The organism is Ruegeria sp. CK2, from assembly GCF_056536585.1.
In genome coordinates this window covers 1-55793 of record NZ_JBQFPW010000005.1, presented here as the reverse complement: position 1 = coordinate 55793, position 55793 = coordinate 1, and the positions used below count along the sequence as shown (strand labels likewise).

Below are 55793 nucleotides of genomic sequence, written 5' to 3'. Positions count from 1 at the left end.
TCACATTGATGTAGATCAATAGTGTATCAATTTTTCCTGCGACCGAATGAAGCGTCTGCTGTGACACCAACCAGCCGAAATCCAAATGCCCTGCCGATGTATATTCAAATCTCGGAACTGCTGATCCGGGATATTGCGGCTGGTCGCCTGATCGACGGAGAGCGCCTGCCCCCGGAAAGGGACATGGCGGCTGAGCTTCAGGTTTCGGTCGGGACTTTGCGAAAATCGCTCGCAGAGCTTGAGAAAAAGGGGATGTTGGAGCGTATTCAGGGCTCGGGCAATTACGTGCGCGAGACCGGAACGCAGAACAGCGTCTATGCGATGTTCCGACTAGAGCTGCCGGAAGGCGGCGGTTTGCCACGCGCCGATATCCTGTCGGTTGATCAATTGGAAAAGCCAGACGATCTGCCGGAATTCGGAAAATCCAACATCGGGTCACGCGTGCGCAGAATGCGGTATCTGAATGACACAATTATCGCTGTCGAGGAAATCTGGCTGGACGAATCAGTGGGTCTAATCGACCAGAACCTGCTGTCGGACTCGCTTTATCGCTACTACCAGCAGCAATTGGGGTTCTGGATATCGCGCGCGGAAGACCGGGTTTCGGTCGGATTGTTGCCGCACTGGACGCCACCTGGGTTCACCAAGCCGACCGGAGAAACGGTTGGATATATCGAGCGGTTCAGCTGGTCGGAAAAACCCGACCCGGTCGAGTTTTCAAAAACATGGTTCGATCCGGATCGGGCCACTTATGTACAACGCCTGAAGTAAAAAGAATGAGGAAATACGCATGACCCGGACGATCAATTACGGGCTGATTGGATGCGGCATGATGGGGCAAGAGCACCTGCACAATATTGCCCTGCTGGACGGCACCCGTGTGTCGGCGATTTTCGAACCTGATGCGGGTATGGCAAAGATCGCGCAGGACATCGCACCGGACGCGACGATGGTGTCTTCGGTTCAGGCGTTGCTGGCGGTTGACGATCTGGATTGTCTGGTGATCGCCAGCCCAAATCACCTTCATGCTGATCAACTTGACGAAATCGCCCAAACACGCCCGCTACCGTTGCTGGTCGAAAAGCCCTTGTTCACCGATCCCAACGATGCGGCCCGGCTGGAGGTGATCCGGCAAAGCTATCCCCTCCCAATCTGGGTTGCGATGGAATACCGCTACATGCCGCCGATCGCGGAACTGATCTCGCAGGCTCGGGCGGTCAGCGGCGGTGCGAAAATGTTGTCGATCCGGGAACACCGCTTTCCTTTTCTTGAAAAGGTCGGGCACTGGAACCGGTTTAACCGTAACACCGGCGGAACCTTTGTCGAGAAATGCTGCCATTTCTTCGACCTGATGCGGTTGATCCTGCAATCTGATCCGGTGCGGATCACCGCGAGCGGGGGACAAGCGGTCAATCATCTGGACGAAACCTATGAAGGAGAAACACCGGACGTCCTGGATCACGGTTATGTGCTGGTTGATTTTGCGTCCGGTGCACGGGCGATGCTGGAATTATGCATGTTTGCCGAGGGTTCCCGTTACCAAGAAGAAATCTCGGCCATTGGCCCAGATGCCAAGATCGAAGCCTTGGTGCCCGGGCCGGGTCGCTTCTGGCCTGAACATCTGGGTGCACCGCCGGTGCCGCAGGTGATTGTCAGCCCGCGTGATCCGAAAGGTCCGGTTGTCAAAGATATTCCGGTCGATCCACGTTTGCTTGCAGCGGGGGACCACAACGGATCCACCTTTTATCAGCATCAGGGATTCCTGGAGTTGGTACGCGGAGATCGCGCCGAACCGGATGTGTCAATGCGCGATGGGCTGTGGGCGGTTCAGATGGGATTGGCGGCTCAGCAGGCTTTGATCACCGGCGAAGCTGTTCACCTGACGGGTTGAGCGCCGGCGGCAAGCTCTAAACTGGCCAAGGAATTGCGCCTATCGGAAACGCGCGTTCCCAATGCCCACATTTTTCGGTGTCGTTTTTGACCTTCAAAGGGTCTTTTCCGCTTGCGCGGCTGTTTCAGGGAAAATACGTCTGGCGGCGGGACACCCCTCCCCAACGAGGGGCGTGTATCTGGAAGGATAATACACATGAGCACTGAACAACCGGCGACGCGGCCGGCCAATCCGCGTTTTTCTTCTGGCCCCTGTGCCAAACCCCCCACATTTGACCTGACCAAACTGGCCGATGCCGCGTTGGGCCGTTCGCACCGTGCCGCTGTTGGCAAGGACAAGCTGAAAGCGGCCATCGAAGGCACGCGTGACGTTTTGGGCATCCCGGCAGATTACAAGATCGGCATTGTTCCCGCATCGGACACCGGTGCGGTCGAAATGGCGCTGTGGTCGCTGTTGGGCGAGCGCAAGGTCGAGATGCTGGCGTGGGAAAGCTTTGGGTCCGGCTGGGTCACGGATGTGATCAAGCAGCTGAAAATCGATGCCGAGGTCAAAACGGCAGATTATGGCCAGCTCGTTGACCTAGCTTCGATCGATTTCTCCAATGACGTTGTCTTTACCTGGAACGGCACCACCTCGGGCGTGCGGGTTCCAAACGGCGATTGGATCGCGGATGACCGTCAGGGTCTGACGATCTGCGACGCGACTTCCGCGGCATTCGCGATGGATCTGCCTTGGGATAAGCTGGATGTGACCACGTTTAGCTGGCAAAAGGTTCTGGGTGGCGAAGCGGCGCACGGAATGCTGATCCTGAGCCCCCGTGCGGTGGAGCGGCTGGAAAGCTACACCCCCGCATGGCCCCTGCCCAAGATTTTTCGCCTGACCAAAGGCGGTAAACTGATCGACGGCATCTTTACCGGAGCCACGATCAACACGCCTTCGATGCTGGCGGTTGAGGATTACCTGTTCGCGCTGGACTGGGCGCGCTCGGTCGGCGGGCTGCAGGGGCTGATCGCCCGCGCGGATGCCAATGCCGGTGCGGTGCATGCGTTTTGCGCGCAGAATGATTGGATCGCCAATCTGGCTGAAGATGAGGCAACACAGTCGAACACATCTGTTTGCCTGAAATTCACCGACGCCCGTATTAAGGACGGTGCGAGTTTCGCTAAGGCCGTGGCCAAACGGCTTGAGGCTGAAAACATCGCGCTGGACATCGGTGCCTATCGCGACGCGCCTGCCGGTCTTCGCATCTGGTGCGGCGGCACGGTCGAAACATCGGATATCGAAGCGATGTTGCCCTGGCTGGCCTGGGCCTTTGAGGCAGAGATCGCGGCGCAGAGCTAAACAGAATGGCCGAGATCACATTCGATACAGTTTTTGCTCAGGTTACATTCTGGGCGAAGGGCACAGGTCTGACTGTAACAAAAAACACGTCGAAACAGTGTCCAAAACCTGAGGGAATGGTTCGTATCGACTGGTGCCGACTTGGCTCGTTGAAACTGAACTGCTCTCAGGGATCGGTATTCGACATCGGTCTCGACTACTCATGCAAAGAAGGCTGGGAAGACTCGATAGAAGGCGGAGAAGCATTCATGTGTTCATTATTTGAACACATGAATGGAAGCCAGGCTGCCATAGGTTTGCGCGATTATGAGTGGAATGAAAGGCAGCAGGATCTCATCATTCTGAGTGCTGCCCAACTCCCGGCCAAACCTCGGGTAAAGTACAAAGCAAATTCATCAGCGGCACGGGAATTCGAAATTTCGCTGGCGTTAACCAAATCACCAATCGACGACTTCGAGGCGCTTTCTCCTTGGCTCTACGTCGATAAAGTACTCAAATTCTGAAAAGGACCACAGACATGGCCCCTAAAGTACTCGTATCCGACAAACTCAGCGAAACCGCTGTTCAGATATTCCGTGACCGCGGGATCGACGTGGATTTCATGCCCGATCTGGGCAAAGACAAAGACAAGCTGGCCGAGATAATTGGCCAATATGACGGCCTTGCGATCCGATCGGCCACCAAGGTTACGCCGACTATTCTGGACAAGGCAGACAAGTTGAAGGTCATCGGCCGCGCCGGGATTGGCACGGACAATGTCGACAAGGACGCAGCCTCGAAAAAAGGCGTGATCGTGATGAACACGCCGTTTGGCAATATGATCACAACTGCTGAACACGCGATTGCGATGATGTTCGCCGTGGCGCGGCAAATCCCCGAGGCGAGTACCTCGACCCACGCGGGCAAGTGGGAGAAGTCCAAGTTCATGGGGATCGAGCTGACCAATAAAACGCTCGGTGTAATCGGCGCGGGCAATATCGGTGGAATTGTTTGTGAGCGTGCCTTGGGTCTGCGGATGAAAGTGGTCGCCTATGATCCCTATCTGGGTGAAGAAAAAGCCGCCAAAATGGGCGTTGAGAAAGTCGAGCTGGATGAGCTGCTTGCACGCGCTGATTTCATCACTCTGCACGTGCCGCTGACCGACCAAACCCGCAACATTCTGAGCCGCGAGAATCTGGCCAAGACGAAACCCGGCGTGCGTATTGTCAATTGTGCCCGTGGCGGTTTGGTCGATGAAGAAGCGCTGGCCGAGATGCTAAAGTCTGGTCATGTCGCGGGCGCCGCCTTTGACGTGTTCAAAGAGGAACCGGCAAAAGACAACCCGCTGTTTAACCTGCCCAACGTGGTCTGCACCCCTCATCTGGGCGCGGCGACCACCGAAGCTCAGGAAAACGTAGCGCTGCAAGTGGCCGAGCAGATCTCGAACTACCTGTTGACCGGCGCGGTAGAAAACGCGCTGAACATGCCCAGTGTTACGGCTGAAGAGGCCAAGGTCATGGGGCCATGGATCAAACTGGCCGGACATCTGGGCAGCTTTATTGGCCAGATGACGGACGAGCCGATCAAAGCCATTAACATCCTCTATGATGGTGTGGCGGCCGAGATGAACCTTGCGGCGTTGAACTGTTCTGTGGTCGCGGGGATCATGAAAAAGTTCAATCCTGAGGTAAACATGGTCTCGGCACCGGTTGTCGCCAAAGAGCGTGGGATCAAAATCTCAACCACCAATCAGGACAAGTCGGGCGCCTTCGAAGGCTACATCAAAGTCACGGTCGTCACAGACAAGCGGGAACGCTCAATCGGTGGCACTGTGTTCAGCGATGGCAAGCCGCGGTTTATTCAGATCAAAGGGATCAACATCGACGCTGAAGTTGGCGCCCACATGCTGTACACCACGAACGAAGATGTCCCGGGCATTATTGGCACGCTGGGTCAAACCATGGGTGAGCATGGGGTCAACATCGCCAACTTTACTTTGGGTCGATCTGAGGCCGGGGGTGAGGCGATTGCGCTGCTCTATGTTGATGAGCTGGTTCCGGCAGAAGCGCGCGCCAAACTGGCCGAGACCGGCCTCTTCACGCAGATCAAGCCGCTGGAATTTGACGTTGTCTGATCTGCGGCGCTGAACTTGTGACCCAATCGATGCCCGCGCTGAATAATGCGCGGGCATTGGCTTTTTTTAGCGGCCTAATTACGGCAAAAGACCCGTAACCAATTCGAAGAGGCGCCGGTTTGACAACTCCTATCTATGCCGTTGGTGACATCCACGGGCAGCTGGGCATGCTGCAAAACGCGCTGTCCCGGATTGAGGCGGATGGCGGTCCAGATGCACGCGTCGTTTTTCTGGGGGACTACGTGGATCGCGGCCCCAATAGCCGTGAGGTGTTGGACCTGCTGATCGAGGGGCAACAGGCGGGGCGAAACTGGGTCATGGTTAAGGGCAATCACGACCGGATGATGGCCCGGTTTGTGCAAGAATGTGAGATTGCGGACAAGCAGCTGCCGATCGCCTTGAACTGGCTGAACCCGCGTCTGGGTGGTCGTGAAACGCTTGCGTCTTACGGCGTTGAAGTCACGGATAATGATCGCATCTATCAGGTCCATGAACGCGCCTGCGCTGCTGTGCCGCCCGCGCATCTGGACTTTATCAATGCCTTGCCGAACTATCATCAGGAAGGTGAGCTGCTATTTGTCCACGCCGGTATCCGGCCCGGTATCCCTCTGCCGCAACAGTCAGAAGATGATCTGGTCTGGATCCGGCAGGAGTTCTTGATGGAGGCCGGTCCACACCCCTGGCTGATCGTGCATGGCCATACACCCGTGGATGCGGCAGAGCATTACGGGAACCGGATCAATCTGGATGCAGGCGCAGGCTATGGCCGGCCGCTGGCCACTGCGGTGTTCGAAGGCCGCCAGTGTTGGTTACTGACGGAATGCGAGCGAACGCTGTTGACTCCTAGCCCTTTGTAAACAGGTCGCGGTAGTAGTCGCGCAGCACGTTTTTCTGAACCTTGCCCATGGTATTGCGGGGTAACTTGTCCAGCACGATCAGTTCGCGCGGATGTTTGAACCGGGCCAGTTCTGTTTGAATGGTGGCCAGAATGGCTTCTGCGTCAGGTGATTGGCCGGGTTCCGCGACAAGAATGCCCAGAACAGTCTCGCCAAAGTCTGGATGCGGTACGCCGATGACGGCGCTTTCCAAAACACCGGGCTGGTCGTCCAGCACCAGCTCGACCTCTTTGGGATAGATGTTGTACCCGCCCGAGATGATCAGGTCCTTGCCGCGCCCAACAATGTGCACATAGCCATCCGGATCCACGCGGCCCAAATCACCGGTGATGAAGAACCCATCCTCGCGTAGTTCGGCGGCGGTCTTCTCGGGCATTTGCCAATAGCCGTCGAACACGTTGGGACCGCGCACTTCGATGATTCCAATCTCGCCCTGCGGCAGGTTTTCGCCCGTGTCGGGGTCGGTGATCTTCAGTTCTACACCCGGCAGAGGAAACCCGACCGTCCCGGCACGGCGTTCGCCGTCATACGGGTTAGAGGTGTTCATGTTGGTCTCGGTCATGCCATAGCGTTCCAGGATGCGGTGACCGGTGCGCGCCTGAAACCGTTCGTGGGTTTCCGCCAGCAAGGGGGCCGAGCCTGAAATGAACAGCCGCATATGTCGCGTCAGGTCACCGGTGAACCGATCATCGTCCAGTAGGCGGGTGTAGAAGGTTGGAACTCCCATCATGGATGTCGCCCTGGGCATCAGGCTCAGGATGTCATCCAGATCGAATTTCGGCAGAAAGATCATCGACCCGCCCGAAGCCAAGATGACATTTGTCGCCACAAACAGCCCGTGAGTGTGAAAGATCGGCAACGCGTGTAGCAGGACGTCTTCAGGTGTGAACCGCCATTCACGCACCAGCGTTTCCGCGTTGGACAACAGGTTGGCTTGCGTCAGCATTGCACCCTTGGAACGTCCTGTGGTGCCGGATGTGTAAAGGAAAGCGGCCAGATCACTTTCGGACCTTTTGACCGGTTCAAAGGCAGGTAGCATTCCCAACGCGCGACGCATCAGGCTGCCGGTTCCATCTGCGTTCAGCGTGACCAACTGCGCATTTTGTGCCTGCGCGATGGGCCTAAGCCCGGCTTCGTTGGCCTGATCGCAGACAACCAGAGACGCTTCGCTATTTTCGATAAAGTAGCTCAGCTCAGCGGTCGTGTAGGCAGTGTTCAAAGGCAGAAAGATCAAACCCGTCTGAGCGCAAGCCGCATAAAGCGCCAGTGCTTCGGGGGATTTTTCCACCTGAATGGCCACGCGGTCGCCGGGCTCCAACTCCAGTCCAGTCAGCGCGTTGGCAATTCGAGAGGACATATCGAGGAATTCGGCGTGGGTGACGACTCGACCATCTGGTAGATGCAGGAATGGCGTGGTCTTGCCAGCGTGGCGCCCGAACAAGCGATCATACAGCGGGTTACCCATCCCAATTCTCCTTTAGTCCTAATCCTGCTGAACCTGTCTTGGATTTGCTGGACGGTAAAGCCCTGAAATCGATGAAAACCGGGCGTTTTTGGCTGTTTTGCCCCATCCGCCTCTGGCGAAAATGCTGCACCTGCGATATGCGCATGTCAGACTGTCGGAGACTGAAAATGCTCGTTGCCACCCTGCTGACCAACCCTGCGGCGCCCTCGCTTGATGGCACTCTGGTCGAGTCGTTGCGAAATGCATGGGGAGGGGGGGATGTCGTTTGGTTGAACTCTGATGAGGCGGCCGAGTTTCCGGTGGTGGAGATGCCAGACAACCGCTGGGATGTCTGGGCGGATCTGCAGGGTATGGGCGTCGACTTGATACTGCAGCCGATTGAAGGGCGTCGTAAAAAAATGCTTTTGGCGGATATGGACAGCACCATGATCCAACAGGAATGCATCGACGAACTGGCCGATGAAGCTGGGGTTGGCGAACGCGTCAAAGACATCACGGCGCGTGCGATGAACGGTGAATTGGATTTTGATGGTGCCTTGCTTGAACGGGTTGGTCTGTTGAAAGGCCTGGATGAGGCGGTGATCGATCAGGTGCTAAACACGCGGATCACCCTGATGCCCGGTGGCCGCGAACTGGTTGCAACGATGCGCGCGGCCGGTGGCTACGCGGCGCTGGTCTCGGGTGGGTTTACCGCGTTCACAGCTCGGGTGGCTGAACGGTTGGGGTTCGATGAAAACCGAGCCAACACTTTGCTATCTGAAAATGGGCACCTGACCGGCGATGTGAAACGTCCGATTCTTGGACGTCAGGCCAAAGTCGAATCCCTGGAACGCATCACTGCGCGATTGGGTATTGCAGAAGCTGATGTAATTGCCGTGGGCGATGGGGCTAACGATTTGGGCATGCTGGGCCGCGCTGGGACGGGTGTTGCGCTGCATGCCAAGCCTGCGGTTGCAGAGCAATGCGACATTCGGATCAACCATGGCGATTTGTCTGCACTGTTGTACGTACAAGGCTATGCCCGACCGGATTTTGTCAGCGCCTGATACAGCGTACTTTCTTTTATTTAACACGTGTGTTAATAAGTGGTTATGAGCACACTTCTGACCGCCTTTTCGGCACTATCTGATGCCACAAGATTCTCGATTGTCGAACAGCTGATGGAGAACGGAGAGTTGCCCGTCGGCGACCTGATTGACGGCAAGGGCATGTCCGGCGCAGCCATTTCGCGCCATCTGAAAGTTCTGCGAGAGGCCGGGTTGGTCCAGCAGCGGGTGCACGGGACGCGGCGCATGTATTCGATCCAGCCCGATGGTCTGCGTGCGATTGCGGAATGGACGATCTCGAAACGGCAGTTTTGGGAAGGTAGTCTCGACCGTTTGGGTGATATTCTGGAGGGGGAGAACTCATGGCCGACCTGAAACTGGAGCGGGATTTCCCTGTCAGCCCCGAAACCCTGTTCGATTGGATCAGCAATGGACCAAAACTGCTGCAATGGTGGGGGCCTGAAGGGGTGCATGTAACGAAACATGATCTGGATTTTTCACGCCTTGGGCCGTGGTACTCGGTTATGGAAAACGGTGAAGGTCAAAGGTTCAAAGTCTCAGGCCATGTCACACATGTCGATCCACCAAACTCGGTGGGGTTTACCTGGGCCTGGCACGATGATCAGGACCAGCGCGGCGCTGAAAGCCACGTCACTTTTTACGTCGCCGCATCGCAAACTGGGTCGCGTTTGGTCTTGGACCACCGCGAATTGGCAGATGCCGATATTGCAGGGAACCACGAACAAGGCTGGACATCGTCGTTGCGCAAACTCGAAGCGCGCTGCAAATAGTTTTTAACAAGGAGAAATGGAATGCCCCAATATCTGTTTGTCTATCACGGTGGTACGACTCCAAGCGACCCCGCCGAAGTCGAAGCAACCATGGCCGCCTGGGGCGCATGGTTTCAGGGTATGGGGGATGCGCTGGACATTCCCGGCAATCCGGTTGGTCAATCCCACACAGTCAGCAGCAGCGGTGTTGCGGATAATGGTGGCGCCAACCCGGCCTCGGGCTTTACCGTGATCAAAGCCGATAGCATCGACGCCGCGACCGAGATGGCCAAGGGATGTCCGATGGTCGTGAACGGATCGGGTTCGGTCGAGGTCGCCGAGGTGCATGAAATCGAGATGTGACAGCCCTAGCCGGGGAAACCCGGCGCAGGTCTGATCACGCCGCATTCCAGCCCGCGACGGCTGTACTGCGTTGCGTTCATGAATTTGCGGGCGGCCGGGTGATCGGCGTCCAACACCCCAAGGCTGACCAGAATGGCGGCGATGGCGCATTCACTGGCGCGGGTTGCACCATCGGCGATTTTCAGTGCAACGCCCATCCGTTTTTCCGGGATGATTGCGACAAAAACGGCTTCAGCACCTGTCTTGATGGCGGCCCGGCCAGCCATTGCGCGCATCAATTCAGTACAGGCGCGGGTTTCCCCTGCGACCAGTTCAGGGTGTTTGATCATCGCGGCCGTCAACTGCTGAGCTGCATCGCTGGCGCGATCAGATCTGTCAGCGGAGGATGTGAACCACGCCATCGACCGTGCTAACCCGGCCAGCGAGGTTGCAAAATTCGGGGCAGAACAGCCGTCGATACCATAGGCTGGGCTGGTCTCGCCTGTGGTTTCTTCCACCGCAGACAGGCAGGCCTGCTGCACGGGGTGGTCGATCTCCAGGTATTCGGGTCCGGCCCCCATATGCTGGGCCACGGTCAGAAATCCGCAATGTTTGCCGGAACAATTGTTGTGGATCTGGCAAGGCGTGTCATCAGCCAGGATCAGCCCATCCCGCGCTGCCATATCGGCTGGCTCTTGTGGTCCGCAGCGCAGGTCGGGCTCTGCCAGACCTAAATGATCCAGCCATGCGGATACACGCTCGGTGTGAATCGCGGCCCCATTGTGCGAAGCACAGGCCAATGCTAGATGCTCAGTGTTCAGCCCATATTTCGCAGCCGCGCCTGACGTAATCAGTGGCAAAGCTTGAATCATCTTGGCCGAAGATCGCGGGTAGATGACTGCGCTGGGATCACCCCAACTGCGCACGATTTGTCCGGTATCATCGCAGATCACTGCGTGGCCCAGATGCAGGCTCTCTAACAGCGGTCCACGCCACAATTCTGTCATTGGTACGGGCTGCGTCATCTGGACCTCCGGTTTTATGCGCAAAAAACTGCCAATCGCCCTTTCGCCTGTGGCGAAACCTGCGTTAGTGTGTGTATGTCGGCAATCATCGGGATGCGCAACGTTACAGACGAACCGGCAGGGTTTGCAGCCTTTTCCGATGGATAAGAGGTATGGGTCGAGCTAGGAGGCTGGACAATGGGATCAATGCTCGTCCGCGTGATCGCGGGCCTGTGTGTGGCGGGATTGGCCACAACTGCAATCGCTCAGCAGGCGACAAGCACAAACCGGGTTGCGGCAAAAACCGATTGGAGCGTTTTTGTTGAAGATGATCCCACCGAATGCTGGAGCGTTTCTGCGCCTAAGGAAACCGTGAACACCAAGGGGGGTCGTGTTGTGTCCGTGCGGCGCAGCGACATCCTGTTGTTTGTGTTCTACCGTCCCAATGCCGAGGTCAAAGGCCAGGTCACGTTCACTGGCGGCTATCCGTTTGCAGCTGGGTCGACAGTGAACCTGACAGTCGACGGCAGTGAGTTCGAGCTGTTTACCGAAGGCGAGTGGGCTTGGCCGGCGACAGCCGCGGATGATGCTAAGATCGTCACCGCGATGAAGCGCGGCACCGAGGCCGTGTTAACGGCACGGTCTGAACGCGGGACGCAGACCAAAGATACGTTTTCGCTGTTGGGTTTTACGGCTGCAATTGAAGATGCTGAAAAGCGCTGCACAAACTAAACTTGGTTTGTGTAGCTTCTGAGCCTCGTCTTTCTCGCGAGGCTTTTTTTATTCAGATATCCACGGATGTAGTAGCGACCTCTTACGCGACGTCCGATTCTCGATTTGATCCGGATCAATGTGAAGCTCTTTTATTTCTGAACTAACTGGTTCAGACACAAACAGGAGCTGCCCGATGCTTAAAAAATCTTTTGTCATATTGCTGATGTTATCCGCGCCTTTGCTGAGCGCGTGTGAGAATACCGGTGAGACGTACCCCGTTAGTGGTGAACAATGCGGTCCGGAAGATCCGGTGAAAACCCTGGACGCGGCCGATTGTAACGTACCGCCCGCAGGGATTTGATACGTAGCCCCGTTCCGATTGTGTGACGGGTTTCGAAAAAGCGCTTTCGGCCGCAGGGGAGCCACCTTTGCGGCCGAGCTTCGTTTAGCTGCACGACAGTTATTGTGCTAAGCTGCTGCGAAAAGTGAATTCTAAGGGAGTATCGGACCATGCGCTGGGCTATTTTCGCCATGTTCCTTCCAAGCGTCGTAGTGGCGGACCCGGCAATGGAATGTTCCGATGCGAGTTCGCAGGTCGAGGTCGGCGCTTGCGTTACTGAAATGGAAGGGCGCGTGAATGGCGCGCTGGAAGAAAGCTATTCTTTCGCTATTGCCGCAGCGAAGGAACTCGATGACGTGACTGGGCGGGTCGCGGCGTTACCTGCGTTGGAAGCCGCGCAAAACGCTTGGGCCGCGTTCAGGGATGCGCAATGCGAGGCGGTTGGTACCTCATTCGGTGGCGGATCTGGCACGGGAATTGCGATTACGTCTTGCAGGATCGATTTGGGCCGTGCCCGCGTGGAAGAATTGCTGCATTTCGCAAATTGATCGGTACGAATTCTTTTGATCTTTGCGCGCAGTCCTATATAGAGGCGCATCCCAAGCCCGAAGCCCTGAGATTCAATCATGTCAGCCAAAGCGCCGATCACCCAAGACGTCATGACCATCCCCCGCAAACTGCCGGAGGGAAAGGTCAATCTTGTCGGCTTGACGCGTGACCGGCTGCGCGATGTTCTGATCGAACATGGCACGCATGAAAAACAGGCCAAGATGCGAACGGGGCAAATCTGGCAATGGATCTATCAATGGGGTGTGCGTGACTTCGCAGAGATGACCAACCTGGCCAAAGCTTATCGCGCGCAACTGGCCGAAAACTTTGTCATCGAAACCCCCGAAGTTGTGACGCGTCAGGTGTCTGAAGATGGCACGCGCAAATACCTGGTCCGCATCGCGGGCGGGCATGAAGTCGAAGTGGTCTACATCCCAGAAGAAGATCGCGGCACGCTGTGTATCTCGTCACAGGTTGGGTGCACGTTAACCTGTTCGTTCTGCCACACCGGCACCCAGAAACTGGTGCGCAACCTGACAGCGGCTGAGATCGTCGGTCAGGTGATGATGGCGCGCGACGATCTGGACGAATGGCCAACGCCCGGCGCGCCCAAGGACGAAACCCGCCTGCTGTCGAACATCGTTCTGATGGGTATGGGCGAGCCGCTTTATAATTTCGAGAATGTTCGCGATGCGATGAAGATTGCCATGGACCCCGAAGGGATTTCCCTGTCGCGGCGCCGCATCACCCTGTCGACCTCGGGTGTTGTGCCCGAGATTGCGCGCACGGCCGAAGAAATCGGCTGTCTGCTGGCGATCTCGTTCCATGCTACCACCGACGACACCCGCGATTTTCTGGTGCCGATCAACAAACGCTGGAACATCGAAGAACTACTGCAGGCGCTGGCTAGCTATCCCAAAGTCTCGAACTCTGAGCGGATCACGTTTGAATACGTGATGCTGGATGGCGTGAATGACAGTGACGAGGATGCCCATCGCCTGATCGATCATATCAAGCGTCACAAAATCCCAGCCAAGATCAATCTGATCCCGTTCAATGAATGGCCCGGCGCGCCGTACAAGCGTAGCTCGAACAACCGTATTCGCGCTTTTGCGAACATTATCTATCAGGCGGGCTATGCCTCGCCCATCCGCAAGACGCGGGGTGAGGATATCATGGCCGCCTGTGGCCAGCTGAAATCTGCGACCGAACGCGCGCGTAAATCGCGCAAACAGATCGAGGCCGAGGCGGGATTGAAGGGTTAGTCCCGACCGCATCTCAACGCAACGTTTCAGATCAGATCTGATACATTTTAGGTAAACAAAACCCGGTTTGGCGTCTCAAATCTGCGCACAAAGCGGTGAGCGTGTCATGGCGAAATTGGCAACTCGCCTGATGATTGCTATTATTTCCCTTGCCAATCTACATGGCAAAACGGCGAACTGGTTTTCAGGTGGGCCACTATTATGATCATAAATTTTAAACAAAATTTCCAAAAAACAACGATAGCATTTGCCTTGCTTCTGGCTTTTACCAGTACGGCGATGGCCGACGAACAAGATGCGCATTTGGCGATCGAGAACCCAGCCGAACTGAGCAAGGAAGAGGCCGAGGCGTTCTACAGGTCTTTGACCCGCCGCATGGCCCGGGGCTATGCGGCCGCCCGAATGGATCTGATCCGAAACTATCAAAACTGGCCATTGTTCAACGACGCACCCTACATCTCAGCCACTCATGGGCAGCGCTACGTTAACAGCTATGCCAACCGGATGGCGCACAATTATGGCACCCTGCAGGAAGGCGAAGCCCTGCCCATTGGCTCCGTTCTGGCCAAAGACAGTATGACCGTCACCGATGAAGGCAATGTGCACCCCGGCGCCATGTTTGTGATGGAAAAGCTGCCCGAAGGCACCAGCCCTGATACAGCTGACTGGCGGTACATTATGGTCTTACCGGACGGGTCGGTGTTCGGCGATACCACGGGTGATCGGTCTGCAGCTGTTGCCTATTGCCACGATTGCCATGAACAAGTCGCGGATCGCGATTACACGTTCTTTGTGCCGGAAGAGTACAGGGTGGCCAACTAATTTCGGCGGAAGCGCGCAGTGCCGATCACCTCGATCAAGGTGTTGCGAACAGCGTCAGGCTGGGCTTCGACCGCGCTCAGCACTTCCCGAAGTTCTGCCCGCAGACAATGCATCTGATCGATCAGAGAAATCATCATCGACAGCGCATCGGCTTCCATGTCGTATTGTTCATGCAACTCGCACGCCAGCTCAAGCCGTGCGACATCGATGCTCTGATACACCCAACCCTGTTCCGATTGCTCGGGGATCACGATTTCCGCGGCCAGATACTCTGATAAACGGTCTGAGGTGAGGCGGGTTATGGTGGAGATCAGTTCCTCTTCGGTCAGCGTACGGGTCATGACGGCATTCCTTTTCGCGGATCATAGCGGTGCGTTTCGCGCCAGCTCTCCATGAAGGTCTTCAGATCATCGTCAATTTTGTCGGGCACCGAGACAGTCAGCTCGATCAACTGATCCCCTCTGTCGGACGATCCACGTTTCTTGACACCTTTTCCCCGCAGTCGCAGGGTTTTGCCGCTGCTGGTTCCGGCTGGAACGTTGACATTGACGCCGCCATCAATTGTTGGGGCGGGGACTTTGCCACCCAGAACGGCCTCATCAATTGTGATGGGTAGCGTGATGTGGATGTCATCGCCCTGACGGTCAAACACCGGATGATCAGCAACCGATACCGACACCAGGGCATCACCCGCTGGGCCATCGCCATAGCCAGGCGCGCCTTTACCGCGCAAGCGGATGGTCTGTCCATTGGTGATGCCAGCTGGAATCTTGACCTCGATCCGATCGCCGTCGGGCAGGGTCAACTTTTGGCTGGCGCCAAAAACTGCATCCAGAAAACTGATCTGAAGCGAATAGTTTAGGTTGTGGCCCGGGGCGTGAAACTGATGGGTGCGCTGCTGGCCATGCTGCCCACGTCCGCGCATGAACTCGGCAAAGATGTCGGACATGTCGTCGGGTTCGCCATAAGCCGCGCCCGAGCGATAAGGGTTTCCAGCGGCTTCAGCGTAGTCGCGATAGTACTGTTGCTGTGGACGTTCCTGACCCGAGGCGTCAATCTCTCCATTGTCGTACCGTGTGCGGGTTTCGGGATCTTTCAACAGATCATATGCCGCTGCGGCGGCTTTGAACTTTGCTTCTGCCTTGGCATCACCGGGCTTGAGATCCGGGTGACATTCCTTGGCGATACGCCGATAGGCTTTCTTGATATCGGCTGCGCTTGCATCCTTCTGGACACCGAGGACCGTGTAAGGATCGTCGCTCATCTCACTCTCGCTGGTGTGGTCAGGTCTGATCTTGATGAAAGTGTTTTATCACGTGATTTCAACAGGTCAAAATGAAGAAGGGCACAAGCAGCCTCGTAAATTTTCGCAACTCTGTTAGAATTTACGTGTTTCGAATTATTTATTGATGGAGGCCGACCCATGTCACGCAGAATTAAGTCCGCTTTGGCCTTGCTGGCCGGGAACGCCATTGGTTTATTGTTGGCGACCCTGCTTTTGGCCGGGTTTGCGATCCGGCCGCTGTCATTCATCGTTGTGGTGATTGTCTTCACCTTGGTTCAGCTTGTGGCCGAGCCTTTGATCCTGAAGCTGGGCGAAAAGAAAGCGCCAGCACTGAAAGGCGGGATCGCTTTGATCGTTACGTTCGTTGGGCTTTTGGTGACGGATTTGATCACGGCAGGCCTGACGGTTGGTGGCATTTCAAACCTTTTGGCTGCCACTTTGCTGGTCTGGCTGGGAGCGCTGATCGCCAGCGTCGTTCTGCCGATCTATGTCTTCAAAGAACTGCGCGACCCTAAGCACTGATTATAGCGCATTCAGGCTGGCCTCGATCGCCTGCCAAAGCTCCTCAACAGGTTCACAGCCGACAGACAGGCGAATAAAGGCCGGATCGACATCGTCCCCCCACCGGGCGCGGCGTTCTGCGGAACTGTGAACGCCTCCAAAGGAAGTAGCAGGTCGCAAAAGGAGGCACGCGTTGATGAACTGTTCGGCTTTTGCTTCGTCTTTCAATGTGATCGACAGTAAAAATCCGAACCGGGCCGTTTGCGCCTGCGCAAGGGGATGAGATGGGTCGTCCGGCAGGCCCGGATAGCGGACTTGTTGCACAGCCTTGTGCGCCGTGAAACGCTCGGCCAGAACCTGAGCAGACGTACACATCCGGTCAAATCGAACGTCCAGCGTTTCCAACCCGCGATGTAAAAGCCACGCTTCATGTGGGCCCGGAATCGCGCCGGACACACGTCGCCACTCTTCGATCCGTTCCATGATCGGTGCGCTACGACTGGCGACATGACCCATAAGAAGATCCGAATGCCCCCCCATTGCCTTGGTGTCGGAGGACACAACAATGTCGATCCCGAGATCCAGCGGGCGCTGACCCAAAGGCGTCAGTGTTGTGTTATCGGCAATCGTAATGCCGCCAGCCGCACGGACGTCCCGTGCGACAGAAGCAAGGTCAATCGTCTCGAGACCCGGGTTCGAGGGGCTTTCGACAAACACCACATCGAAGCCATCAAACCCACCATCAGCGAAGGCTAAGGTGGGGCGCTCTTCGACCGCAACCCCGAGGTTGGATAAGAATCTGTCGGCCAGCAGCCGCGTAACGTAGTAGCCATCCGACGGGATCAGAATTCGCGATCCGGCTTTGACAGTTGCAAACAAAGCTGCCGAAATCGCTGCCATACCAGATGGGAAAGTCAGACAGGGTGCGTTTTCCAGATGCGACAGCACATGCTCTAAGTGGAGCCATGTTGGGTTGTCGACACGCCCGTAAGCCGCGTGCCCGTCCGGCGTGCCGGGCAGGTGAAACATGCTGCTTTGGGTCAACGGCAATGCCACCGGATCGCCTTTGGCTAGGGCGTTTCCGCGCAAATGAAGCATTTCGCCCGGTTTTAGGGGAGGTTTCATAATGTCAGCGCCCCGGAATCTCATCCCGAGGCGGGGCAGGTTCCCAGTTCTCGATGATGTCAACTGCTTGCTGCGCCGTGTCGACAAAACGGAAAAGGTTCAGATCTTCATCTGAAATCGTGCCGGCATCGGCCAGTGCTTCCCAATTGATCACCTTCTCCCAGAACTCTCGCCCGAACAGCAGGAATGGAACACGTTCCATGCGACCGGTCTGAATCAGGGTCAGGGATTCGAACAGTTCATCCATCGTGCCGAACCCGCCCGGGAAAATCGTAATTGCGCGGGCGCGCATCAGGAAATGCATCTTGCGGATGGCGAAATAGTGAAAGTTGAAGCTGAGTTCGGGTGTCACATATAGGTTCGGTGCCTGCTCGTGCGGCAGCACAATGTTCAGACCGATCGAGCAACCGCCTGCATCCTGCGCGCCACGGTTTCCCGCCTCCATCACACCGGGACCACCGCCGGTGACAATCACGTTTTCGTGGCCGCCACTTTGGTGCGATTTCTCTGTCATCAACCGGGCGAACTCGCGCGCCTCATCATAATATTGCGACAAACCAGCGAGTGTTTCGGTCCGCGCGGTGTGCTTCCGCGCAGGCTCAGGGATACGCGCGCCCCCGAACATCACGATGGTCGAGGTGATCTCACGCTCGGTCATGATCATTTCGGGTTTCAGCAACTCCAATTGCAGGCGCACAGGGCGTAGTTCATCCCGACACATGAAATCTTCGTCGGCGAACGCAAGACGATAGGCCGAGGAACGTGTCTGTGGCGTGTCCGGCACCTCGCTCGCGGTCGAGCGGTCGGTTTGTGCATCGCGAAAGGGGCTGAGGCGGTCTTCTCTCATTGCTGGGGGTTCCCTGCTTGCGTGTTTTTCAAACAGCTATAGGGTTCCCGGGCAGAGTGCCAGTCACGGAAAGACAAGAATGAATTGGAAGTCGGAAATTAAGGCAGCGGGCGATCGCATTGCTGGATACGCGCAGGTCACACCTGTCATGAAAAGCGACATCCCCGGATACCCGATCGAAATGAAGCTGGAACACTTGCAGCACACCGGCAGCTTCAAAGCGCGTGGGGCTTTCAACACGTTGCTCAGTTCTGATGTGCCAAGCGCAGGTGTGGTGGCCGCGTCGGGCGGCAATCATGGCGCAGCGGCAGCCTACGCCGCCCGCGCCTTGGGATATCCGGCGAAAATTTTCGTGCCAGAGCTGGCAGGCCCATCCAAAATTGCGCTGATTGAACAGACTGGCGCGGACCTGAGCGTGGTGTCTGGCGAGTATGCCAACGCTCTGACAACGGCGCGCGCGCATGAAAAAGAAACCGGAGCCATGCAGATCCACGCCTATGACGCACCAGCAACAGTGGCTGGGCAAGGCACCTGTTTTGCAGAATGGGACGCGCAGGGTTTACGGGCCGATACAGTCCTGATCGCGGTTGGCGGCGGCGGCCTGATTGCCGGGGCACTGGCCTGGTTTCAGGGTGCGCGCAAAGTGGTCGCGGTCGAACCCGAAACCTCATGCGCTTTGAATGCCGCGCTAATGGCCAACAAGCCGGTGGATGTTACCGTCTCTGGCATTGCGGCCAACGCGCTGGGCGCCCGCCAGATCGGGCAGATCTGCTTCGGGCTGGCGCGGGATGTAACCTCGGTGCTTGTGCCGGACGCCGCGATTTCCAAGGCCCAAAAGGCATTGTGGCAATCCCATCGGCTTCTGGTCGAACCGGCCGGGGCGACCGCGCTGGCCGCTTTGACGTCGGGGCGGTATCAGCCGGAGCCGGGTGAACGGGTGGCGGTTTTGATCTGTGGCGGGAATGTTGCTCCGGATCCGTTTGCGTCTTAGTCAGACCGTCTTGTGAAACTCAGGTTTCTGCCATGGTTCGCGGATTGATCGGGCGCTGACGCAATTTGGTTCACCTACGTCGCATTGCGCCATGGGCCATGCTTGCGTATAGGCCAGACCAACGTGAACAGATTCTGCAGGGAGTACCCCCATGTCCAACGCACAATTGGAAGCCGCGATTGAAGCCGCCTGGGAGGCACGTGACACGATCACCCCAGCCACCACAGGTGAGCAGCGCGAGGCGATCGAGGACACTCTGAACGCGCTGGACAGTGGCGCATTGCGTGTGGCCGAAAAGCAAAGTGATGGCAGCTGGCATGTGAACCAGTGGGCCAAGAAGGCGGTTTTACTGGGCTTCCGCATCAAGGACATGGAAGTCCAAACTGGCGGTCCGCAGGACGGTGGTTGGTGGGATAAGGTGGACAGCAAGTTCGCCGGTTGGGGTGAAAACCAATGGCGCGCTGCCGGTTTCCGGGCCGTGCCGAACTGCATTGTCCGTAAATCCGCGTATGTGGCGCCGGGCGTCGTTCTGATGCCGTCCTTCGTTAATCTGGGCGCCTATGTCGACGAAGGCACCATGGTCGACACCTGGGCAACCGTCGGGTCCTGTGCGCAGATCGGCAAAAACGTACACCTGTCGGGCGGTGTCGGCATTGGCGGTGTGCTAGAGCCGATGCAGGCAGGCCCAACCATTATCGAGGACAACTGCTTTATTGGCGCACGTTCCGAAGTTGTCGAAGGCTGCATCGTCCGCGAAGGCTCGGTTCTGGGGATGGGCGTCTACATTGGCCAATCCACAAAGATCGTGGATCGCGAAACCGGCGAGGTTACATACGGTGAAGTGCCGCCTTACTCGGTTGTTGTGTCGGGGTCGATGCCATCCAAGAACAACATCAGCCTGTATTGCGCTGTCATCGTGAAGCGGGTCGACGAAAAGACCCGTTCAAAAACTGGCATCAACGAGCTGTTGCGCGACTGATCCGATCACAGTGTCTCGGAATTGAAGCAGGTCGCCGCGGCAGTCGCTGCGACCTTTTTTCTGCGACGCCAAAGTGCAAAGCTTAACAGAGTCTAAGTAGAAACTACCCATTCTTTGTCTGCAGTGCAGGCCAAACCTGCCACTACTTTAGATCAGATCGATGTCTGCAGTTGTGTTTAGCCGGTGCTCCCCACAGAACACCTCTTCGTCTTCTTTTCCAGATGGGCTATCTCCCTTCTCTGTGAGTTCAGGAAGAAACCGATGGTCGAGCGCAAAACTGGAGACAAGCTGAGTGACATCCGTCGCGCAACCATAGCGGAGGTCTTGGAATGTGTGTCTTCGGCTGCTTCCGTGATCGCTGTTGCCAAACGCGCAGGGCTGGCTGTCGGAACTGTGTACCGCTACTATGAGAACAAGGAACAGCTCCTTCGTGCCGTCTATCTTGCGGTCAAAACGGAGCTCCACAATGCAATGATGACCGCTGCGGCAGAGGCATCAGGATCTAAGGCAAAAATTCGATCCATGTGGTTCGCTGTGCTGGCGCGCCATAAAGGCTTGATCTAACGTAAAATGAGCAATCAGTCATTTTAGAAACTATCAATAGGTCTGCCATGCGTCGCTCGTCCATCCTTCTTTCGGCCACCATTCTAGCAACTTTCGCCACTCAGGGGGTCGCTCAGATGACGGAAGATGAGATTCGCCGGGGTTTTCAGGAACATGCGGCACTGGCCCAATACTACCGATGGTATCAGTTCTACGAGCGTGTCGAGGGCGGCGTGTCGAACGCCATCGATATTCTCGCCGAAGATGTGGTCGTCACATCTGGTTTGGGGACAGCCAGAGGTCATGACGAATATGCGGCACGTGTGTCACAACTCCCGGATACTTGGAACAATGCGCATCACGTGCAGTCGGTCGCTATCGAGCATGGTGATGAGGGGGCTATGACGCTCAACGCTCAGATCACTTACCAGAATCGGGGCATGTTACCGGACGGTGCGGTGCGGCAGGCTGATCTAAGTTACACCGTCGAAATGGTGCCTGGGGAAACGGTCTTACCGCTACTGTCCAACGTTCTGATTGAGCAGGATGCTGAAACCGAAGCTGAAGACTTCAAGGATGCTTACCCCACTAACCGGATGCGGAGTCTTGTGCATTACTGGCTTGCGCTTATCGAAGATCCATCACGCAATGCGGAGCCGGTGCGCGAAATCCTCGCTGATGATTTCTCATTGAACTTTTCGAGCGGCGCGATCACCGACTTTGACGGCGTTGCTGCGTGGCTGGCAGGACCAGGCTCCCAGGTGGTCGCGAGCACCCATCTCATCAGCAACTTCCAAGCTGAAGAAACAGCTTCCAACACCTATTCGGTGACGATGGATTTCGACTGGTCAGGCATCCTTCCTAATGAAACGGTTTTGGTCGCTAAAACTCAACACAGTTGGGTGGTCACAAACGATCCAACCGAGCGGTTCGCATGCATTCAATCCGTCGATGTCGAGGTACTTGAAGCTTTCCGCCCTCGGGAAAACTAGTGTCTTAGAATCGACCGTCGGACCAGGTTGCGGTGGAGGTTGCTGAACAGATTGCTGCTGGTAGTGGCATTGCAGTGAGCCTTTCCCCGTATTTACGGGCACTCAGGAAAGCACGGATTCCATTCGCAACGATATCAGGAACCTCGATTTGCCGAACACGGCCAGCATTCTCTATCGTGATCAGTTCTGAATTCGAATTCTTCGTCGGTTTCGATGTCTTTTCCGAATCCAGTTTAGGTGGCATGATCGTTAAGCTTGAGCGTGGCCGCATTCAGCAGAACGAGCTTTTTGACATCGTCGGAGTATTTGATCGCGTAGGCGGAAGACGTGTGGCCGCCCATGGAAATCCCGACAAGGTGGAACTCATCCATATCAATTGCGCAGGAACGCAGGCAGGACAGACGAGTGCCTATCTATGGAGTAGTCCCGGCTCGGATTCCGCGTTCCCGCCGTGTCCGGCGAGGTCCGTTAGAACGAGATGATAGCGCCCGGAAAATATCCCGCCAGACTGAAGGAAACTGTTCTTGTCGCCATCCAATCGGTGGACTAGCACGAGGGTTTCCTTGTCCGATGAGTTTACGCTTTCGAAATAGTTAACCTCGTAGCTGTTCAGAATGAATGATCATTCATTAAACAGGCCGAGGAGAGCGAGACCACCCAAGGCCGATCGAGCCGCCAATAACAATCAGAAATTGTGCTACCAAGTGACCGAGAAGGCCAAAATCGAAGTAGATCAGTCACGAGTTGGACGGCAGCATACTTTAGAGCAGACGCGGCGCAGCTTTCTCGCGTTCATCAGACTCAAGCGCAAGAATGTCGGCGGCGGGTAGCTGAGAAAGCTGGACGCGCTCCTCGACCGGAATGAGCCCTCTCATCTGTAAATCAAGGTATCGCAGGCAGCACACGCGCAAGAAGGATGTGAAGTTACCAACGTCATGCCCGGCATCCAGGCTTTCATTGTAGAGACGATGCAGCAATTGCGGAACGCTGAGATCATCTCGCTCGCCAATCGTTTCCAGCGTCCGCCAGAAGAGTTCTTCCATGCGGACACTTGTGACCATCCCATCCATACGGAACGAGCGGGTATGAGACGCCCAAAGTGCCGGATCAGCATCGATAAAGAGTTGGCACATTTCGACGTCTCCTATTAGGCAGCGCGGCCGATCCGGCTTTTGACATCAGCTGCAAAGTCTTCATAACGGCGCAGAGATTTGACCTCGACCTGCACATGATGACCCATCTTCTGCATGATAGGCAAATCGAACAGAATGCGGTCGAGGACATCGGGGTTCTCAACTTCAACGATAGCGACAACTTTGCGCTCCCCGACTACTTTCCAAAGGTCTTTGACAACGCCCGCATCTTTTGCGCCAAGAGCTGCCTCAGCTTCCTCCTCCCAGACGCCAAGCAGGCCTTGTTGCGCCATCGTTGAATCGTACTCAACAGTAAATTCGAGCTTATAAAGCATGGTTTCCTCCCTTTATGCTTCTGTGGTCTTAGGCAAAGCGACCACCCTTCTCGATGACCTCGATCTGATAACCGTCGGGATCGTTCACAAAAAAGAAACGCGCGACACGATCTCCACCGGGACAAAAGTCGACGATGTCTTTTGGTGTTGCTCCGGCGGTTTCAGTCTTGGCCCTGGCGGCCTCAAGATCATCAACAACGATTGCCAGATGACCGTATCCATCCCCAATGTCGTAAGGTGTGTCGCGCTCTTTGTTGACGGTCAGTTCGATTTCGAAGTTGGCAGTGGGCAACGCCATGTAGATCAACGTGAACTTCTCAAAGTCCAGGCGGTCGACAATCTCTAAATCGAAGGCCCTCTGATAGAACGAGACGGATGTATCCTCGTTGATCACGCGGATCATGGAATGCGCAAGTTTGGTCATGGCTCCTCCTATCGAATGCTCCTAGCATTTGTTTACGAGGAGGTGGTATTAGGGGGCTACTACTTGCGGAATTTCTAGATTGGCGAAACGGACTTTCGTAGCAGCGTTTTTCCGTGCAGGCGAGTTGTCGTCGTTTTGTATTCGCTGCTGAAGTTTGTGGTCTGTGTAAGTCAGAAAGAACGCTTAGCTTAATGGCGGACTATAGAAATCCTGTTCGGCCTTTGTTTCCAGAAAACTCAAATTTGGGATTAGAGGTCTTGGGATGGACGGCAAAAACCGTCTGTGATCCTATGCGGTCGCAAATAATGGGCAGTCAATGCGTTCAATGCCGTACATTGTTGGTTTTTTTGGGGCCGCTGTCGCCAGCCTTGGCCTCTATCTGATGTCCTATCAATATTTCCTTTCAGAAGAACACTCCAAGGTTCTGGGGCGGCTGTCTCTGTACAAAAGCTCGGTAAAGGCCGAGTTGGAGCGGTTTTCCCACCTCACATATGTGCTGTCAAAAGACCCCTTTGTCATCGGAACAGCCGAAGGAGACGGCACAGGAACGTTGAACCGGCGCCTCGAGGATTTCGCGGCGCAGGCAGGTCTGGATGCGATTTACCTAATGGATAAAAACGGTATCACCATTTCCGCATCGAATTACCGCGATGTCGGAAGCTTTGTGGGTCAAAACTACGCCTTCCGCCCGTACTTTCAGAACGCACTCTCGGGTGAGCAAGGGCAGTTTTATGCAATTGGAGCGACAACCGGTCTGCCGGGATACTTTATTGCCAATGTGGTACTCAACGACGCGGCCGCACCGACCGGTGTCATTGCGATCAAGATTGATTTTTCGGATCTTCAGGAAAGTTGGAGAAATTCTGGTGAGCAGGTCCTGCTGGCAAACGAGGACGGAGTTGTTCTTTTGTCCTCTGATCCGGATTGGCAGTACCGTGTGTTGAATCCGCTTTCTGATCAACAACAGGAAAGGATCAGACAGGCTCGGCAATTTACAGGTCATCAGCTTGATCCGTTGGACTGGATCCAGTTGCCGGGAAACCAAGCCAGGATTTCAGGGGCGAAACGTCTTCATCTGGCCGCAACTGACCTGCCACATGGTTGGTCACTTCACTATTTTGCAAGTGACGACCGAGCAGTCGCGCGAAGCTGGCTGGTCACCGCTCTCTTCGTCCTTCTTGCGGGTGTGGCGTTCATCTTCCTGCAAGTACAACGAACGCGCCGCGTCGGGGCTGCGTTGGCAAGATCTGAGCAGGAAGAGGCACAACTGCGTCAGGCAAACGAGCGGCTTGCAATCGAAATCGACGACCGGAAGACTGCGGAACGACGCCTCAAGCGCACACAAGGCGAGTTGGAGCGCGCAAGTCGGCTGGCTGCTTTGGGGCAACTCTCTGCGTCTGTCACGCACGAACTGGGTCAACCCATTGCCGCCATGCGCAACCATCTGGTGGCGGCCGAGATCGGCACGTCTGGCCAAACCTCGCTAACGCAGAAAGTCGGCAGCCTTGTAGATCGCATGGAGGGCATAACACGCCAGTTGCGGTTCTTCGCTCGTTCGGAAAACGAACCGTTCGATAACGTCGATCTGTGCAACTCTGTGCGCGCCGCCTTGGCCCTGGTCGATCCGAATATTGAGCAGGCAAAAGTGGAAGTTTCCCTGGATGTGCCAGCCAATCCAGTTCTGATCCGAGGAATTGCTTTACGTGTCGAACAGGTGATAACCAACTTGTTGCGAAATGCCATGGACGCAACAGACGAAACGAGCGCGCCTGAAATTCGAATAGCCGTCACAGTTTCCGAAGACCAAGCCACACTTGAAATTCAAGACAATGGTCACGGCTTAGGGGAGGCGACACTGGCCGAGTTGCAAGAACCATTTGTAACCACAAGGGAGAGCGGCCGCGGCATGGGTTTGGGGTTGGCCATTTCCGCCAGCATTGTCAAAGATCACGATGGCACAATGACGGCCCGAAACCGGAGTGGCGGTGGAACGGTATTCTGTGTCACCTTCCCGAAAGCGTCACGACCTGAAGAAGCGAACGAATGAGTCAACAGCAACCCTTCAAAGTGTTGATCGTCGACGATGATAAATCGATGCGACAATCCCTTATCGAGTTGCTCGAAGCCGCAGGGTGGCGCGTCAGCGCTGTGTCGCGCGCGACACAGGTGGCGGAATATCTGACCGGTGCCACGCCAGATGTAATCCTTTCGGATGTGCGGATGCCAGGTATGTCGGGTCTTGAACTACTGGCCAGCCTGGATAAACAGATCGCGCCGCCGGTTGTGATTATCTCCGCACATGGCGACATCCCGATGGCAGTACAAGCCATTCAGGATGGGGCATATGGGTTCATCGAAAAACCCTATGAGCCGCGCCGTCTGCTGACGGTGCTGACACACGCGGCTGAGCAAAGCCGCATGCGTAACAGCAACGCGCGGCTGAAGGGCAGGCTGCTAAAACTGTCTGGACTGGACCGCATTTTGCTTGGCCAAACCGATACGATTACAGCGTTGCGGCAAGAGGTTCTCGATCTTGCGGACACCTCTGTTGCGGTCCTTTTGCAAGGCGATACAGGGACCGGAAAGGAGCTCGTAGCCCATGCCTTACATGATTTGGGTGGAACCTTGTTTCTGGATGAAATTTGCTCGTGTCCACTCGTGGTTCAAGCCAAGCTGCTAAGGGTAATCGAAGATCAGCAGGTGTTGCCGGTAGGTGCTGTCTCGCCGTTGCCGGTAAGCTTCAGGGTCGTGTCAGCGACTAACGAAGATGTCGTACAGGCAGCCGAGGAAGGCCGCCTGCGTCAGGACCTTTTGTTTCGATTGAACACGGTCGTATTGACTTTGCCTCCGTTGCGGCAAAGACGGGATGATCTGGTTCTTTTGGCAACGCATTTTCTGAACGAATACGCTCAGGTTTACGAGATCGATGCGCCAGAGCTCAATCAGGACGATCTCGCCGCTTTGCTTGCACATGACTGGCCCGGCAATGTGCGTGAATTGCGCCATGTCTGCGAACGGCGCATTTTGGCGGCCCGACGCGGAGGAGGGTCGGTGGCGCAGGCTATCCAAAGCGATCAGCACTTTGACGATGTGCCGGATACGCTGCGCGAAGCGGTTGCTGCTTTCGAACGCGAGCTCATTGGCAAAGCCATAAAGGCGCACAAAGGCCGTATGGATGCCGCCGCCGAAGCGCTTGGAATCGGACGACGTACTCTCAACGAAAAGATCGCTAAACTTGGTCTCGATAAAGAGGCATTATTGTAAGCGATACAGCCCTGCGGAAATCCGCAGAGCACCTGGAATATGGCCCGCATTTTCCTTCATAGTCAGCAAGCGTCGCATTCTGAATACTCCGCCCAAACGAATTGCGTGATCTGGGAGGAGCCACTATGCGCAAACACCTTAATCGGGCGGCCATTGCCGTCCTGTCGCTGACCGTCGCATCTGAGGCATTGGCCGTTGAATGGAATGTTTCCCTTTGGGGCAAGCGCCGCGCCTTTACCGAGCATGTCGAAAAACTTGCCGAACTGGTGAACGAAAAGACCAACGGCGAGTTTACCCTGAACATCAGCTACGGCGGGCTGTCGAAGAACAAGGAAAACCTCGACGGTATTTCGATCGGTGCTTTTGAAATGGCCCAGTTCTGCGCTGGCTATCACCGCGACAAGAACCCATCGATCACGGTTCTGGAACTGCCGTTCTTGGGCGTGACATCACTGGAACAGGAAGTCGACTTGTCGATGGCTGTCTACCAGCACCCGGCGGTGATCGAGGATCTGGCCCGCTGGGACGCGACCCTACTGATGCCGTCGCCCCTGCCGCAATACAACCTTGTCGGTGTTGGTGAAGCGCCGAAATCTCTGGCGGATTTTGAAGGTCTGAGTGTGCGTGCTACCGGCGGTATCGGCAAGGCAATGGAGACAGTTGGCGCGGTTCCAACTTCGATGTCCGCGTCCGAAGTACGTCAGGCAATGGACAGCGGTATCGTCAAGGCCGTCAGCTTTGCACCGCACGCCCATATGTCCTTCGGGACCATTGAGAACGGTACGTGGTGGACGACGAACCTGAACCCCGGAACCGTCAACTGCCCGGTCGTGGTGAACACACTTGCACTGGAAGGCCTTTCAGATGAGCATCGTGAGGCTCTGATCGGTTCGGTTGATGAAGCGCTGGATCACTACGTTTCCCACTACCAGACCAAAACGATGGAAGCCTGGGGCCCCGAGCTGGATCAGCGCGGCATCGAACGGGTCACGTTCAGCGATGAAGAAATCGCAGCGTTCAAAGAAGCAGCCGCCGCACCCGCTGCAGAGGCTTGGATTGCAGATAACACCGAACGCGGCCTACCAGCACAAGAGCTTTATGATCTTGTGACCGGGAAGATCGAAAACGGTAGCTAGTCCACTCACTACCCGGCGGCAAAACGGCCGCCGGGTAGTCTTTCTTTCCTGATAGCGGAGGAAACGATGGCCGCGTCATCCCTTGTGCTGTCCGACGACAGCCGTCTTAGCATTCTTGATCAGCGCCTCTACAAGCTCGAAGGTTTTTTGGCCCTGATCAGCGGTCTGGCAGTCTTTTCCCTGATGCTGATGGCTGTGGTTTCCGTCGGCGGCAGAAATTTCGCCAACGCCCCATTGCCTGGCTATGTCGACTGGATCGAGCAGGCGATGCCGCTGATCGCCTTCATGGGCATATCCTACGCACAGCGCGATGGTGGTCACATTCGAATGGACATGGTTGTGGGCGCACTAAAAGGGCGAACGTTGTACATTGTCGAATTCGTGACGACCGCTGTCATTCTGGCGCTGATCGTCTTGCTGATCTGGGGAAGTTGGGCGCATTTCGCACGCAGTTTCGACTTTGGCGCACCGCTTTGGAGCCGCGACAGCTCAATCGATATCGGCATTCCGCTGTGGCCCGCCAAGCTGTTGGCCCCGGTGGCCTTCAGTGTTCTTTGTCTAAGGCTCTTTCTGCAGCTCTGGGCCTACGGTCGCGCCATCCGTCACCCTGATCAATCGCCCATCGCCATCCCGCTGATCGCTGACGCCGCCACTCAGGCTGCGATGGAAGCCGAGCATGTCTCGGGCCACGACAACTGAGGTAAAATCTGATGGAGCCCATTGATATTGGCCTGATTGTCTCTGGCGGTATGCTTGTTCTTGTGGTGCTTGGAATGCGTGTGGCTTTTGCCGCTGCGACTGCGGGCATGGTTGGTCTAATCTGGATTTTCTGGGCAAAGTTCGGATACGATCCAGCGCGGTTCGGCAAGGCTGTGACTGTGGCCGTTAAAACCGCCGGTCAGGTGCCACATTCTAAGATCTCAAGCCAGGCGCTCAGCCTCATTCCGACTTTCATCCTGATCGGTTACCTTGCCTACTATGCAGGCTTGACCAAAGCGCTGTTTGAAGCCGCCAAGCGTTGGCTTGCCTGGGTTCCAGGCGGGCTGGCGGTTTCGACTGTCTTCGCGACCGCCGGGTTCGCTGCGGTTTCAGGAGCCTCGGTCGCCACGTCAGCCGTTTTCGCCCGCATCGCCATCCCCGAGATGCTGAAAATCGGCTACGACAAGCGCTTTGCTGCAGGTGTCGTCGCTGCAGGCGGCACGTTGGCCTCGCTCATCCCTCCCTCGGCAATTCTGGTCATCTACGCGATCATCGTGGAGCAAGACGTGGGCAAACTGCTTTTAGCCGGTTTCATTCCGGGCATGTTCTCGGCGCTGATCTACGGCTTGTTGATCATTGGCATGGCCGTTGTGATCAAAGACTTTGGTCCGGCAGTCTCAGGCTTTACATGGAAAGAGCGATTCATGTCTTTGCCGCCCGCACTGCCTATCTTGTTTGTCGTCGTGACGATTATCTTCTTTGTCTACAACCCATTCGGAGGCGATGCTTGGGGCACGCCAACCGAGGGCGGCGCAATCGGTGCCTTCGTTGTCTTCTTGATGGCGCTGTACCAGGGCATGCGCTGGTCTGAGCTCAAAGACGCGCTTTTGGAAACCGCCAAGCTGAGCGTAATGATCTTTACCATTATCTGGGGCGTGTTGGTCTACGTTCGCTTTCTGGGATTTGCTGAGCTGCCAAGCGCCTTTTCCGACTGGATAACCTCGCTTGAGATGTCACCCATGTTGATCCTGATCTGCATTCTTCTGGCCTACGCGGTTCTGGGCATGTTCATGGATGCGATCGGGATGCTGCTGCTGACACTGCCGGTCGTCTACCCCGCCGTCATGGCGCTGAACGGTGGCGACGCCGTAAGTGCAGCCGACAGTACCTTCGGCATGTCTGGGCCAATGTGTGCAATCTGGTTCGGTATCCTGGTCGTCAAAATGGCCGAGTTCTGTCTGATCACGCCACCGATTGGATTGAACTGCTTTGTCGTGGCTGGCGTGCGCGATGATCTAAGCGTTCAGGATGTCTTTAAAGGCGTAACACCCTTCTTTCTGGCGGATGCGGCGACAATCGCAATGCTCGTTGCCTTCCCCGCAATCGTACTTTGGCTCCCAGGACAGGTTTGAAGTATCACGTGGGTGGTTACAATGAAATTCGAAAAGACGAGTGGAAAGCATGAGCGTTCAATTTACGCGTCGTAGCGCATGAGGTTAAACCGTTTGCAACTAAAGCAATCTTTGTCCGCGTTTGGTGAATTCACTAATCTCAAAGTTTTGCGTTTGCGACGAACGTCGAAAAAGTGGGCAGTAGCTGCATCCCGGTAGCTGTTGATGTCTCTCATGGGCTACTACGGTCATTTGATTTGTGACCGATTACTTTCGCCGAGCTGACTCATTTAGCGTCTAGCGGATTTTGACCGTCGAACCGAGGTTTCTGCGTTGATTTGCGTAGTGTTCGGTACTCGATAGGCGATTGTCCGTAGACCCGTTGGAATGCACGATAGAAGTTTGAACGTGCTATGAACCCTGATTGAGTAGCGATTTTGGCAACGCTTTCGTCAGTGTCGGCAAGCAACCGGGCCGCATGAGCCAAACGAAACTCGTTCACGTATTGCGACATGTTGGTTCCCTGAGTTCTGTTGACAGCAGACGACAAGGTGCGGGCGGGAAGGCTCAGGCGCTTGGCAAGTCGTTGAACGGTAATGTTGGGGTCCAGAAAAAGCTGTTGTTCATCCATCAATACCTGCAGTCGATCCACGACTTCTGCGTCTTCAGTACTGGCAACTGACGCTGAGTTTGACGCCGTGTTGACCTTGGAAAACATCAATGGGAGCGTGATTGATGTCGCAAGAAGAAGAAAGATCAACGGAACAGTTCCGTAAGAAATCAGTATTGAGGCATTGGCGCCCTTGTTAACCGCAAAGTCGATTGCGATCGCAGTGTCCAAAACAAGTACAAAGACGAGAAACCCAATGCCGCGTAAAAGCCAGTTGGAAAGGGTCTGGATAACATCGACCCGTGCTTGAATCAGTGCGTCGGGACCCTTCCGCCAAAGTAAAAAGAGAGCGACGCAATAATACGAATAGCTGGCACTGATAACCCAATCCAGACTTCTCAAGTCGCTGGCCAAGAGCAGGTACAACCCGATCAAAATGAACGGCGCAGCCAGGTGCACGAAGACGATCTTGGCGACGTCGTGCCTTTCGAGAGCCATCGATGCAAAGCTCAGATAAAGGAGTGGCCCGAGGAACAAGGGCAACGTGCGTTGCAGCGGGATCAACTCCTCGATTCGATAGCCAAACCGCAGACCGACCAACAGGGATGAGAAGGCGCCCAACCCAAAAAAGGCCGAGAACAACATGTTGGCCAGACGAAAGCCCAGATCCAGACGCCAGGCCAGCATGGTAAGCACACCGCAAAGCAGCGCTGTCGCCAGCGGCAAGGGGAAACTGATCAACCCGGGGCTGTCCATTTGTCCTCTTTCTATCGCGACCTGTCCTCGATCAAGATCAAGGACAGGTATAGGCAGTGCAACTCATTGTTTCAAATAAACCTACGGCTCAGCTTTGACGTATCTTGAACGATGATCGGAGCTTTCGATGAGACAAACTTCTTACCTTTTTGCTGGAATCTTAGCTATGTGCGCAGCCACGGCATTTGCCCAGCCGTACCGGTCTGCAATGACAGAACTCAAGATCGCCGACGTCGAGGGAGAACGCCATCTGTCCGGGTTTATTTGGTATCCAACAGATGCCACTGGGCCAGAAACTTATGACTTCGACAGTGAAGTGTGGGTGGGGACGAAAGTTGTGAAAGATGCTGCGCCAGCGACGAGCCGGTTCCCGCTTGTTGTCTTATCTCATGGTATGTTTGGTAACGCTTACAATCAGGCGTGGCTTGCCGGGGCCCTAGCGCAACGCGGTTACATTGTGGCCGCGGTCAGCCATCCTGGTACGTCAACCTGGTCCCGCGATCCCGATCTAACGCGGCAACTATGGGAGCGGCCTAAGGACATTTCCCGTGTTATCGACCATGCGACTGGCGCATCTGATTTTTCGCAATATGTCGATTCAGACAGGATCTATATGGCGGGACACTCACTGGGTGGGTTCACGGCTGTTGCCCTGGCCGGTGCGCGCTACGACGCGGCTGGGTTAAGTCAGTTTTGCGCCATTCAGCCAGACGAGCTGGCCTGTGGCATCCTTTCGAATTGGAAAATCGCGCAAACACCTGAAGATCGCGTTCAGATGGAGGCCGATCTGTCCGACAGCCGGATCAAGGCATTTGCCGTTTTTGACCTTGGCGGAACTCAGAGCTTTTCCGGCACCAGCCTTCGTCAAATTGACCGACCCATGCTTGTCTTTGGGGCACCAATCATGAATTCGGGTCTGACGCTCGACATTGAATCCCGCGCGTTGATTGCTGCCCTACCAGAGAGCAATTCGCGCTATATCGAGCCGAAGACGTTATCGCATTTCGATTTCTTGGGCCGCTGCAAGCCTGAAGGCTATGAACTTCTGGCAAAAGAAGAACCGGGAGACGAGATCATCTGCTCAGATGGTGGCACAGCGCGTGCTGCCAAGCATGAGATGATCATCGACGCTGTAACGGATTTCTTTTCGAATTCCTAACGCGACCGGAGGCGGAATGTTCTGGTCAATCCGGCCTTCCGCCTTCGCCATCTCCTGCTGACATGATCGCATAAACCAGTTTAGGCGATACCACCGTCGACAACTTGATCGGGATATCGTTCCGCCCAATCTGACAAAAATTCAGATACGGTATCCTGGCTTGCCAGTTCTATGGCGCGGTGCGGGAGAGCGACACCTTCCCGCAGCGCCAGACTCAGACACCGAGTATAGTCGCGGTCTAATCGTTGCGGGCAGTTCTCCGATCCATGAATAATTGTCGACAGAAGTGTTCCCCCATAGCCGTTCACATGTGTCAGGTCTGGCTTTAACGACAGAAGGTATTCCATGACCTCTGGCAAGCCCTCCCACCCGGCGACCTGCACCGGCGTCAATCCTTCGGTATCCGGGCGGTCATATTCAACTCCTACGGCGACCAGCCGTTGAATGTGATCCAGTTTGCCCGGGATATGCAAGATCATTCGGATGATATTGCGGTAAGCGTCAGGTATCGTGTCTGGATCAACTTTGCCCGACGGCTGAACGCCATCGGCAACAGCAGCTAGTAGTGTTTCGATCTCACTCAAATCAGTATCTGCGCCGCGCTCTTCGAGCACCCTCGCCAAACTGGCATTTCCAAACACTCGCGCATAAGCATAGGGCGTTGTGTTCTCGAAAGGGCGGTTCAATTCGGCGCCATTTTCAAGAAGAAGTTCCACCATATCTGGTGTGGCCATCCTTCGCGCCGCTTGGTGTAGCGCAGGAACGACCCATGGTGCTTCGCCGCCAACATGCGTCCCGTCAAATTCATCTACTTTAGCCCCATGGTTGAGAAGCATCTGAACCGCCGTTGTGTCATGGAAGTCCATCGCGCGCAGCAATGCGTTTGTCCCCTTCGGGTCGGCGCCATGATCCAGAAGCAGTTGTAATCCCTTATGATGACCGAGCTCGGTAGAGTGATAAAGGCTCTCGCCGTCGTTCGGATTTGCTCCGTTCTCTAGCAACCATTGCCCAAGAACCATATTGTCGGCATGGCCGATGGCGAAGTAAAGCGGCGATAGCTTATAGTCGTTGCCATGATAGACCGGCGCACCGAGATCGACATCAGCACCAGATTTCAGAAGTGCATTCGCGATATCAAGCATGTCACTAGCCAGCTCAGGTGCGCGATGGATCCACTTGGATCGGGCAAGGATCGTAAGAGGAGGCGCCAGATCGCCAATGAGCTGCGTCGCCAATTTAGGCGTCCGGTCTAGAAGTTTCCTTACGTCGGACTTGCGATAAAGGGCCAGACAAAGCCCGAAATCTCCGTCTGCCAAGTCTGGTGTGTCAGCAAGAAGTTGATCAACAGCGGTGAAGTGACCTTGAGCAAGCGCCAGTTTCAGGCGTTGCCGCTTGGCGGCTTTGTCCATGCCAAGCAAATCGGCCGCGAACTTTAGGGCAGGCCAGGACGGAAAACTGTGCTCGCGCGCAATGACGTGCAAATAGTCGGAGTGTTTAAGAGCTGTTGCCTCCGGTCGAGGTGGATAGTTTGCGATGCGTTGACGGGCACGCAATTCGCCTGCTTCATAGGCTTTGCGAAGTGCTTTGGCGTCGCGGCGCAATTGGTCCAGGGATTTTGTCATCGGTGTCCTCACTTTTGGCTCGATGGTCCGCTGGAAACGAGCATGAGACATACCGAAAGAAGGTTGTCGTCTTGTTGATAGAGATGCCGATGACAGCTTTCCGCGGACCTGGACGCTTTCCCTAAAAGCATTCACAACATAACCACTCGAAGTAGTACCCGCAAGATCAGCTTGAGTGGAGTGCGAAGGGCGGAACGACCGCAAAGCAAAAGCCGCGGTGCAGAGAGAAGTACACTTTTGGATGTCCGCCTTGGGTCGTCCTCGAGATTTGTCAGATGTGGGGCAGGGGGTTACAATGCACTACCTCCGATGTCTGCTGCGAACCCAACCTATGAATTCGGTTTTCTCGCTGCGTGCGCTCGCAGCAGAAACGTTTCTGCATCTGCTCAGCTTTTGGTATCGCAGTGCCGCATGATAACTGTTCGTAAGCGCTCAGCGAGGCGACGACGGCCAAGGGTCAAGTTGCGGGCTTTGCTGCTGTTGGCCGGGTGTCTGGAATGGTGTGAAGAAAAGAAAAGCCGGAGGCTAAGCAGTGATCGAAGGGTTAAGTCACATGACGTTCATCGTGAGCGATCTCGATAAGATGGAGGAGATGCTAACGAGTGTTCTGGACGCAAAGAAAATCTACGACAGCGGAGAGAAGACTTTTTCGCTTTCGAAGGAACGCTTTTTCGATATTGGCGGTGTTTGGGTTGCGACTATGGAGGGCGAGCCCCTTGCAGAGAAGACCTACAACCATGTGGCTTTCAAAATGGCAGCCGATGAATACGATGACAGGCTACAGCGGATACAGGCGCTAGGATTGGAAGTCCGAGAAGGTCGCTCGCGCGTTGATGGTGAAGGACACTCGATCTATTTCTATGACCATGACAACCACATGTTTGAATTGCACATTGGCTCGCTGGACGAGCGGTTACGACGTTACGCAGAAACCTGAAACCTCTCGTTTGCTGTACCCTGTCCAATGAGCGAGTTGGGCTAGACGCAGACATTTGTTTCATGCCCTAGCGACGCCAATTCCCGTCGTCATACTTGTAATTTCACACCAGCGACCATTTGACCGACTAAATTTGTCAGTTTTTGTTGCATCTATCGCAGAATCGTTTAATTGACCAAATCAGTCGGATTAAACTCCGCCACGAGATTTACTATGTTGGGAGACATCATGCTGAAATCCTCGACCTGTATTGCGGCCGCTTTGACAGCCGTCGTTGCCACCTCGGCGGCCGCCGAAGGTGAGTTGAACCTCTATTCCTCACGCCACTATGACACGGATGAGCGCTTGTATTCGGATTTCGAAGACGCGACTGGCATCAAGATCAACCGTATCGAAGGCAAGGCCGACGAGCTGATTGCCCGGATGGAAGCCGAAGGTGCCAATTCTCCTGCAGACATTCTGCTGACCGTCGATACGTCGCGCCTGGAACGCGCCAAAAACGCAGGGGTTCTGCAGTCGATCGACAGCGCCGTTCTGGAAGAGCGTATCCCATCCAACCTTCAGGACAGCGATAACGAATGGTTCGGCTTCTCTCAGCGTGCCCGGATCCTGTTCTATGACAAGAACGACGTGAGCGAACCGCCACAGACCTATGCCGAACTGGCTGATCCCAAATATAAGGGGATGGTCTGCATCCGCTCGAGCTCTAACGTGTACAGCCAGACGATCCTGGCGGCCATCATCGAGCATGCTGGCGCCGATGCTGCCAAAGAATGGGCCGAAGGTGTGGTTGCGAACTTTGCCCGTGATCCGCAGGGTGGGGATACCGACCAACTGCGCGGCATCGTATCCGGCGAGTGCGACATCTCGATGTCGAACACCTATTATTTTGCCCGCGCTATCCGCAAAGACGTTGATGGTGTCTCGGCCGACCGCGAGATGATCGGCTGGGTCTTCCCGGATCAAGGCGGCAACGGGGCACACGTAAACCTGTCGGGTGGCGGCGTAGCAGCACATGCCCCGAACAAAGAGAACGCGATCATGTTCCTGGAGTATCTGGCAAGCGATCAGGCGCAACAGTACTTCTCGGCGGGTAACGACGAATACCCGACTGTTGAGGGCGTGGCCCTGTCTGCTTCGGTTGCCGCTCTGGGTGACTATCAGGCCGACGCTGTTGACCTTTCGGCAGTTGCGAAGAACGTTCCCGACGCTCAGAAAATCTTCAATGAGGTTGGCTGGAAGTAATTCAACCCAAAGAACCACGCAGGCCAAGGGTGCAGATTATTCTGCACTCTTTTTTGTTGCGTGGTTATATATTTCAGTTACTTTTCTCATATTCGGAACTGATTCTCGGATATGAACTATGTTGGACGATCTCTCAAACAGACTCGCAAACCATCTGGGCGAGCTTCGCAAGGCGCGCCGTTGGTCCCTGGATCAATTGTCAGAACATAGTGGTATCAGCAGGGCCACCTTGTCCCGGATGGAAAAGGGCGAGGTCAGCCCGACCGCCGAAAGCCTCGGGCGCTTGTGCGCGGCTTACGGCGTGCCGATGTCACGTTTGCTGATGATGGTCGAAGACAGTTTTGACCCCAAAGTCCCTTTTGACCGACAGGCTGAATGGCGCGATCCAGAAACGGGTTTTACCCGACGCTCCGTTTCTCCACTCTCGGCTGGCCTGACCGGAGAGGTGCTGGAGTGTCACCTGCCTCGCGGTACAGATATCACGTACCAGGCCCCCCCAAAACCGGGCCAGGAACATCACCTGATCATGCTGGACGGCATGTTGACCCTGACGGTCGACAATACTGCGCATGTGCTGTCTGGCGGTGATTGCCTGCGCTATCACCTGTCCGGGCCGACCCGATTTGAAACAGGCGCACGGCGTGGTGCGCGCTACATTCTGGTGCTGATATGATCACCCGACTGACCGCGGATTACTTCCCAGACGTGTTGGATGATCTGACGGATATCCTACACGCCTGCGTGCATACCGGTGCCAGCATCGGGTTCATACTCCCCTTCTTGCCCGATGATGCCCGAGCCTATTGGACAACGCGCGTACAGTCCGAGCTGGGTGCGGGCGGTCTGGATCTGTTCGTCGTCTATGGCGAAGGGCGCGTTTTGGGAACGGTGCAACTGATTCCGGCGACCATGCCTAATCAACCGCATCGCGCCGATGTGGCGAAGCTGCTTGTTCATCCGGACGCCAGGCGACGTGGGCTCGGACGTACTTTGATGCATGCTCTTGAATGCCGCGCTTCAGAACTGGGAAGAACCATGCTGGTACTGGACACACGCAGCTCGGATCCATCCCGTCTTTTGTATCAAAGTCTGGGATTTCAGATCGCCGGCGAAATCCCTAACTATTGCCGCAACCCTTTTGAAGACAGGTTGGAGCCGACGACGTTTATGTACAAAGACCTGAGTCCGGGCACCTGAAAGCGGGCGCTAGCCCTCCTGCAGTCACCTTCTATTCTGCGGCAGTGACTTTCTCGTGGAATTTGTTTGGCAGCAAGCCAAGCTTGCGGGCATGCCGGATATCAGCCAGCAGATCACGATCCGCTGCTGCAAAAAGGTCCTCTGAATCGTCTAGAACAAAATAGCCCATCTGGTGCATATCAATACGGTATGGGGTGCGCAGGATGGTCAGGATGTCGAACGGATCCCGATCCGGCGTATCACTTGTAACTGCGTAAACCAATTCGGTCGGTGAAGACGCAAGCCCGGACCCTAGTGCTTTGATTTCACCATCCTGACGACGCAGTCCAAATTCGATTGAGAACCAATAGAGCCGGATCAACCATGCATAATCCGCTGCATCCGCCCGGGTTCCGGCCTGCCCGATGGCGTGGCTGAAGGCGGCAAAGCGGGCATCGCTCAGCAGCGGTGTGTGGCCGAAAATCTCGTGAAAGATATCGGGCTCTTCAATATAGTCGAAATCCTCGCGCGAGCGGATAAAGGATGCAGCTGGAAAGACGCGATCTGCCAGCATACCGAAGAAGGTTTTGAACCCGATCAGCGCAGGAACCGGTTGAACGCGCCATCCGGTCAGATCCAGCAAACGTTCAGATATATCGGCGCAAGACGGAACGGAGGTTTTCGGCAAATCCAACCGCGTCAGCCCGTCAAGATATTCCCGCGCCATGTATTGTTGAACATTCTCTTCCTGTGCGGCATACAGATCAGCCCAGACGGCGTCTTCCTCGGCGGTGTAATCGATATGGCCGCGTGCATCGGCAATTTTGGCGACATATTTGGTCGATTTGGGCATTGGACTCCTCCTTCTGGATGACAGGATACCCCCTCCTCATCGACAAAATTCGTTTGAATGTAGAGAGATTTGAGGTAACTTGACGAATACGTACCGTTTTTAGAGATAATCCGAAACAAATGCTTCAAACCGCAGATATTGCCATCCTCCGCGAGCTGCAAATCAGTGGACGCTTGTCGATGCAAGAGCTCGCCGAGCGCACGGGACTTTCCGCGTCGCAGTGTTGGCGGCGCGTTCGTGATCTCGAGGCGTCAGGTGTAGTGTCTGGCTATCGTGCGCAAGTGGCCGCAAAGGCCGTTGGGTTGAATGCGATCGCGTATGTCCACATTGCCCTGCAGGATCATCAGGAAAAAAGCATCTCGGATTTCCTGCGCCTCGTCGAAACTGAACCACAGATCGTCGAGTGCGCTTCGATCACCGGAGATCATGATTTCATTCTTAAGGTCTATGCCAAAACCCCCGAGGATCTGGAGGTGTTTATCATGCAGCGCTTGCTGAAATCCGGTCTCGTCCGTGACACACGTAGCAACTTTGTCCTGCGGCAAACCAAAACGCGGGGGCCCTTGCCCATTCTTTGACCGAACGTAGGTTTGCAGCTTTGGAATCACGCGAGCACAGCGCGAGACTTAAAATGAGGTATCGGCCTTTTGCGGTCCTTAGCATGACAGTGTTTTCCAATATTGCTATCGGATGCTAAAGCATAGACATGCACAATCTTGATCCGCGTTTCTTTCCACCCAGTAACACGCGCACACACGAGGTCTGCGGGCCCGGCGCAGACGTGTTTGCATTCACGCTCGCTGCGCGGCTTCGCGGCAGTGTTATGTGGGTACGAGAGCGGTGGGAGCCAAGCCAGATTAACCCGGACGGGTTTGTCGAATTCATTGATTCTGCGTCCCTGACGCTGTGTAACACCAAGGACCAGACTGAAACCTTGGCTGTCGCCGAAGAAGCTCTGCGTTCAGGGGTCATCTCGTTGGTGGTGATGCAGTTGACAAAACCCCTCGGTCTGACCGCGGGGCGGCGTTTGCAGCTTGCGGCGCGTGATGGAAAATCCACCGGGTTGTCGATTATACCTGAAGGTATGGGCAGCAATGCGGCTGAAACCCGTTGGCATTGTGCACCTGTGTTTGATCCCAGATTCAGCTCTCAGGACTCGACTCTGCAAAAGTGGGAACTTATAAAGAACAAATCAGGAACATTAGGTGTTTGGTATGTTCGATGGGATCCCGCGTCGCGTCGTCTCATTATGGTTTCCCCGGCTGGCGAGTGACCAGATTTTGCGGCGCTGCCCGTCGGGTGGTCCCTTTGCCCTGACGCTGAAACAAAGCAACATCAACCGGCTCTATTGCCTTAATGGCCAGGCCACGCAGCAGGGTTTGCATCCCGGCATGCCCTATTCCGATGCCCGTGCTTTTTGTCCCAACTTGCAAACGGCACCGGTTGATCTGCTACAAGGCCAGCGATTTTTGCAGATCCTGTGCCGTTGGGCCACGCGGTACTGTCCTTGGGTGGGGCTAGAAGGTCGTGATGGGCTGGTGCTGGATATCAGCGGCTCCACCCATCTCTTTGGCGGTGAAAAAGAGATGCTGAGTGATATGCGCACCCGCCTGACGCGTGCGGGCCTGTCGGTGCAGATCGGCCTGGCGGACACGCGCGCGGCGGCCTGGGCCCTGGCGCATCATGGTGAGGGACTGGCGCCACCCGGTGATATGTTGGCCGCGCTGCAGAACCTCCCTGTTGCCGCCTTGCAGCTGGATGAGAAAACCTCAACGGCTTTGACCCGATTGGGGCTGCGTAAGATTGGCGATCTTGCTGCGGCGCCGCGTGCGCCGCTGACCCGCCGCTTTGGACCGGATGTGCTGAGACGGCTGGATCAGGCTGTGGGGCAGCAGCCGGAAGGTATCACGCCCGTGGCTGACCCGCCCCATTACGGAGTGCGCATGACATTGCCAGAACCCATTGGTCTCATCAGCGATGTGATGGCTGGTACAGAGCGATTGCTGATCCGGCTTTGCGCCAAATTGAAAGCGCAGGAAATGGGCGCGCGAGGGCTAACAATGACACTGCGCCGGGTGGATCAGGATCATCAAGAGGTTGAGCTGCGTCTGGCGCGCCCTTTGCGGGACCCTCATCGCATTCTACCGTTGTTTGAACGGGGGTTGGCCGAGGTGGATGCAGGTTTTGGCATCGACCAGCTGCGGCTTGAGGCAACGCAGGTTGAGGCCTTGCCAGCCCAGCAACTCACCCATGTTTCGGCGGGGCGGAAGGGTCATTTGGAAGACCTCATCACCCGGATCGGCACAAGGATCGGGCTGACGAATATCCAACGTTTCCTGCCCGCTGACAGCCATATCCCAGAGCGCAGCTTTATCATTGCGCCTGCCGCTTATTCAGATTCTGCCAGCGGCTGGACCTGCACAAACCCACGCCCGCTGCGTCTGTTTCCACCTGAGCCGCTTATGGTCGCTGAACCACATCCGCCAGAACGGTTCCGCTGGCGGCGCATGTCATTGACCACGGCGCGCGCCACAGGCCCTGAACGCATCGCTCCTGAATGGTGGCTGGAGGATGACAACTGGCGTTCTGGCCTGCGCGATTACTGGCGTGTGGAAACCAAGCAGGGACGGCGGCTCTGGTTGTTTTACACGCCGCAAAACCCTGGATGGTTCGTGCAGGGAGAATTTGCATGATTGAAGTCAATCGCACGCATCGTCCGGTAGAGGCCTTTCGCCGGGATCTGCTGCACATGCAGATACAGGGGCAAGGCTATGCCGAGCTTTGTGTCACCAGTAATTTCACCTTTTTGACCGGAGCTTCGCACCCCGAAGAACTGATCGTGCGGGCTGCAGAGTTGGGGCTGTCTGCGATTGCTATCACGGATCGCAATTCACTGGCGGGAGTGGTGCGAGCCTGGACCGCGCTCAAGGAGTTACGGCGAGACACTGCAGAAGCTTTGAAAATTCGTTCTCAGCAGCGTGTGGATGCCTCCTCCCGGCAAAAGATTGAATCGGGACAAGCCATTGCACACACCCCTTTCGCAACATTGCCCAGACTAATCGTTGGGTGCCGCCTGGTCTTGCGTGACAGTTCGGTGGAATGGGTCGCCTTACCCCGTGATCGGGCAGCATATCAACGCCTGACCCGCCTTCTGACCGCAGGTAAACGCCGGGCGGAAAAAGGTGATTGTGAGCTTTACAGCAAGGATATGATACCCGCCTGCAAGGGGATGATTTTGATTGCCCTGCCGCAACAGGGATTGAAAGAGGCCGTACCGGATATCCAGCGGCTGCAGCGACGCTTTCCCAATCACGTCTTTCTCGGGGCCGCCCCCCGTTATGACGGCAGCGATCAGGCTTATCTGGCGACCTGCGCAATGGCTGCGCAAAAGGCAGGTGCCCCGATGGTCGCGGTTGGCGATGTGCTGATGCATCGCGCAAACCGCAGACGGCTGGCCGATGTTTTGACCTGCATGCGCGACCATATCACCATTGATCAGATCGGCACGCGTGCGCTGCCCAATGCCGAACGCCGGATCAAGTCCGGTCAGGATATGGCGCGGCTGTTTCGTAACCATCTGGGCGCAATACGCCGTACATTGGAGATCACCGATAAATGCAGCTTTGATTTGGGCGAACTCTCCTATGAATACCCCCATGAAGACACTGAGGAAGAAACGCCGCAAGCCCGGCTGGAACGGCTGGCCCGAGAAGGCCTGACACGACGCTACCCTCATGGTCCGCCCTCCAAAGTAACCCACCTGCTGAAAAAAGAGCTGGCCGTGGTCAAGGAATTGGATTTCCCAGCCTATTTCCTGACTGTCCACGATATTGTGCAATTCGCCAGATCGCAGGGCATCTTATGTCAGGGGCGCGGGTCCGCTGCGAATTCAATCCTTTGCTATCTTTTAGGCATCACCGATGTCAGTCCGGATATGATCTCGATGGTGTTTGAGCGGTTTGTCTCAAAGTACCGTGGCGAGCCACCGGATATCGATGTCGATTTCGAACATGAGCGGCGCGAAGAGGTGATCCAGTGGATTTACAGGAAATACGGCCGTCACCGCGCCGGGCTTTGCGCAACCGTCATTCACTTTCGCACACGGGCCGCCATTCGTGAGGTGGGTAAGGTCATGGGCCTGTCTCAGGATGTGACTGCCGGTCTGTCGGGCCAAATCTGGGGCATGAGCAATGGCGGGATTGATCTTGATCGCATCCGCGAGATTGGCCTTAACCCCGAAGACCGCCGCCTTATGCAAACCATCCAGCTTATTGGCGAGATCATCGGCTTTCCCCGACACCTGTCGCAGCATGTAGGAGGCTTTGTCATCACACGTGGTCGTCTGGATGAACTGTCGCCGATTTCCAATGCTGCGATGAAAGATCGCACCGTCATCGAATGGGATAAGGATGACATTGATGCACTTGGTATTCTGAAGGTCGATGTCCTGGGACTCGGCATGCTGAGCTGTGTACAAAAAGCCTTTGCCCTGATGCAGCAACACGAAGGGCGCAGCCTCAGTATCGCTACGGTTCCGCAGGAAGATAAACCCACATATGATATGCTTTGCGTTGCCGATGCGGTGGGGGTGTTTCAGGTCGAAAGCCGTGCCCAGATGAACTTTCTGCCCCGGATGAAACCCCGAACATTCTATGATCTGGTGATTGAAGTTGCCATCGTGCGCCCCGGTCCGATCCAGGGCGGCATGGTGCAGCCCTATATCAAACGCCGCCAGGGTCTGGAGCAGGCTGAACCCTTTGGCCCCGCACTGGAAGAGGTCACAAAACGTACGCTTGGCGTACCGCTGTTTCAGGAGCAGGCCATGCAAATCGCTGTGGTGGGGGCGGGTTTTTCCGCCGAAGAGGCCGATCACCTGCGCCGATCACTCGCCTCATTCCGGCGTATGGGTACCATCGGAGCCTTTGAGGAGAAATTCATTAATGGAATGCTACGGAATGGCTATGATCTGGACGTCGCCAAGCGCTGTTTCTCTCAGATCCAGGGCTTTGCCGATTACGGTTTCCCCGAAAGCCACGCCGCCGCTTTTGCAATGCTCGCTTATGTCTCGGCCTGGCTGAAATGCCATCACCCGGCGATCTTTGCCTGTGCGCTTCTCAACTCCCAGCCTATGGGGTTTTACGCCCCCGCCCAGATCGTGCGCGATGCGCGGGAACATAGTGTTGAAACACGCCCCATATGCGTGAACCATTCAGAATGGGACAATACCCTTGAGCGCCGCCCCGATGGTGCATTGGCTCTGCGGTTGGGGTTTCGCCAAATCAAAGGTTTCAAAGAAGAAGATGCAGGCTGGATTGTTGCGGCACGGGGCAATGGGTATCGCGATCCAGAGGCGCTGTGGCTGCGGGCAGGCCTGCGCCCCGATGTGTTGATACGGTTGGCCGAAGCGGATGCGTTCTCTGACATGGACCTCACGCGTCGCGATGCTCTGTGGCAAGTCAAAGCCATCCGCAGCGAAAAACCGCTGCCGCTTTTTAACGACCCGATTGATGGGGAAAGTATTAATGAACCGCAGATCACCCTGCCCACCATGCATTTGGGTGAAGAAGTCGTTGAGGATTATGTATCCACCCGCCTTTCCCTACGCGCCCATCCAATGGAATTGCTACGCCCCGGCATTCCGGACCTTACCCCTCACAACGCACTCAAGGATGTGCCTCTGGGGCAGCATACGGTCTGCGGGCTTGTCATCACCCGCCAACGCCCCGGCACGGCGTCCGGGGTGATTTTCCTGACGCTTGAGGATGAAACCGGGGTCAGTAATGTCGTCGTCTGGCCCAAAATATATGAGCGTTTCCGGCGCATCGTGATGGGGGCACGGCTCCTGCGTGTCCGGGGTTATCTGCAACGCGAAGGCATTGTCGTGCATCTGATTGCTCAGGAGATTTACGACATGTCCTATAAGCTCTCGGACCTGGGCCACCCGTTGCCAGAGGCTCTGACCACCGAAGGCCTGCGCGCGGATGACACCCCCAAAGCATCCCGCTACCCCGCCCGCGCCATGCATCCGCGTGATCAAGCCAAGCGACTGTTTCCGAGCCGGGATTTTCATTAAGCAGGCATCCATGCAGACCGCGCATCCGCTTGTTTGCGATTTCCCAACCCGTGCGCCCGACTTGACGAACAGCAGCTTCTGTACTGTTGAATTTCCGGTTAACCGCAAAGCGCCAGCGCTCGGTCACCGGCGCCCAGATCGGCCTTGAGGGCTTCGCGTTGCTCCGGTATCTCGCCTAGCTCCTTAATCATCCCTGTATCGCGTGTTCCATGCATGCACGATGGATTCAAGAGGCCCGATTGTTCAACGGGTTGTTGATGCATAAGGCCGGGCTTACTTATGAAGCGAAGGGTTCATGCACAGGAAATCGTTTCTTCCAAAGGATCGCGCGTTCCGCGTCGCGCGCCTCATATTCGGCAATTGCATCATTGATATCCCGCTCGATCAGACTCTCTTGGTCTTCACCAAGGTCCGTCATCCGCATCGTAAACCAAGCTGTCATTCCTCCTGGCGGCAGGGTGGCGAATCGAGGAAAAGCAGGGTCACCTTTGCCCGCCTGCCATGACAAAGGCAGCGATGGATCAAGGACGAAACCCCGCGCAAGGCCAACCGCATCCACATCACCCTGAATGATCGCGGCCTCTGCCTCGTCATAATGCTTGAACCCTCCGGTGATCATGAGAGGGGTCGTGGTCAACCCGCGTGCGGCACCGGCGAATTCGAGAAAATATGGGCCTTTGGATGCACGTTCGGAACTTGATGGGGCACCGGGGAAATAGGTTCCACCGCTGATGTCCAGCAAATCAACCCCTTTGCCCTCAAGTCCTGCAACAACTTTGAGGGCATCATCTTCCGTTAGCCCACCGTCCAACTGGTCAGTGGCATTCAGTTTGACTGCAACCACAAAGTCAGTCGGTACAGCAGCACGAACGGCCTCGACCGTTTCGACAAGCAGCCGCATACGTGCATGGATCGAACCACCATAGTCATCCGTGCGGTGGTTGAAGAGAGGAGATAGGAACTGGCTTAAGAGAAACCCATGAGCCGCATGAATCTGAACGCCTCCAAACCCCAGCTCAGCCGCACGCCGTGCCGTTTGGGCAAAGGAATCAGGAATGCTCCTAATCTCGGCCAGAGACATGGCTTCGCTATTAAAATCGGGAAAGTTGATGGCACTTGGTCCCCTCGGCTTGCTGATCGGCAGGTGAGACAATGCCCCGGCGTGGCCAAGTTGCAACCAGAGATGCGCCCCGTTTGCTGACCCGCGCCGCGCCAGATCACGGAACGCTGCAGTGTCGGCCCCTTGATCGAGCACAAGATTGCCCGGTTTTTCAGGGTACCGTGGGTCGCTCTGCACTTCTCCGATGATCGACGCTGCCAGACCACCGTCGGCCCAGCGTTCATACAACCTTATCTGTCTGGCAGTCGGATCGCCACGTCCATCCGCGAGTGAGTCAGACATGGCCGATTTGATGATCCGATTTTTTAGCACACGCCCGTTCGGTAGGGTGAGTGGCTTGAAAAGCAAATTATTCGAAGCTGCGTGCAAGTCAGTTCTCGCTGGGGTTTTAACCTCGACCCAATATGCTTTGGGTGGTTGTCTTCGATAACACGTTTTTTAGGAGGGGCTTCAAGGTTTGACAAGACCAAGGTCTCGCTGAAACATCTGTTTCCCGGCCGTCAGTCCGTTCACCTTATCGACGATGGTATCGGCATCAATACCATGATGGCGATAGAGATCGCCGATCAAATGGATAGACAGTCACTAAACCTGTTAGGTGAACCATGGCGATGTTATCTTCAAAACCATTTTAAGGTAGTTGTGAGATCATCTTTTGGTGCTTCGCGTTTCGGGTATGAAGCAATGAAATTGAGTTCATCTAGCATCTAGCAAAGCGAATTGCTTGAGCCGCTGTCACGCGTTCGCGATGACATGTCTGCAGTTTGATGCACCCGTCGCTTTGGAAATGACGTTTGCATTATGCGAGGGTTCCCGACTGATCATCTTACGAGACGTTTTCCAGAACGCTGATCTTGAAGCCGGGACGGCGATCGGGAGCAAGGTGCGCATGGTGTGAGGTCGGGCGGATCTCAAATTTGAAGTTGCGGCGGGTGACCGGTTGGATTGAGCTGCCAAGCGGCGCCAAAGACTGGGATAGAATTTCTGCTATAGCTCGTCGTAACCTCATCCACCGCCAGTTCCGTCTTTGGGGTACTCTTTGCGACGGCGAATCCTGGCTGGCACATGACATTGTCGCAAGTGCTGCTCCAATCTGGAGGTCTAACCGCAATTCAAACACATGAAGGATCGAACGGTTTCGGAATACTTATGTAACTCTCCAGAAGTGACACAAGTTCGATCAAGCTAGGCTCGCTGTCCTTCGAGATGTTGAGATTCCTATGGACGAAGGGGCAGTGATCGCGTCCAGATTTGGACCGAACGGTCTTGCATGGTAGCAGCCAGCCAATCGGTGAATGTCGAACCTGCTGGTTAGTGCGCATTTAGACGGGCTGGAAGGCCAGCATCAACACGCGTCAGATAGTTCTTGAATACGTATTCATGATAATCTTACCCTAGGTAATCAAATGTTGCGATTCGTGAGGGAGGAGAGAATGCGCAGACAGACTCTATTGAAAGCGGGTGTCGTCGTGGCCGCAATGTCGCTGATGCCGCTCAACGCCGCTGCAGAAGACATTCCCTATGATCTGAAGGAAGGTCAGCCATATGCCGGGACAAAGCTCAACATCCTAAGCGTGGTAACCCCACAATTCGACGGCTTGATGCTGCGGGACGACGAATTCACCGAACTGACAGGGATCGAAACAGAGTGGACGTTTATTCCTTTCGGGTCGCTGCAAGAGAAAATCAATGCCGAAGGGATTGCGGCCAACGGAACCTTCGATGTGGTCAATTACCTCGACAGTTGGGGCCCTCCCAATGCGCATTGGCTGATGCCAATCGATGATATGATGGCGCAGGACGGGATTTCGATGGATCGCTATCCAGCTGCGTTTGCGCGGTCAGCCCAGTATGATGGCAAGACGCTTGGCTTCCCCCTGCGCGCCCATCCGCAGCTGATGTTCTATCGCAAGGATCTGATTCCAGAGCCGCCGACATCCTGGCAGGAAGTGATCGAGATTGGCAAAGCTCTGAAGGAAACCAACCCCGACATTGCCCCTCTTGCACTCTACTATAACAACGACGGCAACCGACAGAACCTGTTCATCTGGATCAACTTCCTTTGGGCCGCTGGGGCGGATATCTTCAACGATGACTGGACCGCTGCCTGGACCAGTGACGAAGCGATAAAAGCCACTGAGGGTTATATCGCATTACACACTGTTCACGGCGTTACGAACCCCAACAGCCTGGCCTTTGTCGAACAGGACGCGCGTCAGTCGTTCATGCAGGGTAAATCTGCGATGATCCCTGTTTGGTGGTGGGCTTATTCTGGTTTCTACAACCCGGAATCGTCTACTCTGACCAAGGATCAGGTCGGGTTCACCGGGATGCCGTCTTATGATGGTCGGACGAAAACCTATGCAATTTCGATGCCGTTTTCTATTTCTGAGTATTCCGAGAACAAGGAAGCTGCGTGGGAATTCATGAAATGGCTTTCGAACCCAGAAATGGATAAGGCCAACGCCATCGAACGCGAAGTGGCTGGCAAGTCGATCGTGAACAACGTTGTCACCCATATCTCGTCGCTGCAGGACGCGGATGTGAACGCGGCAAATGATGGTATTCAGGCAGCAGCCTGGGAGTCACTGGAAGAGTCCGACATCATGCCACAAATTCCCGAATGGCCCGAAGTCGGAGATATCTTGTCAGCCGCTATCGCTGAGGCAGCGGCCGGTGGCGATGTCCGGGAACTGATGACCGAGGCCGCCGAGCAATCCAACCGCGTGCTCAAGCGCGCTGGGCGTATCGAGTGATACTTTGCAGGGTGTGGCCATGACGGCCGCGCCTGCCACAATCGGATCGGACGGACAATGCGTGACAATACGCTGAAATACCTGCTGGTGCTGCCAGCGGTGCTGGTCGTTTTCGCCACGGCGATCTGGCCGCTTGTTGAGTCTCTGCGCTTGTCTTTCACTGTGGGGCGGCTCAACAAACCCGACTTCCCTCAGGGCTATCTTGGTTTCGAGAACTACACATGGGCGTTCTGGGAAGAACCAGCTTTTTGGAATTCGGTCTGGGTGACCGGGATTTACACTGTGTTGACGGTTGCCTTGACGACCGTGCTAGCCTTGGGTCTGGCAATGCTTCTGGCTCCGGGTGGACGGCTCAGGTCGGGTGTGCAGACGCTGCTGATCCTGCCCTTTGCGATGTCGCCGGCCTTAATAGGTGTCTCGTTCCGGTTCATGTTCAACCCCGAATTCGGACTGTTCGACGCCTTCTTCGGCGCCGTCTTCCCGCCGCTGGCGGACATCAGCTGGCTGGCCCATCCACAGCTTGCCTTTGCGGTTTGCGTGATGGCCGATGTCTGGGGATGGATCCCGTTCCTGACACTTGTGCTGATCGGCGGGCTGGCGTCGGTTCCGCAGGAAACGATCGAGGCCGCGCAGGTTGACGGCGCTTCGGGCTGGCGGGTGTTTCGCGATGTGACGCTGCCGCAACTTGCACCTGTTTTGGCCGTGGTGATTATCCTGAAATCAATCTTTAGCCTGAAAACCTTCGATCAGATCTTCATGTTGACCAACGGCGGGCCGGGCACAGCCACTCAAACTCTCAGCCACTACATTTACTTCAACGGCATGAAATACGGACAGATCGGCTATTCGGCATCCGTCGCCTGGCTTATGGTGATCCCGATGATCTTCCTCACCTACGCCTATGCCAAGTTCGTGTTCAGGAAAGCATCATGACCGGGCGCCAGAAAAAACAGATCGTCGATGCGATCCAGATTGTGCTGATCCTGATCGCGATCTTCATCATGCTGGTCCCGATCATCTGGATCTTTCTTGCTGCGTTCAAGAACCACGTGGATGTTTATCAGTTAAAACTACTATTCACACCGACGCTGAAAAACTTTGGGATCGTGTTCGATGCGCCGTATTACTTGGGCGCCAAGTTGATCAACTCGACCGTCGTGGCGCTTGTCACCGTCGTCATCGCGATCCCCATTGCCACCATGGCGGCCTATTCCTTTTCCCGGTTCCGTCTGACCGGCGAGACCGCGATGCTGGTGATGATCCTGGCCACCCAGTTCGTCCCGGCGGTGGTCATCATCCTGCCGTTCTTCGTGATGTTCCGCGACATCGGGCTGCTCGACACACGCTCGGGACTGATCCTGGTCAACCTCGCCATCGTGATGCCTTTTGCGATCTGGATGATCAAAGGCTTCATCGACGGCATCCCGCTGGACACGGAAGAGGCGGCGATGGTGGATGGCTCTTCCCGGATACAGGTGATCCTCAACATCGTGTTGCCGATGGCGGCGCCAGGCCTGCTGACGGCGGGGATCTTCTGTTTCATCATTGCTTGGAACGAGTTCCTGTTCGCGCTGATCCTGACCAACAAGGACGCGGTCACGCTGCCCATCGGACTGGCCCTGTTCAAAGGCGAAGAGGGCGATCTGTGGAACCTGCTCAGCGCGGCGGGCATCATCATCATGCTGCCGATGTTCGTCCTCGCCCTCATCATCCGGAAATACTTTGTGCAAGGCATGACCATGGGAGCCGTACGCTGATGGCCGAAGTCATTCTCAAGAACCTGACCAAACGCTGGGGTGATTTCGTTGGCGTCGACGATCAGTCTTTGGAAATTCATGACCGTGAATTCCTGGTTCTGCTGGGGCCGTCCGGCTGCGGCAAGACCACGACTATGCGCATGATCGCGGGTCTCGAAGATCCAACAGGCGGCGAAATCTGGATCGGCGATCGCATGGTCAATGACGATCTGCCAAAGGATCGGGACGTCGCCATGGTTTTCCAGAACTACGGTCTCTACCCTCACATGACGATCTTCGACAATATCGCGTATCCGCTGAAGGTACGCGGAACTCCGAAACCGGAAATCGAACCTAAAGTGCACGAAGCCGCCGAGAAGGTTGAGCTGACCCAGTTTCTGGACCGCAAGCCCAAGGCCCTGTCAGGTGGCCAGAGGCAGCGCGTCGCGCTGGCACGCGCCATCGTGCGCACACCCAAGGTCTTTCTGATGGATGAGCCGCTCTCCAATCTCGACGCCAAGCTGCGCGTGACGATGCGGGCCGAGCTGAAACATCTCAGCCGCCAGATGAAGATCACCACCGTCTATGTCACCCATGACCAGATCGAAGCGATGACCCTGGCCGACCGCGTGGCGGTGATGAAGCACGGGGTGATCCAGCAACTCGGCACACCGGACGAGATCTACAACGACCCAGCCAACCTGTTTGTTGCCGGCTTCATCGGCTCTCCGGCCATGAACCTGATCAACGGGTCGGTTCAGGACGGCATGTTCGTCACCACGGGCGGAACACGTCTGGTCAAGGTGGCAATCCCCGATCGTCCTGCGGTCATCCTCGGCGTGCGCGCCGACGACATGACGGTGTTCGAGCCCGGCGAAGGCGACATAGACGTCACCATCTACGCCTTCGAAAACACCGGTGAAAGCACATTGCTGACGGTTCAATGGGGAAAACAGCGCGTCATTGCTCGCGGTAGTCGGCACCTGCGCAAGAACCAAGACGATGTTGTCGGTATCTCGCTATCGGCCGAGCATCTGTATCTGTTTGACCCAGAATCTGGCAGCCGAATTCGGGAAGACTGACTTGCCAGTCGGTATTGCAAATCAGGTATACTAACTTTGGTCATGGTCAGTCGATTGCACATTCGTATGAGCTGCTCTGGCGATCATAACTCGGCTTGTGATAAAGCTGCAGGATATCGTTGAACAAGCGGGTCGTGCATGCGGGTGAGCCGAACAACAGCGGCAGAGGTTGCAAAACTGGCAGGTGTTAGCCAGCCAACGGTAAGTCGCGTCTTTATGCAGGGATCAAAAGTCTCCGCCGACAAACAACGACGCGTACGCGAGGCAGCACTTAAGCTCGGATATCGACCCAATACACTGGCCCGTTCATTGAACACCGGCCGGTCCCGAACCATAGGTATTGTTCTCGCCTACCTAAAAAATCCGTTCTACACCGAAGCTTTGGAGAAGCTGTCCTCCGAGTTCCACGAACATGGTTATCATATCATGACCTTCTTCGCCTCAAACCTGACCGACGAAGTTGATGGCGTTGTCGAAGATCTTCTTGCTCATCAGGTCGATGGTATCATTCTGGCGTCCGTCAGTGTGTCCAGCGAGCTAACAAAACGCTTACAAGATCATGGTATCCCGCTAGTGCTGTTCAATCGAGGACAAGAAAACCCCAATCTTGCTTCGGTAACGGCGGCGAATTTCGAAGGTGGGCGAGTTGCGGCAAGGTTCTTACTGGCCGGAGGTCACAAGCGAATAGCGCATATCGCAGGCTGGCAAAAATCTCTTAACGGTCGTGAGCGGCAGGCCGGGTTTCTGGCGGAAATGTCAGCTCAGGGAACAGAGCCGTTTCACGTTGTTGATTGCGAATACAGCCGAGTGATCGCGCGCAAGGCGACGCTTGGCCTGTTCGAGAAGGGTTGTGGGCCGGATTCGATATTCGTCGGCAACGACCATATGGCTTTTGCGGTTCTTGAAACACTCAAGCACGAGCTTGGTCTGGATGTTCCAGGGGATGTGTCTGTCATCGGCTATGATGATGTTGCGATGGCGGCATGGAAAACTTTTGACCTAACCACGATGCGCCAGCCGGCGAACCGAATGGCTGAAGCGACGGTCAGGATGTTGCTATCGATGATTGATGATCCTGAACCGTCTCTGGGGCGCATTGAAATCGAAAGCCAGTTGATTGTTAGGGGAAGCACAAGAAATCCACCTGATTGGCAACGCGACCCATAAACTGCCCGGCAAAATGGTTTTGTGTGAGCTGAGCGAAAACCGCAGCCCTTTCTGACTGAACCTTGCCGTCGTGCGTGAAGGGTGGTTGAAAGTTCACGAAGGAAAGCAAGCGACGCGAGCACTCGTAAGCAATCACAATGCCATTGCAGATGTCTTTGTAAAGTGGATGTCTCCGCTCTGCGCGATCATTGTGGATATCGACCGCTTTTGCGTCCCCGCTTTTCCGCATGTCAAATATGATACCCGCCGGTCTGAAGACTTCTTCAGGTGTTCCGAGTGGATGTGTGGACACCATTCTTGATCTGCCTGCACCGGTTTGAGTAGGTGCAAGCACAGTGCCGCACTTTCATACAAGTATTGCGGCTACGAAAAATGATGCCGGTCGTGTCGGCCTTTTCGGTTCCTCAGATCAGTGCAAACACACGCGCCGGACCTCCGGTGCCACCCGCATGTTTCGGCGCGCCAATGACAAGTGTTGCACCTGAGGCCGGGACGCGATCCAGACCGGCAAGACACTCAATACCAAACCGGCCCGAGGGAAGCCACGCATAATGGGTGGCGAAATCGGCCGACATGCCGTGATCCAGCGACAAGGTATCCACGGCAATCGACCGGGCGCCGGTGTCCTCCATCAGCATTTGTGCAGCCTCGACATGAAAACCGGGATAATGCTGTGCCTCCCCGTCGAAATTCCGAAAGCCATCGGTTGCAACCTTGGCGGACCAACCTGAGTGCATTGCGACGCAGGCTCCGTCGGGGATATCGCCATTGGCTGCAATCCAAGCATTCAAGTCATCCGGCGTGACCCGTGTATCAGCATCCTCGGAGGCACGAGCGGCGATGTCGACAACGCAAAGCGGTGCGACCAGATCTGTGACCGGGATTTCGTCAACCGAAGCGCCATCCGCCGAAAAATGCAAAGGTGCGTCGATATGTGTGCCCGTATGTTCATTGATGGAAAGGTTGAACAGGTTGAAGCCGTGATCCGCAAAGTTGAAAGCTTGCTCGGCTGAAATCCCTGGCTCACCTCCCCAAGTCGGAAAATCAGGGCTGAGGGTGTGGGTCATGTCTTCGACCGCGCCGTGGCCGTCCGCCATCGCAGCTGGCGCTGAAACGCCCGTTGCGGCGGCTGCCACACCGGTGGCTGCTGCTGCCTTGAAGAACCCTCGCCGCGACAACATACGATCCTTGACCGCGTTCATTACGCAAATGTCACACATGGTATTCTCCTTAAGCGGTTTCGCAATCCATTCGGATGGCCCAACCATCCGCCCAATTACAATTACTATTCTGCGGTCCAGCCTGCACTTTTGGCCCTGCACTTGTAAAGTTCACGCTTCCCAGCAGCTCACCGAACTAGCGCAAGGTGTCGACGCCATTGTGAACGTTACAGTCACTTCTCTCAATCGTGACGCCCGTTTCCTTGGCTCTGTGGTATCAGACATTACCTTGTTCCCGAGGCTGATTGACTACGGAGACCCAAATGGCGCAACGCTGGACCAACACTTTGACATATGCCGACGTCACCCCGCGGACGGCGTTTTTGAACCGGCGGCAGGTCATGGCCGGTATGGCTGGTGTCGGGCTGACTGCTATGTCCCGGCCAGCTGCGGCTGAGAATGGTCTTGAAGCCAATACTTGGGAAGAGATTACGTCTTACAACAACTACTACGAGTTTGGCACAGGCAAGGACGACCCGGCCAAGTATGCCGGATCACTGACAACTGAACCGTGGAGCATCAAGATTGATGGCTTGGTGGATCGCCCCGGCGAATACGACTTCAAGGAGATTTTGTCCGAGATGACGATTGAAGAGCGTATCTATCGATTCCGCTGCGTCGAAGCCTGGTCGATGGTGATACCTTGGAACGGGTTTGAATTGTCCGATCTGCTGAACATGGCCGGTGTTCAGGAGGATGCAAAATATGTGGCCTTCGAGACCGCCTATCGCCCGGAAGAAATGCCGGGGGTTCGTTCCCCTGTTCTCGAATGGCCCTATCGCGAAGGTCTGCGTATGGATGAGGCGATGCATCCTCTGACAATTATGGCAACTGGGATTTATGACCGACCTATCCCGAACCAGAACGGGGCACCTCTGCGTTTGGTGGTGCCTTGGAAATATGGGTTCAAGTCGATCAAGTCGATTGTCCGCATAACATTGACTGACACTCAGCCGCCGACCAGTTGGAACATGGCCGGTCCGCGAGAGTATGGTTTCTATAGCAATGTAAACCCCAATGTGGATCATCCCCGCTGGTCGCAGGGCTCGGAACGACGCATTGGAGGTGGTCTGTTTTCCAAGCGCGAACCGACGTTGATGTTCAACGGCTACGAACAAGAGGTCGCCAGCTTGTATGACGGTATGGATCTGGCAAAGAATTACTGAGATCATGCAGGCGGTGAACCAGATATTGCGCAAGATCCCAGTCTGGGGCGTCTACCTGATCGGCGCGTTGCCTGCACCCTGGTTGCTGTATCTCGCAATGACCGGCGGGCTGGGGGTCGAGCCGATCAAAGCGCTTGAGCATGAGTTGGGTGAACTAGCGCTGCAGCTGCTGATCGTTGGTCTGGCTATTACACCTCTGCGGCGGCATGTCGGTTTGAACCTGATGAAGTTTCGTCGGGCAATCGGAGTGCTGACATTTGCCTATGTCAGCCTGCATCTGGTGGTTTGGCTGGTGCTGGATGTACAACTGCCTAGCCAAATCTGGGCCGACATCGTCAAGCGCCCATACATCACAGTTGGTATGGCCGCGTTCCTTATGTTGCTTCCCTTGGCAGTTACGTCGAATAACTGGTCAGTGCGGCGTCTGGGTCCGTCCTGGCGCAAATTACATCGGCTGGTTTATCCCGCAGCGCTTCTCGGGGCGCTTCATTATGTGATGCTGGCTAAGGGGTTTCAGATCGAACCTTTGATCTATCTGGCGATCATCGCGGGCCTGCTTGTCCTGCGTTTTCCGAGCCCAGGTGGGTTTGCCCGCTGGCGACAGGCCGATTCCGCCTGACTCGCGACCGAGTCTGCCGGTATTTTTACGTACACGCTTTGTGGCGGCGTTTTTTCGAGTTGGATACGCGCGTTTTAGGCGCGGTTGCGCTCAGGTGTATTTATGTAACTTTTTGATAAATAAATATAAAATGGCCAGTTGAGAGATTTTCTGAGTTTTTGTCTTTTTCTGCTTGCGGTCTTTGTCAGTAGTACTTAGAACCCCCTTCACCGGCGCTGCTGAGGCGGCGCTGACGGGTCGGGGAGACGGCCGGACGGGTTGGAGAGACAGCTGGACGCACTGGAGAGACAGTG

General features: G+C 55.6%; 57 protein-coding genes. 41 read left to right on the top strand and 16 right to left on the bottom strand.

The window, feature by feature from the left end:
- The first annotated feature begins 60 nt into the window (after positions 1-60).
- From ACR0BU_RS09585 to ACR0BU_RS09560, 6 genes are all read left to right on the top strand, one after another.
- On the top strand, positions 61-771 hold the full coding sequence (locus tag ACR0BU_RS09585) for a GntR family transcriptional regulator (protein WP_480737020.1): 711 nt from the start codon (positions 61-63) through the stop codon (positions 769-771).
- A 19-nt stretch (positions 772-790) separates the two neighbouring features.
- Entirely contained in the window at positions 791-1891 is a 1101-nt protein-coding gene (locus ACR0BU_RS09580; RefSeq protein WP_480737018.1) for a Gfo/Idh/MocA family protein, read from the top strand.
- Positions 1892-2086: 195 nt separating this feature from the next.
- Positions 2087-3232: a phosphoserine transaminase gene (locus ACR0BU_RS09575; protein WP_480737017.1), complete on the top strand. Its 1146-nt coding sequence runs from the start codon at positions 2087-2089 to the stop codon at positions 3230-3232.
- Between the two features lie 5 nt (positions 3233-3237).
- The gene (locus tag ACR0BU_RS09570) at positions 3238-3735 is read left to right on the top strand and encodes a hypothetical protein (protein WP_480737015.1); all 498 of its coding nucleotides are present in this window, start codon (positions 3238-3240) and stop codon (positions 3733-3735) included.
- Between the two features lie 14 nt (positions 3736-3749).
- Positions 3750-5345, top strand: a complete 1596-nt coding sequence (gene serA / locus ACR0BU_RS09565; protein ID WP_480737014.1) for a phosphoglycerate dehydrogenase — start codon at positions 3750-3752, stop codon at positions 5343-5345.
- A 119-nt stretch (positions 5346-5464) separates the two neighbouring features.
- Positions 5465-6202, top strand: a complete 738-nt coding sequence (locus ACR0BU_RS09560; protein WP_480737013.1) for a metallophosphoesterase family protein — start codon at positions 5465-5467, stop codon at positions 6200-6202.
- Here the strand turns inward: ACR0BU_RS09560 and ACR0BU_RS09555 are convergent.
- The gene (locus tag ACR0BU_RS09555) at positions 6189-7706 is read right to left on the bottom strand and encodes a malonate--CoA ligase (RefSeq protein WP_480737012.1); all 1518 of its coding nucleotides are present in this window, start codon (positions 7704-7706) and stop codon (positions 6189-6191) included. The genes ACR0BU_RS09560 and ACR0BU_RS09555 overlap by 14 nt on opposite strands.
- Positions 7707-7873: 167 nt before the next feature.
- Between ACR0BU_RS09555 and serB the strand changes: the two genes are divergently transcribed.
- The 4 genes from serB to ACR0BU_RS09535 are packed head-to-tail and all read left to right on the top strand — an operon-like array spanning position 7874 to position 9885.
- Positions 7874-8752: a phosphoserine phosphatase SerB gene (serB, locus tag ACR0BU_RS09550; protein WP_480737010.1), complete on the top strand. Its 879-nt coding sequence runs from the start codon at positions 7874-7876 to the stop codon at positions 8750-8752.
- A gap of 45 nt (positions 8753-8797) precedes the next feature.
- Entirely contained in the window at positions 8798-9127 is a 330-nt protein-coding gene (locus tag ACR0BU_RS09545) for an ArsR/SmtB family transcription factor (protein WP_299078907.1), read from the top strand.
- Positions 9115-9543 (top strand): SRPBCC family protein, encoded by a 429-nt coding sequence (locus ACR0BU_RS09540; protein ID WP_480737008.1) that lies wholly within the window; start codon positions 9115-9117, stop codon positions 9541-9543. Before ACR0BU_RS09545 ends, ACR0BU_RS09540 begins: the two co-directional genes overlap by 13 nt.
- Positions 9544-9564: 21 nt before the next feature.
- The gene (locus ACR0BU_RS09535; protein WP_298934505.1) at positions 9565-9885 is read left to right on the top strand and encodes a YciI family protein; all 321 of its coding nucleotides are present in this window, start codon (positions 9565-9567) and stop codon (positions 9883-9885) included.
- A gap of 5 nt (positions 9886-9890) precedes the next feature.
- Here the strand turns inward: ACR0BU_RS09535 and ACR0BU_RS09530 are convergent, their stop codons facing one another.
- Entirely contained in the window at positions 9891-10889 is a 999-nt protein-coding gene (locus ACR0BU_RS09530) for an asparaginase (RefSeq protein ID WP_480737006.1), read from the bottom strand.
- A gap of 177 nt (positions 10890-11066) precedes the next feature.
- Here ACR0BU_RS09530 and ACR0BU_RS09525 point away from each other — a divergent pair, with 177 nt between their 5' ends.
- The 5 genes from ACR0BU_RS09525 to ACR0BU_RS09505 all read left to right on the top strand — a co-directional run bounded on the left by ACR0BU_RS09525 (position 11067) and on the right by ACR0BU_RS09505 (position 14558).
- Positions 11067-11600 (top strand): invasion associated locus B family protein, encoded by a 534-nt coding sequence (locus tag ACR0BU_RS09525; protein WP_298934507.1) that lies wholly within the window; start codon positions 11067-11069, stop codon positions 11598-11600.
- 175 nt (positions 11601-11775) lie between these two features.
- Positions 11776-11943, top strand: coding sequence for a hypothetical protein (locus ACR0BU_RS09520; RefSeq protein ID WP_298934508.1), 168 nt, complete (start codon positions 11776-11778; stop codon positions 11941-11943).
- A 149-nt stretch (positions 11944-12092) separates the two neighbouring features.
- Entirely contained in the window at positions 12093-12470 is a 378-nt protein-coding gene (locus ACR0BU_RS09515) for a lysozyme inhibitor LprI family protein (RefSeq protein WP_480737004.1), read from the top strand.
- A 78-nt stretch (positions 12471-12548) separates the two neighbouring features.
- Entirely contained in the window at positions 12549-13736 is a 1188-nt protein-coding gene (rlmN, locus tag ACR0BU_RS09510) for a dual-specificity RNA methyltransferase RlmN (protein WP_480737002.1), read from the top strand.
- 279 nt (positions 13737-14015) lie between these two features.
- Entirely contained in the window at positions 14016-14558 is a 543-nt protein-coding gene (locus tag ACR0BU_RS09505) for a cytochrome P460 family protein (RefSeq protein WP_480737001.1), read from the top strand.
- Here ACR0BU_RS09505 and ACR0BU_RS09500 read toward each other — a convergent pair.
- The gene (locus ACR0BU_RS09500; RefSeq protein ID WP_480737000.1) at positions 14555-14899 is read right to left on the bottom strand and encodes a hypothetical protein; all 345 of its coding nucleotides are present in this window, start codon (positions 14897-14899) and stop codon (positions 14555-14557) included. The genes ACR0BU_RS09505 and ACR0BU_RS09500 overlap by 4 nt on opposite strands.
- A complete protein-coding gene (locus ACR0BU_RS09495; protein WP_480736999.1) occupies positions 14896-15822 on the bottom strand; it encodes a DnaJ C-terminal domain-containing protein in 927 nt (308 codons plus the stop codon). Before ACR0BU_RS09495 ends, ACR0BU_RS09500 begins: the two co-directional genes overlap by 4 nt.
- Positions 15823-15981: 159 nt before the next feature.
- On the opposite strand from ACR0BU_RS09495, the gene ACR0BU_RS09490 reads away from it, so the two are divergent.
- Positions 15982-16365, top strand: a complete 384-nt coding sequence (locus ACR0BU_RS09490; protein ID WP_299889658.1) for a hypothetical protein — start codon at positions 15982-15984, stop codon at positions 16363-16365.
- On the opposite strand, the gene ACR0BU_RS09485 is transcribed toward ACR0BU_RS09490, so the two are convergent.
- Both ACR0BU_RS09485 and ACR0BU_RS09480 read right to left on the bottom strand, forming a co-directional pair.
- Positions 16366-17469 (bottom strand): cystathionine gamma-lyase, encoded by a 1104-nt coding sequence (locus ACR0BU_RS09485; protein WP_480736998.1) that lies wholly within the window; start codon positions 17467-17469, stop codon positions 16366-16368.
- 4 nt (positions 17470-17473) lie between these two features.
- A complete protein-coding gene (locus tag ACR0BU_RS09480; protein WP_299889661.1) occupies positions 17474-18316 on the bottom strand; it encodes an LOG family protein in 843 nt (280 codons plus the stop codon).
- Positions 18317-18395: 79 nt separating this feature from the next.
- On the opposite strand from ACR0BU_RS09480, the gene ACR0BU_RS09475 reads away from it, so the two are divergent.
- The 4 genes from ACR0BU_RS09475 to ACR0BU_RS09460 all read left to right on the top strand — a co-directional run bounded on the left by ACR0BU_RS09475 (position 18396) and on the right by ACR0BU_RS09460 (position 21821).
- Positions 18396-19307 carry a threonine/serine dehydratase gene (locus tag ACR0BU_RS09475; RefSeq protein WP_480736996.1) on the top strand — a complete coding sequence of 304 codons (912 nt, stop codon included), beginning with the start codon at positions 18396-18398 and terminating at the stop codon, positions 19305-19307.
- Between the two features lie 151 nt (positions 19308-19458).
- Positions 19459-20286 (top strand): 2,3,4,5-tetrahydropyridine-2,6-dicarboxylate N-succinyltransferase, encoded by an 828-nt coding sequence (dapD, locus tag ACR0BU_RS09470; protein WP_299078876.1) that lies wholly within the window; start codon positions 19459-19461, stop codon positions 20284-20286.
- Positions 20287-20547: 261 nt separating this feature from the next.
- Positions 20548-20850 carry a TetR/AcrR family transcriptional regulator gene (locus ACR0BU_RS09465; RefSeq protein WP_480736995.1) on the top strand — a complete coding sequence of 101 codons (303 nt, stop codon included), beginning with the start codon at positions 20548-20550 and terminating at the stop codon, positions 20848-20850.
- A 116-nt stretch (positions 20851-20966) separates the two neighbouring features.
- A complete protein-coding gene (locus ACR0BU_RS09460) occupies positions 20967-21821 on the top strand; it encodes a nuclear transport factor 2-like protein (protein ID WP_480736993.1) in 855 nt (284 codons plus the stop codon).
- Positions 21822-22054: 233 nt separating this feature from the next.
- Here the strand turns inward: ACR0BU_RS09460 and ACR0BU_RS09455 are convergent, their stop codons facing one another.
- The 4 genes from ACR0BU_RS09455 to ACR0BU_RS09440 form a co-directional block, all read right to left on the bottom strand.
- Positions 22055-22192, bottom strand: a complete 138-nt coding sequence (locus ACR0BU_RS09455) for an alpha/beta fold hydrolase (RefSeq protein WP_480736992.1) — start codon at positions 22190-22192, stop codon at positions 22055-22057.
- Between the two features lie 390 nt (positions 22193-22582).
- The gene (locus ACR0BU_RS09450) at positions 22583-22954 is read right to left on the bottom strand and encodes a ribbon-helix-helix domain-containing protein (RefSeq protein ID WP_298934522.1); all 372 of its coding nucleotides are present in this window, start codon (positions 22952-22954) and stop codon (positions 22583-22585) included.
- A 14-nt stretch (positions 22955-22968) separates the two neighbouring features.
- On the bottom strand, positions 22969-23289 hold the full coding sequence (locus tag ACR0BU_RS09445; protein ID WP_480736990.1) for a muconolactone Delta-isomerase family protein: 321 nt from the start codon (positions 23287-23289) through the stop codon (positions 22969-22971).
- Between the two features lie 28 nt (positions 23290-23317).
- Entirely contained in the window at positions 23318-23713 is a 396-nt protein-coding gene (locus ACR0BU_RS09440) for a VOC family protein (protein WP_298934524.1), read from the bottom strand.
- A gap of 316 nt (positions 23714-24029) precedes the next feature.
- Between ACR0BU_RS09440 and ACR0BU_RS09435 the strand changes: the two genes are divergently transcribed.
- The 5 genes from ACR0BU_RS09435 (at position 24030) to ACR0BU_RS09415 (ending at position 30224) form a co-directional block, all read left to right on the top strand.
- Entirely contained in the window at positions 24030-25760 is a 1731-nt protein-coding gene (locus ACR0BU_RS09435; protein WP_480736988.1) for a sensor histidine kinase, read from the top strand.
- The gene (locus ACR0BU_RS09430; RefSeq protein WP_480736987.1) at positions 25757-26977 is read left to right on the top strand and encodes a sigma-54-dependent transcriptional regulator; all 1221 of its coding nucleotides are present in this window, start codon (positions 25757-25759) and stop codon (positions 26975-26977) included. The genes ACR0BU_RS09435 and ACR0BU_RS09430 overlap by 4 nt, the downstream gene beginning before the upstream one ends.
- Positions 26978-27102: 125 nt before the next feature.
- Complete coding sequence (dctP, locus tag ACR0BU_RS09425; RefSeq protein WP_480736985.1) at positions 27103-28113, top strand: TRAP transporter substrate-binding protein DctP; 1011 nt, start codon at positions 27103-27105, stop codon at positions 28111-28113.
- A gap of 66 nt (positions 28114-28179) precedes the next feature.
- Positions 28180-28812, top strand: coding sequence for a TRAP transporter small permease subunit (locus ACR0BU_RS09420; RefSeq protein ID WP_480736984.1), 633 nt, complete (start codon positions 28180-28182; stop codon positions 28810-28812).
- A gap of 11 nt (positions 28813-28823) precedes the next feature.
- Positions 28824-30224 (top strand): TRAP transporter large permease, encoded by a 1401-nt coding sequence (locus ACR0BU_RS09415; protein WP_298934529.1) that lies wholly within the window; start codon positions 28824-28826, stop codon positions 30222-30224.
- A 265-nt stretch (positions 30225-30489) separates the two neighbouring features.
- On the opposite strand, the gene ACR0BU_RS09410 is transcribed toward ACR0BU_RS09415, so the two are convergent.
- Entirely contained in the window at positions 30490-31569 is a 1080-nt protein-coding gene (locus ACR0BU_RS09410; RefSeq protein WP_480736982.1) for a helix-turn-helix transcriptional regulator, read from the bottom strand.
- A gap of 127 nt (positions 31570-31696) precedes the next feature.
- On the opposite strand from ACR0BU_RS09410, the gene ACR0BU_RS09405 reads away from it, so the two are divergent.
- The gene (locus tag ACR0BU_RS09405; RefSeq protein WP_480736980.1) at positions 31697-32728 is read left to right on the top strand and encodes an alpha/beta hydrolase family protein; all 1032 of its coding nucleotides are present in this window, start codon (positions 31697-31699) and stop codon (positions 32726-32728) included.
- An 80-nt stretch (positions 32729-32808) separates the two neighbouring features.
- On the opposite strand, the gene ACR0BU_RS09400 is transcribed toward ACR0BU_RS09405, so the two are convergent.
- The gene (locus ACR0BU_RS09400; RefSeq protein WP_480736978.1) at positions 32809-34350 is read right to left on the bottom strand and encodes an ankyrin repeat domain-containing protein; all 1542 of its coding nucleotides are present in this window, start codon (positions 34348-34350) and stop codon (positions 32809-32811) included.
- Between the two features lie 532 nt (positions 34351-34882).
- Here ACR0BU_RS09400 and fosX point away from each other — a divergent pair.
- The 4 genes from fosX (at position 34883) to ACR0BU_RS09380 (ending at position 37729) form a co-directional block, all read left to right on the top strand.
- Complete coding sequence (gene fosX, locus ACR0BU_RS09395) at positions 34883-35287, top strand: FosX/FosE/FosI family fosfomycin resistance hydrolase (protein WP_480736976.1); 405 nt, start codon at positions 34883-34885, stop codon at positions 35285-35287.
- A gap of 228 nt (positions 35288-35515) precedes the next feature.
- A complete protein-coding gene (locus ACR0BU_RS09390; protein WP_480737302.1) occupies positions 35516-36532 on the top strand; it encodes a Fe(3+) ABC transporter substrate-binding protein in 1017 nt (338 codons plus the stop codon).
- A 118-nt stretch (positions 36533-36650) separates the two neighbouring features.
- Positions 36651-37205 (top strand): helix-turn-helix domain-containing protein, encoded by a 555-nt coding sequence (locus tag ACR0BU_RS09385; RefSeq protein ID WP_480736974.1) that lies wholly within the window; start codon positions 36651-36653, stop codon positions 37203-37205.
- The gene (locus ACR0BU_RS09380) at positions 37202-37729 is read left to right on the top strand and encodes an N-acetyltransferase family protein (RefSeq protein ID WP_480736973.1); all 528 of its coding nucleotides are present in this window, start codon (positions 37202-37204) and stop codon (positions 37727-37729) included. The genes ACR0BU_RS09385 and ACR0BU_RS09380 overlap by 4 nt, the downstream gene beginning before the upstream one ends.
- Before the next feature lie 31 nt (positions 37730-37760).
- On the opposite strand, the gene ACR0BU_RS09375 is transcribed toward ACR0BU_RS09380, so the two are convergent.
- Complete coding sequence (locus ACR0BU_RS09375; RefSeq protein ID WP_480736971.1) at positions 37761-38561, bottom strand: phenylalanine 4-monooxygenase; 801 nt, start codon at positions 38559-38561, stop codon at positions 37761-37763.
- A gap of 119 nt (positions 38562-38680) precedes the next feature.
- Between ACR0BU_RS09375 and ACR0BU_RS09370 the strand changes: the two genes are divergently transcribed.
- The 4 genes from ACR0BU_RS09370 (at position 38681) to ACR0BU_RS09355 (ending at position 44634) form a co-directional block, all read left to right on the top strand.
- The gene (locus tag ACR0BU_RS09370) at positions 38681-39139 is read left to right on the top strand and encodes an Lrp/AsnC family transcriptional regulator (RefSeq protein ID WP_298934537.1); all 459 of its coding nucleotides are present in this window, start codon (positions 38681-38683) and stop codon (positions 39137-39139) included.
- A 128-nt stretch (positions 39140-39267) separates the two neighbouring features.
- Positions 39268-39834 carry an ImuA family protein gene (locus ACR0BU_RS09365; protein ID WP_480736969.1) on the top strand — a complete coding sequence of 189 codons (567 nt, stop codon included), beginning with the start codon at positions 39268-39270 and terminating at the stop codon, positions 39832-39834.
- Positions 39776-41254, top strand: a complete 1479-nt coding sequence (locus ACR0BU_RS09360) for a Y-family DNA polymerase (protein WP_480736968.1) — start codon at positions 39776-39778, stop codon at positions 41252-41254. Before ACR0BU_RS09365 ends, ACR0BU_RS09360 begins: the two co-directional genes overlap by 59 nt.
- Positions 41251-44634 (top strand): error-prone DNA polymerase, encoded by a 3384-nt coding sequence (locus ACR0BU_RS09355; RefSeq protein WP_480736967.1) that lies wholly within the window; start codon positions 41251-41253, stop codon positions 44632-44634. The genes ACR0BU_RS09360 and ACR0BU_RS09355 overlap by 4 nt, the downstream gene beginning before the upstream one ends.
- A gap of 277 nt (positions 44635-44911) precedes the next feature.
- On the opposite strand, the gene ACR0BU_RS09350 is transcribed toward ACR0BU_RS09355, so the two are convergent.
- Positions 44912-46102 carry an NADH:flavin oxidoreductase/NADH oxidase family protein gene (locus ACR0BU_RS09350; protein ID WP_480737301.1) on the bottom strand — a complete coding sequence of 397 codons (1191 nt, stop codon included), beginning with the start codon at positions 46100-46102 and terminating at the stop codon, positions 44912-44914.
- Between the two features lie 1085 nt (positions 46103-47187).
- On the opposite strand from ACR0BU_RS09350, the gene ACR0BU_RS09345 reads away from it, so the two are divergent.
- From ACR0BU_RS09345 to ACR0BU_RS09325, 5 genes are all read left to right on the top strand, one after another.
- The gene (locus ACR0BU_RS09345) at positions 47188-48510 is read left to right on the top strand and encodes an ABC transporter substrate-binding protein (RefSeq protein WP_480736966.1); all 1323 of its coding nucleotides are present in this window, start codon (positions 47188-47190) and stop codon (positions 48508-48510) included.
- A 57-nt stretch (positions 48511-48567) separates the two neighbouring features.
- Entirely contained in the window at positions 48568-49443 is an 876-nt protein-coding gene (locus tag ACR0BU_RS09340) for a carbohydrate ABC transporter permease (protein WP_299078825.1), read from the top strand.
- Positions 49440-50267, top strand: coding sequence for a carbohydrate ABC transporter permease (locus ACR0BU_RS09335; protein ID WP_298934544.1), 828 nt, complete (start codon positions 49440-49442; stop codon positions 50265-50267). The genes ACR0BU_RS09340 and ACR0BU_RS09335 overlap by 4 nt, the downstream gene beginning before the upstream one ends.
- Positions 50267-51328: an ABC transporter ATP-binding protein gene (locus tag ACR0BU_RS09330; protein WP_480736963.1), complete on the top strand. Its 1062-nt coding sequence runs from the start codon at positions 50267-50269 to the stop codon at positions 51326-51328. Before ACR0BU_RS09335 ends, ACR0BU_RS09330 begins: the two co-directional genes overlap by 1 nt.
- A gap of 138 nt (positions 51329-51466) precedes the next feature.
- Positions 51467-52495, top strand: a complete 1029-nt coding sequence (locus ACR0BU_RS09325) for a LacI family DNA-binding transcriptional regulator (RefSeq protein WP_298934546.1) — start codon at positions 51467-51469, stop codon at positions 52493-52495.
- 404 nt (positions 52496-52899) lie between these two features.
- Here ACR0BU_RS09325 and ACR0BU_RS09320 read toward each other — a convergent pair whose 3' ends face one another.
- A complete protein-coding gene (locus ACR0BU_RS09320) occupies positions 52900-53715 on the bottom strand; it encodes a cyclase family protein (RefSeq protein ID WP_480736961.1) in 816 nt (271 codons plus the stop codon).
- 263 nt (positions 53716-53978) lie between these two features.
- On the opposite strand from ACR0BU_RS09320, the gene msrP reads away from it, so the two are divergent.
- Together msrP and msrQ are read left to right on the top strand one after the other, a co-directional pair.
- Positions 53979-54881: a protein-methionine-sulfoxide reductase catalytic subunit MsrP gene (gene msrP / locus ACR0BU_RS09315; RefSeq protein WP_480736960.1), complete on the top strand. Its 903-nt coding sequence runs from the start codon at positions 53979-53981 to the stop codon at positions 54879-54881.
- A gap of 4 nt (positions 54882-54885) precedes the next feature.
- Positions 54886-55500, top strand: a complete 615-nt coding sequence (msrQ, locus tag ACR0BU_RS09310) for a protein-methionine-sulfoxide reductase heme-binding subunit MsrQ (protein WP_480737300.1) — start codon at positions 54886-54888, stop codon at positions 55498-55500.
- Positions 55501-55590: 90 nt separating this feature from the next.
- Here msrQ and ACR0BU_RS09305 read toward each other — a convergent pair.
- Positions 55591-55793, bottom strand: a 203-nt coding sequence (locus ACR0BU_RS09305) for a hypothetical protein (RefSeq protein WP_480755744.1), incomplete at its 5' end; no start/stop codon positions are given.

Bases quoted from the DNA above. Each gene is read 5' to 3' on its own strand.
- ACR0BU_RS09380 (WP_480736973.1), top strand. From the start codon at position 37,202: ATGATCACCCGACTGACCGCGGATTACTTCCCAGACGTGTTGGATGAT.
- ACR0BU_RS09520 (WP_298934508.1), top strand. From the start codon at position 11,776: ATGCTTAAAAAATCTTTTGTCATATTGCTGATGTTATCCGCGCCTTTG.
- ACR0BU_RS09465 (WP_480736995.1), top strand. From the start codon at position 20,548: ATGGTCGAGCGCAAAACTGGAGACAAGCTGAGTGACATCCGTCGCGCA.
- ACR0BU_RS09385 (WP_480736974.1), top strand. From the start codon at position 36,651: ATGTTGGACGATCTCTCAAACAGACTCGCAAACCATCTGGGCGAGCTT.
- ACR0BU_RS09445 (WP_480736990.1), bottom strand. From the start codon at position 23,289: ATGCTTTATAAGCTCGAATTTACTGTTGAGTACGATTCAACGATGGCG.
- ACR0BU_RS09330 (WP_480736963.1), top strand. From the start codon at position 50,267: ATGGCCGAAGTCATTCTCAAGAACCTGACCAAACGCTGGGGTGATTTC.
- dctP (WP_480736985.1), top strand. From the start codon at position 27,103: ATGCGCAAACACCTTAATCGGGCGGCCATTGCCGTCCTGTCGCTGACC.
- ACR0BU_RS09340 (WP_299078825.1), top strand. From the start codon at position 48,568: ATGCGTGACAATACGCTGAAATACCTGCTGGTGCTGCCAGCGGTGCTG.
- ACR0BU_RS09455 (WP_480736992.1), bottom strand. From the start codon at position 22,192: ATGGATGAGTTCCACCTTGTCGGGATTTCCATGGGCGGCCACACGTCT.
- ACR0BU_RS09320 (WP_480736961.1), bottom strand. From the start codon at position 53,715: ATGTGTGACATTTGCGTAATGAACGCGGTCAAGGATCGTATGTTGTCG.
- ACR0BU_RS09485 (WP_480736998.1), bottom strand. From the start codon at position 17,469: ATGAAACCTCCCCTAAAACCGGGCGAAATGCTTCATTTGCGCGGAAAC.
- ACR0BU_RS09500 (WP_480737000.1), bottom strand. From the start codon at position 14,899: ATGACCCGTACGCTGACCGAAGAGGAACTGATCTCCACCATAACCCGC.
- rlmN (WP_480737002.1), top strand. From the start codon at position 12,549: ATGTCAGCCAAAGCGCCGATCACCCAAGACGTCATGACCATCCCCCGC.
- ACR0BU_RS09355 (WP_480736967.1), top strand. From the start codon at position 41,251: ATGATTGAAGTCAATCGCACGCATCGTCCGGTAGAGGCCTTTCGCCGG.
- ACR0BU_RS09450 (WP_298934522.1), bottom strand. From the start codon at position 22,954: ATGTGCCAACTCTTTATCGATGCTGATCCGGCACTTTGGGCGTCTCAT.
- msrP (WP_480736960.1), top strand. From the start codon at position 53,979: ATGGCGCAACGCTGGACCAACACTTTGACATATGCCGACGTCACCCCG.
- ACR0BU_RS09530 (WP_480737006.1), bottom strand. From the start codon at position 10,889: ATGACGCAGCCCGTACCAATGACAGAATTGTGGCGTGGACCGCTGTTA.
- ACR0BU_RS09475 (WP_480736996.1), top strand. From the start codon at position 18,396: ATGAATTGGAAGTCGGAAATTAAGGCAGCGGGCGATCGCATTGCTGGA.
- ACR0BU_RS09575 (WP_480737017.1), top strand. From the start codon at position 2,087: ATGAGCACTGAACAACCGGCGACGCGGCCGGCCAATCCGCGTTTTTCT.
- ACR0BU_RS09405 (WP_480736980.1), top strand. From the start codon at position 31,697: ATGAGACAAACTTCTTACCTTTTTGCTGGAATCTTAGCTATGTGCGCA.
- ACR0BU_RS09535 (WP_298934505.1), top strand. From the start codon at position 9,565: ATGCCCCAATATCTGTTTGTCTATCACGGTGGTACGACTCCAAGCGAC.
- ACR0BU_RS09515 (WP_480737004.1), top strand. From the start codon at position 12,093: ATGCGCTGGGCTATTTTCGCCATGTTCCTTCCAAGCGTCGTAGTGGCG.
- ACR0BU_RS09545 (WP_299078907.1), top strand. From the start codon at position 8,798: ATGAGCACACTTCTGACCGCCTTTTCGGCACTATCTGATGCCACAAGA.
- ACR0BU_RS09335 (WP_298934544.1), top strand. From the start codon at position 49,440: ATGACCGGGCGCCAGAAAAAACAGATCGTCGATGCGATCCAGATTGTG.
- ACR0BU_RS09540 (WP_480737008.1), top strand. From the start codon at position 9,115: ATGGCCGACCTGAAACTGGAGCGGGATTTCCCTGTCAGCCCCGAAACC.
- ACR0BU_RS09490 (WP_299889658.1), top strand. From the start codon at position 15,982: ATGTCACGCAGAATTAAGTCCGCTTTGGCCTTGCTGGCCGGGAACGCC.
- ACR0BU_RS09360 (WP_480736968.1), top strand. From the start codon at position 39,776: ATGTTCGATGGGATCCCGCGTCGCGTCGTCTCATTATGGTTTCCCCGG.
- ACR0BU_RS09570 (WP_480737015.1), top strand. From the start codon at position 3,238: ATGGCCGAGATCACATTCGATACAGTTTTTGCTCAGGTTACATTCTGG.
- ACR0BU_RS09365 (WP_480736969.1), top strand. From the start codon at position 39,268: ATGCACAATCTTGATCCGCGTTTCTTTCCACCCAGTAACACGCGCACA.
- ACR0BU_RS09415 (WP_298934529.1), top strand. From the start codon at position 28,824: ATGGAGCCCATTGATATTGGCCTGATTGTCTCTGGCGGTATGCTTGTT.
- ACR0BU_RS09400 (WP_480736978.1), bottom strand. From the start codon at position 34,350: ATGACAAAATCCCTGGACCAATTGCGCCGCGACGCCAAAGCACTTCGC.
- ACR0BU_RS09420 (WP_480736984.1), top strand. From the start codon at position 28,180: ATGGCCGCGTCATCCCTTGTGCTGTCCGACGACAGCCGTCTTAGCATT.
- msrQ (WP_480737300.1), top strand. From the start codon at position 54,886: ATGCAGGCGGTGAACCAGATATTGCGCAAGATCCCAGTCTGGGGCGTC.
- ACR0BU_RS09460 (WP_480736993.1), top strand. From the start codon at position 20,967: ATGACGGAAGATGAGATTCGCCGGGGTTTTCAGGAACATGCGGCACTG.
- ACR0BU_RS09410 (WP_480736982.1), bottom strand. From the start codon at position 31,569: ATGGACAGCCCCGGGTTGATCAGTTTCCCCTTGCCGCTGGCGACAGCG.
- ACR0BU_RS09345 (WP_480736966.1), top strand. From the start codon at position 47,188: ATGCGCAGACAGACTCTATTGAAAGCGGGTGTCGTCGTGGCCGCAATG.
- ACR0BU_RS09435 (WP_480736988.1), top strand. From the start codon at position 24,030: ATGCGTTCAATGCCGTACATTGTTGGTTTTTTTGGGGCCGCTGTCGCC.
- ACR0BU_RS09370 (WP_298934537.1), top strand. From the start codon at position 38,681: ATGCTTCAAACCGCAGATATTGCCATCCTCCGCGAGCTGCAAATCAGT.
- ACR0BU_RS09325 (WP_298934546.1), top strand. From the start codon at position 51,467: ATGCGGGTGAGCCGAACAACAGCGGCAGAGGTTGCAAAACTGGCAGGT.
- ACR0BU_RS09525 (WP_298934507.1), top strand. From the start codon at position 11,067: ATGGGATCAATGCTCGTCCGCGTGATCGCGGGCCTGTGTGTGGCGGGA.
- serA (WP_480737014.1), top strand. From the start codon at position 3,750: ATGGCCCCTAAAGTACTCGTATCCGACAAACTCAGCGAAACCGCTGTT.
- dapD (WP_299078876.1), top strand. From the start codon at position 19,459: ATGTCCAACGCACAATTGGAAGCCGCGATTGAAGCCGCCTGGGAGGCA.
- ACR0BU_RS09480 (WP_299889661.1), bottom strand. From the start codon at position 18,316: ATGAGAGAAGACCGCCTCAGCCCCTTTCGCGATGCACAAACCGACCGC.
- ACR0BU_RS09440 (WP_298934524.1), bottom strand. From the start codon at position 23,713: ATGACCAAACTTGCGCATTCCATGATCCGCGTGATCAACGAGGATACA.
- ACR0BU_RS09390 (WP_480737302.1), top strand. From the start codon at position 35,516: ATGCTGAAATCCTCGACCTGTATTGCGGCCGCTTTGACAGCCGTCGTT.
- ACR0BU_RS09430 (WP_480736987.1), top strand. From the start codon at position 25,757: ATGAGTCAACAGCAACCCTTCAAAGTGTTGATCGTCGACGATGATAAA.
- ACR0BU_RS09555 (WP_480737012.1), bottom strand. From the start codon at position 7,706: ATGGGTAACCCGCTGTATGATCGCTTGTTCGGGCGCCACGCTGGCAAG.
- ACR0BU_RS09495 (WP_480736999.1), bottom strand. From the start codon at position 15,822: ATGAGCGACGATCCTTACACGGTCCTCGGTGTCCAGAAGGATGCAAGC.
- ACR0BU_RS09505 (WP_480737001.1), top strand. From the start codon at position 14,016: ATGGCCGACGAACAAGATGCGCATTTGGCGATCGAGAACCCAGCCGAA.
- ACR0BU_RS09580 (WP_480737018.1), top strand. From the start codon at position 791: ATGACCCGGACGATCAATTACGGGCTGATTGGATGCGGCATGATGGGG.
- ACR0BU_RS09375 (WP_480736971.1), bottom strand. From the start codon at position 38,561: ATGCCCAAATCGACCAAATATGTCGCCAAAATTGCCGATGCACGCGGC.
- serB (WP_480737010.1), top strand. From the start codon at position 7,874: ATGCTCGTTGCCACCCTGCTGACCAACCCTGCGGCGCCCTCGCTTGAT.